52 protein-coding genes (1 of these 52 cut by a window edge) are annotated in these 56,704 nt (G+C 65.5%); 24 read left to right on the top strand and 28 right to left on the bottom strand.

The features are described 5' to 3' along the window. The 3 genes from ACWA1Q_RS00880 to sufU all read left to right on the top strand — a co-directional run. On the top strand, positions 1-297 hold the end of the coding sequence (locus ACWA1Q_RS00880) for a LacI family DNA-binding transcriptional regulator (RefSeq protein WP_463758759.1). The gene continues 714 nt to the left of window position 1, outside the view; only the last 297 of its 1,011 coding nucleotides appear in the window; its start codon lies off the left edge, out of view; the stop codon is at positions 295-297. Positions 298-456: 159 nt separating this feature from the next. Beyond that, positions 457-1,773, top strand: a complete 1,317-nt coding sequence (locus ACWA1Q_RS00875) for a cysteine desulfurase (RefSeq protein ID WP_463758757.1) — start codon at positions 457-459, stop codon at positions 1,771-1,773. Continuing rightward, on the top strand, positions 1,770-2,213 hold the full coding sequence (gene sufU / locus ACWA1Q_RS00870) for a Fe-S cluster assembly sulfur transfer protein SufU (RefSeq protein ID WP_463758756.1): 444 nt from the start codon (positions 1,770-1,772) through the stop codon (positions 2,211-2,213). The genes ACWA1Q_RS00875 and sufU overlap by 4 nt, the downstream gene beginning before the upstream one ends. A gap of 141 nt (positions 2,214-2,354) precedes the next feature. On the opposite strand, the gene ACWA1Q_RS00865 is transcribed toward sufU, so the two are convergent. The 3 genes from ACWA1Q_RS00865 to ACWA1Q_RS00855 are packed head-to-tail and all read right to left on the bottom strand — an operon-like array spanning position 2,355 to position 5,271. Beyond that, positions 2,355-3,281, bottom strand: coding sequence for an LLM class F420-dependent oxidoreductase (locus ACWA1Q_RS00865; RefSeq protein ID WP_463758755.1), 927 nt, complete (start codon positions 3,279-3,281; stop codon positions 2,355-2,357). Further along, on the bottom strand, positions 3,278-4,165 hold the full coding sequence (locus ACWA1Q_RS00860) for a DNA-methyltransferase (protein WP_463760893.1): 888 nt from the start codon (positions 4,163-4,165) through the stop codon (positions 3,278-3,280). Before ACWA1Q_RS00860 ends, ACWA1Q_RS00865 begins: the two co-directional genes overlap by 4 nt. Before the next feature lie 56 nt (positions 4,166-4,221). Further along, a complete protein-coding gene (locus tag ACWA1Q_RS00855) occupies positions 4,222-5,271 on the bottom strand; it encodes a lipoate--protein ligase family protein (protein ID WP_463758753.1) in 1,050 nt (349 codons plus the stop codon). Between the two features lie 60 nt (positions 5,272-5,331). Here ACWA1Q_RS00855 and ACWA1Q_RS00850 point away from each other — a divergent pair, with 60 nt between their 5' ends. Beyond that, positions 5,332-5,955, top strand: a complete 624-nt coding sequence (locus ACWA1Q_RS00850; protein ID WP_463758752.1) for a histidine phosphatase family protein — start codon at positions 5,332-5,334, stop codon at positions 5,953-5,955. A gap of 15 nt (positions 5,956-5,970) precedes the next feature. On the opposite strand, the gene ACWA1Q_RS00845 is transcribed toward ACWA1Q_RS00850, so the two are convergent. Beyond that, the gene (locus tag ACWA1Q_RS00845) at positions 5,971-6,846 is read right to left on the bottom strand and encodes an alpha/beta hydrolase (protein ID WP_463758750.1); all 876 of its coding nucleotides are present in this window, start codon (positions 6,844-6,846) and stop codon (positions 5,971-5,973) included. A gap of 105 nt (positions 6,847-6,951) precedes the next feature. Between ACWA1Q_RS00845 and ACWA1Q_RS00840 the strand changes: the two genes are divergently transcribed. Both ACWA1Q_RS00840 and ACWA1Q_RS00835 read left to right on the top strand, forming a co-directional pair. Continuing rightward, entirely contained in the window at positions 6,952-7,377 is a 426-nt protein-coding gene (locus ACWA1Q_RS00840; protein WP_463758748.1) for a MarR family winged helix-turn-helix transcriptional regulator, read from the top strand. Positions 7,378-7,382: 5 nt separating this feature from the next. Next, positions 7,383-8,795 (top strand): MFS transporter, encoded by a 1,413-nt coding sequence (locus ACWA1Q_RS00835; RefSeq protein WP_463758747.1) that lies wholly within the window; start codon positions 7,383-7,385, stop codon positions 8,793-8,795. On the opposite strand, the gene ACWA1Q_RS00830 is transcribed toward ACWA1Q_RS00835, so the two are convergent. After that, the gene (locus tag ACWA1Q_RS00830; RefSeq protein ID WP_463758745.1) at positions 8,792-9,805 is read right to left on the bottom strand and encodes a LacI family DNA-binding transcriptional regulator; all 1,014 of its coding nucleotides are present in this window, start codon (positions 9,803-9,805) and stop codon (positions 8,792-8,794) included. The two genes, ACWA1Q_RS00835 and ACWA1Q_RS00830, sit on opposite strands and share 4 nt — an antisense overlap. A 230-nt stretch (positions 9,806-10,035) precedes the next feature. Between ACWA1Q_RS00830 and ACWA1Q_RS00825 the strand changes: the two genes are divergently transcribed. The 4 genes from ACWA1Q_RS00825 to ACWA1Q_RS00810 all read left to right on the top strand — a co-directional run bounded on the left by ACWA1Q_RS00825 (position 10,036) and on the right by ACWA1Q_RS00810 (position 13,385). After that, on the top strand, positions 10,036-10,368 hold the full coding sequence (locus ACWA1Q_RS00825) for an L-rhamnose mutarotase (RefSeq protein WP_463758743.1): 333 nt from the start codon (positions 10,036-10,038) through the stop codon (positions 10,366-10,368). Between the two features lie 193 nt (positions 10,369-10,561). Then, positions 10,562-11,728 (top strand): L-rhamnose isomerase, encoded by a 1,167-nt coding sequence (rhaI, locus tag ACWA1Q_RS00820; RefSeq protein ID WP_463758741.1) that lies wholly within the window; start codon positions 10,562-10,564, stop codon positions 11,726-11,728. 188 nt (positions 11,729-11,916) lie between these two features. After that, positions 11,917-13,146 carry a DUF222 domain-containing protein gene (locus ACWA1Q_RS00815; protein ID WP_463758739.1) on the top strand — a complete coding sequence of 410 codons (1,230 nt, stop codon included), beginning with the start codon at positions 11,917-11,919 and terminating at the stop codon, positions 13,144-13,146. A 71-nt stretch (positions 13,147-13,217) separates the two neighbouring features. Beyond that, positions 13,218-13,385, top strand: a complete 168-nt coding sequence (locus ACWA1Q_RS00810; protein ID WP_463758737.1) for a hypothetical protein — start codon at positions 13,218-13,220, stop codon at positions 13,383-13,385. 81 nt (positions 13,386-13,466) lie between these two features. On the opposite strand, the gene ACWA1Q_RS00805 is transcribed toward ACWA1Q_RS00810, so the two are convergent. From ACWA1Q_RS00805 to ACWA1Q_RS00775, 7 genes are all read right to left on the bottom strand, one after another. Next, positions 13,467-13,649 (bottom strand): hypothetical protein, encoded by a 183-nt coding sequence (locus ACWA1Q_RS00805; RefSeq protein ID WP_463758735.1) that lies wholly within the window; start codon positions 13,647-13,649, stop codon positions 13,467-13,469. A gap of 45 nt (positions 13,650-13,694) precedes the next feature. Continuing rightward, positions 13,695-14,276, bottom strand: coding sequence for a dienelactone hydrolase family protein (locus ACWA1Q_RS00800; protein ID WP_463758734.1), 582 nt, complete (start codon positions 14,274-14,276; stop codon positions 13,695-13,697). 118 nt (positions 14,277-14,394) lie between these two features. After that, the gene (locus tag ACWA1Q_RS00795) at positions 14,395-15,489 is read right to left on the bottom strand and encodes an ABC transporter permease (protein ID WP_463758732.1); all 1,095 of its coding nucleotides are present in this window, start codon (positions 15,487-15,489) and stop codon (positions 14,395-14,397) included. Beyond that, a complete protein-coding gene (locus tag ACWA1Q_RS00790; RefSeq protein ID WP_463758731.1) occupies positions 15,486-16,502 on the bottom strand; it encodes an ABC transporter permease in 1,017 nt (338 codons plus the stop codon). The genes ACWA1Q_RS00795 and ACWA1Q_RS00790 overlap by 4 nt, the downstream gene beginning before the upstream one ends. Beyond that, complete coding sequence (locus ACWA1Q_RS00785; protein WP_463758730.1) at positions 16,499-18,022, bottom strand: sugar ABC transporter ATP-binding protein; 1,524 nt, start codon at positions 18,020-18,022, stop codon at positions 16,499-16,501. Before ACWA1Q_RS00785 ends, ACWA1Q_RS00790 begins: the two co-directional genes overlap by 4 nt. A gap of 73 nt (positions 18,023-18,095) precedes the next feature. Further along, positions 18,096-19,133, bottom strand: coding sequence for an autoinducer 2 ABC transporter substrate-binding protein (locus tag ACWA1Q_RS00780; protein WP_463758729.1), 1,038 nt, complete (start codon positions 19,131-19,133; stop codon positions 18,096-18,098). A gap of 100 nt (positions 19,134-19,233) precedes the next feature. After that, positions 19,234-20,046, bottom strand: coding sequence for a DeoR/GlpR family DNA-binding transcription regulator (locus ACWA1Q_RS00775; protein ID WP_463758727.1), 813 nt, complete (start codon positions 20,044-20,046; stop codon positions 19,234-19,236). 155 nt (positions 20,047-20,201) lie between these two features. On the opposite strand from ACWA1Q_RS00775, the gene ACWA1Q_RS00770 reads away from it, so the two are divergent. The 6 genes from ACWA1Q_RS00770 to ACWA1Q_RS00745 all read left to right on the top strand — a co-directional run bounded on the left by ACWA1Q_RS00770 (position 20,202) and on the right by ACWA1Q_RS00745 (position 27,857). Continuing rightward, a complete protein-coding gene (locus ACWA1Q_RS00770; protein WP_463758726.1) occupies positions 20,202-20,963 on the top strand; it encodes a DeoR/GlpR family DNA-binding transcription regulator in 762 nt (253 codons plus the stop codon). A gap of 67 nt (positions 20,964-21,030) precedes the next feature. Continuing rightward, the gene (locus tag ACWA1Q_RS00765; protein ID WP_463758724.1) at positions 21,031-23,067 is read left to right on the top strand and encodes a bifunctional aldolase/short-chain dehydrogenase; all 2,037 of its coding nucleotides are present in this window, start codon (positions 21,031-21,033) and stop codon (positions 23,065-23,067) included. 154 nt (positions 23,068-23,221) lie between these two features. Then, positions 23,222-24,586, top strand: a complete 1,365-nt coding sequence (locus tag ACWA1Q_RS00760; RefSeq protein WP_463760892.1) for a rhamnulokinase — start codon at positions 23,222-23,224, stop codon at positions 24,584-24,586. A 73-nt stretch (positions 24,587-24,659) separates the two neighbouring features. Next, positions 24,660-25,580 (top strand): 2-hydroxyacid dehydrogenase, encoded by a 921-nt coding sequence (locus ACWA1Q_RS00755; RefSeq protein ID WP_463758722.1) that lies wholly within the window; start codon positions 24,660-24,662, stop codon positions 25,578-25,580. Positions 25,581-25,780: 200 nt separating this feature from the next. Beyond that, entirely contained in the window at positions 25,781-26,509 is a 729-nt protein-coding gene (locus ACWA1Q_RS00750) for a FadR/GntR family transcriptional regulator (RefSeq protein ID WP_463758720.1), read from the top strand. 79 nt (positions 26,510-26,588) lie between these two features. Beyond that, positions 26,589-27,857, top strand: a complete 1,269-nt coding sequence (locus tag ACWA1Q_RS00745; RefSeq protein ID WP_463758718.1) for an alpha-hydroxy acid oxidase — start codon at positions 26,589-26,591, stop codon at positions 27,855-27,857. Positions 27,858-27,959: 102 nt separating this feature from the next. Here ACWA1Q_RS00745 and ACWA1Q_RS00740 read toward each other — a convergent pair whose 3' ends face one another. The 4 genes from ACWA1Q_RS00740 to ddaH form a co-directional block, all read right to left on the bottom strand. Continuing rightward, a complete protein-coding gene (locus tag ACWA1Q_RS00740; protein ID WP_463758716.1) occupies positions 27,960-28,697 on the bottom strand; it encodes a polyprenol monophosphomannose synthase in 738 nt (245 codons plus the stop codon). A gap of 77 nt (positions 28,698-28,774) precedes the next feature. After that, positions 28,775-30,244, bottom strand: a complete 1,470-nt coding sequence (locus tag ACWA1Q_RS00735) for a peptide MFS transporter (RefSeq protein ID WP_463758714.1) — start codon at positions 30,242-30,244, stop codon at positions 28,775-28,777. Between the two features lie 34 nt (positions 30,245-30,278). Further along, positions 30,279-31,502: an ornithine--oxo-acid transaminase gene (rocD, locus tag ACWA1Q_RS00730; RefSeq protein ID WP_463758713.1), complete on the bottom strand. Its 1,224-nt coding sequence runs from the start codon at positions 31,500-31,502 to the stop codon at positions 30,279-30,281. After that, positions 31,499-32,359 carry a dimethylargininase gene (ddaH, locus tag ACWA1Q_RS00725; protein ID WP_463758711.1) on the bottom strand — a complete coding sequence of 287 codons (861 nt, stop codon included), beginning with the start codon at positions 32,357-32,359 and terminating at the stop codon, positions 31,499-31,501. The genes rocD and ddaH overlap by 4 nt, the downstream gene beginning before the upstream one ends. A gap of 177 nt (positions 32,360-32,536) precedes the next feature. On the opposite strand from ddaH, the gene ACWA1Q_RS00720 reads away from it, so the two are divergent. Beyond that, positions 32,537-32,974, top strand: coding sequence for an Lrp/AsnC family transcriptional regulator (locus ACWA1Q_RS00720; protein WP_463758710.1), 438 nt, complete (start codon positions 32,537-32,539; stop codon positions 32,972-32,974). Positions 32,975-33,087: 113 nt separating this feature from the next. Here the strand turns inward: ACWA1Q_RS00720 and ACWA1Q_RS00715 are convergent, their stop codons facing one another. Together ACWA1Q_RS00715 and ACWA1Q_RS00710 are read right to left on the bottom strand one after the other, a co-directional pair. Continuing rightward, complete coding sequence (locus tag ACWA1Q_RS00715) at positions 33,088-33,255, bottom strand: hypothetical protein (RefSeq protein WP_463758709.1); 168 nt, start codon at positions 33,253-33,255, stop codon at positions 33,088-33,090. 73 nt (positions 33,256-33,328) lie between these two features. Then, entirely contained in the window at positions 33,329-36,802 is a 3,474-nt protein-coding gene (locus tag ACWA1Q_RS00710; RefSeq protein WP_463758707.1) for a choice-of-anchor I family protein, read from the bottom strand. 170 nt (positions 36,803-36,972) lie between these two features. On the opposite strand from ACWA1Q_RS00710, the gene ACWA1Q_RS00705 reads away from it, so the two are divergent. Next, a complete protein-coding gene (locus ACWA1Q_RS00705; protein WP_463758706.1) occupies positions 36,973-37,311 on the top strand; it encodes a cupin domain-containing protein in 339 nt (112 codons plus the stop codon). A gap of 40 nt (positions 37,312-37,351) precedes the next feature. Here ACWA1Q_RS00705 and ACWA1Q_RS00700 read toward each other — a convergent pair whose 3' ends face one another. Then, the gene (locus ACWA1Q_RS00700; RefSeq protein ID WP_463758705.1) at positions 37,352-38,185 is read right to left on the bottom strand and encodes an alpha/beta fold hydrolase; all 834 of its coding nucleotides are present in this window, start codon (positions 38,183-38,185) and stop codon (positions 37,352-37,354) included. 109 nt (positions 38,186-38,294) lie between these two features. Here ACWA1Q_RS00700 and ACWA1Q_RS00695 point away from each other — a divergent pair, with 109 nt between their 5' ends. The 3 genes from ACWA1Q_RS00695 (at position 38,295) to ACWA1Q_RS00685 (ending at position 40,062) form a co-directional block, all read left to right on the top strand. Then, positions 38,295-38,813: a CGNR zinc finger domain-containing protein gene (locus tag ACWA1Q_RS00695; RefSeq protein WP_463758703.1), complete on the top strand. Its 519-nt coding sequence runs from the start codon at positions 38,295-38,297 to the stop codon at positions 38,811-38,813. 79 nt (positions 38,814-38,892) lie between these two features. Continuing rightward, the gene (locus ACWA1Q_RS00690) at positions 38,893-39,639 is read left to right on the top strand and encodes a GTP pyrophosphokinase (RefSeq protein ID WP_463758702.1); all 747 of its coding nucleotides are present in this window, start codon (positions 38,893-38,895) and stop codon (positions 39,637-39,639) included. Positions 39,640-39,693: 54 nt separating this feature from the next. After that, entirely contained in the window at positions 39,694-40,062 is a 369-nt protein-coding gene (locus ACWA1Q_RS00685) for a GntR family transcriptional regulator (RefSeq protein ID WP_463758701.1), read from the top strand. 16 nt (positions 40,063-40,078) lie between these two features. On the opposite strand, the gene ACWA1Q_RS00680 is transcribed toward ACWA1Q_RS00685, so the two are convergent. Continuing rightward, on the bottom strand, positions 40,079-41,491 hold the full coding sequence (locus ACWA1Q_RS00680) for an MFS transporter (protein ID WP_463758699.1): 1,413 nt from the start codon (positions 41,489-41,491) through the stop codon (positions 40,079-40,081). A gap of 135 nt (positions 41,492-41,626) precedes the next feature. On the opposite strand from ACWA1Q_RS00680, the gene ACWA1Q_RS00675 reads away from it, so the two are divergent. Further along, a complete protein-coding gene (locus ACWA1Q_RS00675) occupies positions 41,627-42,322 on the top strand; it encodes a hypothetical protein (protein ID WP_463758697.1) in 696 nt (231 codons plus the stop codon). Between the two features lie 128 nt (positions 42,323-42,450). Here ACWA1Q_RS00675 and ACWA1Q_RS00670 read toward each other — a convergent pair whose 3' ends face one another. Continuing rightward, the gene (locus ACWA1Q_RS00670) at positions 42,451-46,107 is read right to left on the bottom strand and encodes a proline dehydrogenase family protein (RefSeq protein WP_463758696.1); all 3,657 of its coding nucleotides are present in this window, start codon (positions 46,105-46,107) and stop codon (positions 42,451-42,453) included. Positions 46,108-46,261: 154 nt separating this feature from the next. Here ACWA1Q_RS00670 and ACWA1Q_RS00665 point away from each other — a divergent pair, with 154 nt between their 5' ends. Both ACWA1Q_RS00665 and ACWA1Q_RS00660 read left to right on the top strand, forming a co-directional pair. Then, positions 46,262-47,158 (top strand): LysR family transcriptional regulator, encoded by an 897-nt coding sequence (locus ACWA1Q_RS00665; RefSeq protein WP_463758694.1) that lies wholly within the window; start codon positions 46,262-46,264, stop codon positions 47,156-47,158. A gap of 167 nt (positions 47,159-47,325) precedes the next feature. Beyond that, complete coding sequence (locus ACWA1Q_RS00660; protein ID WP_463758692.1) at positions 47,326-48,996, top strand: phytoene desaturase family protein; 1,671 nt, start codon at positions 47,326-47,328, stop codon at positions 48,994-48,996. Positions 48,997-49,164: 168 nt separating this feature from the next. Here the strand turns inward: ACWA1Q_RS00660 and ACWA1Q_RS00655 are convergent, their stop codons facing one another. The 7 genes from ACWA1Q_RS00655 to ACWA1Q_RS00625 form a co-directional block, all read right to left on the bottom strand. After that, on the bottom strand, positions 49,165-50,145 hold the full coding sequence (locus ACWA1Q_RS00655; protein ID WP_463758690.1) for a DNA-3-methyladenine glycosylase family protein: 981 nt from the start codon (positions 50,143-50,145) through the stop codon (positions 49,165-49,167). A gap of 414 nt (positions 50,146-50,559) precedes the next feature. Continuing rightward, complete coding sequence (locus ACWA1Q_RS00650; protein ID WP_463758688.1) at positions 50,560-51,144, bottom strand: acyl-CoA thioesterase; 585 nt, start codon at positions 51,142-51,144, stop codon at positions 50,560-50,562. A 119-nt stretch (positions 51,145-51,263) separates the two neighbouring features. After that, positions 51,264-52,379 (bottom strand): bifunctional 2-methylcitrate synthase/citrate synthase, encoded by a 1,116-nt coding sequence (locus ACWA1Q_RS00645; protein ID WP_463758686.1) that lies wholly within the window; start codon positions 52,377-52,379, stop codon positions 51,264-51,266. 40 nt (positions 52,380-52,419) lie between these two features. Further along, a complete protein-coding gene (gene prpB / locus ACWA1Q_RS00640; RefSeq protein WP_463758685.1) occupies positions 52,420-53,319 on the bottom strand; it encodes a methylisocitrate lyase in 900 nt (299 codons plus the stop codon). Continuing rightward, on the bottom strand, positions 53,320-54,843 hold the full coding sequence (locus tag ACWA1Q_RS00635) for an MmgE/PrpD family protein (protein ID WP_463758684.1): 1,524 nt from the start codon (positions 54,841-54,843) through the stop codon (positions 53,320-53,322). Beyond that, on the bottom strand, positions 54,840-55,508 hold the full coding sequence (locus tag ACWA1Q_RS00630) for a GntR family transcriptional regulator (protein WP_463758682.1): 669 nt from the start codon (positions 55,506-55,508) through the stop codon (positions 54,840-54,842). Before ACWA1Q_RS00630 ends, ACWA1Q_RS00635 begins: the two co-directional genes overlap by 4 nt. A 94-nt stretch (positions 55,509-55,602) precedes the next feature. After that, positions 55,603-56,637, bottom strand: coding sequence for an enoyl-CoA hydratase/isomerase family protein (locus tag ACWA1Q_RS00625; RefSeq protein ID WP_463758681.1), 1,035 nt, complete (start codon positions 56,635-56,637; stop codon positions 55,603-55,605). Between the last annotated feature and the right edge of the window lie 67 nt (positions 56,638-56,704).

The following is a 56,704-nucleotide window of genomic DNA, read 5'->3' as shown; positions in this document are numbered from 1 at the left end:
ATCCTCGCGCGCGGCGTTCCCATCGATGGACTGTTCGCGTTCAGCGACCAGCTCGCCGCGGGCGCTTACTCGGTGATCCGCGAGGCCGGGTTGTCGATACCGGGCGACATCGCCGTTGTCGGCTACGACGACGACCGCTATGCGGCAACGGTCAGCCCGACTCTCACCACGGTGAACCAGGCCCCCGTCGAGATGGGCGCCAAGATGGCGGAGATCGTCGTGCGACTCATTGACGGCGACGAGGTCGACCGGGCCACCATCATGCCGACGCGACTCGTCGTTCGGGAATCTGCCTGACGGACTCGCTCGAGTCACGGTAGTTGGGCATTCCCAGCCGCGCGCAGGACAATAGGAATACCCCGCGTCTCCCCGTGCTTGAAAGTGGTGGACGCCGGGAACGACGGATGATTCCGCCCGCCGACATCCGTTTCCTCCAGACAGATCGCGAGTTGTGCAATGCCCCACCCCACCGACACGACGACAGCGCTGGACACCACGCCGCTGGCCGACGCCGAGGTGCTCCTTCTGCGCCGGGACTTTCCGGCGCTGAATCAGCGAGTTCACGGGCACGAGCTGATCTACCTCGACTCCGGCGCCACCTCTCAGAAGCCGGCGAGCGTGCTCGATGCTGAACGCTCGTTCTACGAGCACGACAATTCCGCCGTGCACCGCGGCGCCCATACGCTCGCCGCGAATGCGACCGAGCTGTTCGAGAATGCCCGAGCCACCGTCGCGCGCTTCGTCGGCGCCCGCGAGAACGAAATCGTCTGGACGTCAAACGCCACCGAGGGCCTCAACCTCATCGCGTACGGGATGTCGAACGCGAGCATCGGTCGCGGTGGGGTGGATGCCGCCCGCTTCGTTCTCCGCGAGGGTGACGAGATCGTCACCACCGAGGGCGAACACCACGCCAACCTCGTGCCGTGGCAGGAACTCGCCGCGCGAACCGGCGCGACGTTGCGGCACATTCCTGTCGATGACGACGGCGCTCTCCGCATGGACGAGGCCGAGCGGATCATCAACTCGCGCACGAAACTCGTGGCGTTCAGCCACATCTCCAACGTGACCGGCGTGATCAACCCGGTCGAGGATCTTGTGCGCCTCGCGCACGACGTCGGCGCCCTCGTCGTGCTCGACGCCTGCCAGTCGGCTCCCCATCGCGTTCTCGATCTCGCCTCTCTCGACGTCGACTTCGCCGTGTTCTCCGGGCACAAGATGCTCGCGCCGACCGGTGTCGGCGTGCTCTACGGCCGCGCCGAACTTCTCGACGCTCTTCCTCCGTTCCTCACCGGCGGATCGATGATCACGACCGTGACTCTCGAGGCATCCGGATACCTGCCCGCCCCGCAGCGCTTCGAAGCAGGCACGCAAAAGGTGTCGCAAGCGATCGCCCTCGCCGCCGCGGTTGACTACCTCACCGCTGTCGGGGTCGACCGGATCGAAGCCTGGGAGTCGGAACTCGGCGCCCGGCTCGTCGAGGGATTCAGTGCCCTCCCCGGTGTCCGAGTGCTCGGACCCGGAGCCGGCGTTCACCGCGCCGGGCTCGCGAGCGTCGATGTCGACGGCGTTCACGCCCATGATGTCGGCCAGTTTCTCGACGACCGCGGCATCGCCGTGCGCGTCGGCCACCACTGTGCACAACCGCTGCATCGCCGCCTCGGCGTCACGGCGTCGACGCGGGCGAGCGCCTACCTCTACAACACCACCGCCGACGTCGATGCCGTGATCGACGGCATGGGCGCCGTGCGGTCGTTCTTTGGAGTCGCATCATGAGCGGTGACCTTGCCGGCCTGTACCAGCAGGTGATTCTCGACCACTCGCGCGAGAAGCACGGCTTCGGGCTCGCACCGGATGCCGATGCCTCGAGTCACCAGGTGAACCCGACCTGCGGAGACGAGCTCACCCTCCAACTGCATGTGACCGACGGTGTCATCTCGTCGATCACCTGGGAAGGAGCCGGATGCTCCATTTCGATGGCATCCGCTTCGCTCCTCACCGACCTCGCACCCGGTCTCTCGCTCGACGATGCCCGGCAGCGGATCGCGCTGTTTCGGGAGCTCATGCACTCGCGCGGCGCCGGCATCGACGACGACGACGAGTTGCTCGGCGATGCGATCGTGCTCGAGGGCGTCTCGAAGTACGTCGCCCGCGTCAAGTGCGCGATGCTCGCGTGGGTCGCGCTTGAGGCGGACCTCGCTCAGCTCGACGCGTAATCGCTGAAAGCATCGCTGATCGAAAAGCATCGCTGATCGAGTAGCGAGCGAAGCGAGCCCGCGTATCGAGATTGTGTCTCGATCGTGGTCTCGATACGCTCGCTGGCGCTCGCTACTCGACCAACGAAGTAGTCGAGGCGGCTAGCCGAGCTGCGGCACGACCTCCGCCGCGAGGAACTCGAGGTGCTCGAGGTCGCTCAGGTCGAGGATCTGCAGGTAGACGGTTTCGACACCGTCGTCCTGCAGGGCGCCGAGCCGGTCGATGATCTCCGACGGGGTGCCGGCGAGACCGTTCTCGCGAAGCTCACCCGGCTCCCGGCCGATCGCGCCAGCGCGCCGCACGTACTCCGCTTCATCGGCCCCGGCGGCGGCGACAAATGCCGCCGAGTAGACGAGCTCGTTCGGGTCGCGCTCGATCGCCTCACACGCGTCACGAACGCCGGCGAACTTGCCGCGGATCTGATCGAACGGCACGAACGGCAGATTGAACTCGGTGGCGAACCGGGCTGCGAGTGCCGGGGTTCGCTTCGGCCCTCCGCCTCCCACGATGATCGGCAGCCGTGACTGCACCGGCTTCGGCAGCGCCGGTGAATCGGTCAGCGTGTAGTGCTTGCCCGTGAACGAATAGGTGTCGCCGACCGGCGTCTCGAACAGGCCGGTGACGATCTCCAGCTGCTCCTCGAGCATCCCGAACCGCTTAGGCGGGAACGGTATGCCGTAAGCGGCGTGTTCCTCTTCGAACCAGCCGGTGCCGAGCCCGAGCTCGACGCGGCCGTTCGACATCGCGTCGACCTGCGCCACCTGAATCGCGAGGATTCCCGGCGGTCGGTAGGTCACGCTCGAAACGAGAGTGCCGAGACGGATGCTCGTCGTCTCGCGAGCGAGGCCGGCGAGTGACGTCCACGCATCGGTCGGTCCTGGCAGCCCGGAGAAGTGATCGCCCATGACCATGTAGTGGTCGCTGCGGAAGAACGCGTCGAAGCCGAGTCGCTCAGACGCCTGGGCGACGGCCAGGAGGTCCTCGTAGCTGGCGCCCTGCTGGGGTTCGGTGAAGATCCGGAATTTCATGGGGTGGTTCCTTCCACGGGAGGGGATGAGCGCCACTCGACGGGGAGGCCGTCGAGGCGCTTCTGCATCACGGACAGTGCTTCTGGATTTTGGTCGATAAGGGTGAACCGGCGGCCGAGTGCGGCGGCGACGGCTCCGGTGGTGCCACTGCCGGCAAAGAAGTCGAGCACGAGGTCGCCCTCACGGCTCGACGCCTGAATGATCCGGCGCAGAACACCGATCGGCTTCTGGGTCGGATAGCCGGTCTTTTCCCTGCCGGTCGGTGACACGATGGTGTGCCACCAGACGTCGGTCGGGAGCTTGCCACGCTCTGCCTTCTCCGCCGTCACGAGACCCGGCGCCATATACGGTTCGCGGTCGACGGCATCCGAATTGAAGTAGTACTGCTTCGGGTTCTTGACGTAGACGAGGATCGTGTCGTGCTTCGTCGGCCAACGGCTCTTGGACTTGGCACCGTAGTCGTACGCCCAGATGAGCTCGTTGAGAAATGAGTCACGACCGAAGATGGCGTCGAGGAGAACCTTTGCGTAGTGCGCTTCGCGGTAGTCGAGGTGAAGGTAGAGCGTGCCGTCATCGGCGAGGAGCCGCCACGCTTCGACGAGCCGGGGCTCGAGAAACGCCCAGTAATCATCGAACGCATCGTCGTACCGCTTGAGCGCGCCGCGAATGCGTTCATAGCTCTGGCCCTTGAATCCGACGGTTCCCGCGCTACCAGGCTCCGAGCGGACGCTGCTCGTCTCGTGGCGTTTCTGCTGTCGCCCGGTGTTGAATGGTGGGTCGATGTAGACGAGGGTGACGGACTCATCGGCGAGCGTCGGCAGGATCTCGAGGTTGTCGCCGAAGTACACGACGTTGCCGGTCGGCACCTGGACGGGCACCGCAATCGAGATCGTTCCGTTGACGATGCTGCCCGGCTGTTCGTCCGAGACGAGGTCGTCGCTCACGGCACCCGGTTCAGCCACGCCGGTGAAGCGAACTTGGATTCGGCGAGGGCCTCAGCCGCCGCATACTCCTCGGACGTTATATCGCCGACGTGAGCGCCGGTGAGGCTCACAAAGGTGTCTTTCATTCGCTCGATGATCTCGGCGCGAGTAAGTCCCGTCTGGCTCCGGAGTGGGTCGACCCGCTTGGCGGCAGACTTGGTTCCCTTGTCGCTGAGTTTCTCCCGGCCGATCCGGAGGACCCGCGCCATGAGCTCGCCGTCCATGTCGTAGCTCATCGTGACGTGGTGCAGAACGGCACCGCTGCCAAGCCGCTTTTGGGCCGCGCCGCCGATCTTGCCCGCCGGGCTCGTGATGTCGTTGAGGGGCTGGTAGCTCGCGTCGATTCCGAGCGACTGCAGTGCGGTCAGCACCCAGTCGTCGAGGTAGGCGTAACTGTCGGCGAAGGTCATTCCCTGCACGAGTTCGGCTGGCACGTAGAGCGAGTAGGTGATCACCTGCCCCTTCTTCATGAGCATCGCGCCACCACCCGAGATCCGGCGAACAACCTCGAATCCATTCGCGGCGGCTTGCTCGACGTCGACCTCGTTCTTCACCGACTGGAAGCTTCCGAGCACAACCGCCGATTCATCCCACTCCCAGATCCGAAGCGTGGGTCCGCGTCTGCCGGCGCCGACCTCGGCGGTGAGCACCTCGTCCAGCGCCAGGTGAACCCGGGGAGGAACGGCGTCGGTGTGGATCAACTGCCAGTCGAAGTCCTTCCAGTCGGCAGCGCCCGCGAGGGACCGGCGGATCGCGGTGCCGACGGATTCCGGGCTGAAGCCGAGAAGGGTCGCGTCTTGGGGAAGCCCGCGGCGAATAGCGGATGCCAGCGACGCGGCATCCGTTTCGGCCGGAAGTCCTTCGACGGCTCGGTTGATGTCGTCGAGTGCGGAGTCCGGCTCGAGAAAGAAGTCGCCAGCGAGGCGGAAGTTCGCTATTTTGCCGTCGACGACATCGAGGTCGACGACGACGAGTTTGCCGCCGGGAACTTTGTACTCACCATGCATGAGTTCAGCCTAGCTGCGGGGTCGGGAGCGAATTCGAGGAGCGAGGAGGACAATGGACACATGACAACTCTCTTCCTGGCCCGGCACGGCGAAACCTTCTGGCATGCGGAGCACCGGTACGCGGGGAAGGCGGATGTCGGCCTGACCGATGAGGGCCTCCGTCAGGCGGAGGCGCTGGCCCTGTGGTCGGCGGATGCTCGTCTCGACGCTGTCTATTCGTCAACCCTGGGCAGGGCCGTGATGACGGCCGAGCCGAGCGCGCGGGCAATCGGCGAAATAGTCGAAACCGACCCGGATCTCTCCGAGGTCGGGTTCGGCGTGGGAGAAGGACGCACTCTCGATGAGTTGCGGCCCGAGCATTCTGCCGCTGTCGACGCGTTCATCGCCCGGCCCGCCGAAGAGGTTCTGCCAGGCGGCGAGCGCGGACTCGACGGCATCACACGTTATCTGCGGGCGTTCGACCGGATCGAAGCGGCGTTCCCGGACGGCCGGGTCCTCGTGTCGTGCCACGGCACAGCGCTCCGGCTCGTGCTCTGCCATCTGCTCGGCACCGACCCGAACCGCTACCGCGAGCTCATGCCCGCCGTGCAGAACTGCTCGGTGACGGCACTCGAATATTCCGCGGGCACAGCGCGGCTGTACGCGTTCAACGTTCCGGCAGACGGGGCCGCGCACCGCTACTGAGCTCGCGGCATCCGCTCAGCCACCCGGCGTCACGTGCGCGTCGAGCCACTCGACGAGGTCGGCAATGATCTCGTCGCGGTTCGTCTCGTTGTAGATCTCGTGCCTCGCCTCCGGGTAGATGTGCAGCGTCACGTCGCTCAACTTCGCCCGTTTCACATACGCGTCGCGCAGCAGCGTCAGGCCGCGGGTGCCGCCGAGCGGGTCGTTCGCGCCGCCCTGGATGAGCATCGGGATGTCGCGTGGCATCGACCGCGGCGGACGCCCGAGATACGTTAACGCCTGCACTGTCGTCCACGCCGGGGTCACCGCGACGTCGAAGTTGTACTTGTCGGCAGCGAACGCCGCCCAGACGGCTTCGTCACGGCTGAGCCACTCAAGCCCGGTGGCCGTCGGCGACGTCCATTTCTTGTTGTAGTTGCCGCTGCCGACTACCCCAAGGACGGAGAGTGACGACCCGCTGAGCACAACGGCGTCGTAGATGCTCGTACGGTTGATGACCTTCTGCGCCATAAACGAACCCCAGCTGTGGGCGAGCAACACGAGCGGAAAGTCACGGTAGTCCTCGCGCAGGTGTTCGCCGACGAGCTGCACCGACGCGACCGCCGTCTTCGTGGGCTTCTCGCCGAGCTTGCCGACACCGAGATGGTTGACGCCGGTCTGCCCGTGACCCCGGTGATCGTCGGCAACAACTGTGTATCCGGCGGCGTTGAGGTCGGCGGCGAGCGCCGCATAACGCCGGGCGTGCTCTCCGACGCCGTGACTGAGGTGGATGACCGCTTTCGGCTGTCGCACCGGCCAGACGTAGTAGTAGATCGTGACGCCCTGGGCATCGGTGAGGGTCCGGGTTTCGGGGGAGGCGGCATCCGCCCCGGTCTGATCGTCTTCGGTCATTTCCCCAGAGTAGTGGCACAACCACCGGCAGCCGGAGGGCACCGTTAGTTAGCCTCGCTAATCACACCTTTACCTTTGCTAATGAATTTGCTAAACTTGACCTTCGTGGCTAAAACAATCGCGGAGCAGGCAGCAGACCTGCGCATGGGAACCTTCCGGCTGGCACGCCGACTTCGTAACGAACGTGCGAATGACGAGCTCAGCGATGGCCAGTTCTCGGTGCTCGGCGGCCTGTACAGCCACGGACCCCACACCCTGACCGGCCTGGCTGAACGCGACCATGTCTCTGCCCCGTCGATGAACCGCACGGTGAACTGCCTCGAGGAATCGGGTTACCTCACCCGCATCGCCGACGCAGCAGACAAGCGCCGAGTCACCATCGAACTGACGGATGCCGGTACGGCAATCGTGAAAGAGACAGTCAAGAAACGGGACGCCTGGCTTCACCACCAGTTGCGCACCCTTGACCCCACCGACAGAGAAACCCTGGCGAAAGCCGCAGACCTGATGAGGAGACTCGCCACCCAGTGAGTGCAATGTTCCGTTCTCTTTCGAGCTACAACTACCGGTTGTGGTTCATCGGCGCGCTCGTGTCGAACATCGGCGCGTGGATGCAGTCCACCACCCAGAGCTGGGTGGTGCTCACCGTCCTGACCGACAACGATGCTGTCGCCGTCGGCATCACGATGGCCCTGCAGTTCGGGCCTCAGCTTCTGCTCGTTCCGATCACGGGTCTTATCGCCGACCGGTTCGACCGCCGCAAGATCCTCATGATCACCCAGTCGGTGCTCATGATGCTCGGGGTCGCCCTCGGACTCCTGCTTCTGCTCGGCCACGCCGAACTGTGGCACCTCTACGTCTTTGCCCTCCTGCTCGGCATCGTCAACGCCGTCGATGGCCCTGCTCGCCAGACCTTCGTCTCCGACCTCGTCGACGAGCACAACATGTCGAACGCTGTCGCGCTCAACTCCGCATCCTTCAACGCCGCGCGAATGATCGGCCCCGCCATCGCCGGCCTGCTGATCGTTGCGATCGGCTCCGGCTGGGTCTTCATCGTCAACGGCTTCACTTTCCTCGCCGTGCTCTTCGCGCTCTACAAGCTACGCACGAGCTCGCTGCGATCGCACCCCCGTGCACCACGGCAACGCGGGCAGCTCGCGGAGGGATTCCGGTACGTTCGGTCCCGCCCCGACCTTGGCGTGATCTTTCTCATCGTGTTCATCATGGGTGCGTTCGGCATGAACTTCCCGATCTTCGCGTCGACGATGGCGGTCGAGCTCGGTGGAGGCGCCGGAGACTACGGCCTGCTCTCATCCATCCTCGCGATCGGGTCACTCACCGGCGCCCTGCTCGCAGCCCGGCGTGACCGGGCCCGCATGCGCGTGATCATCGCTGCCGTCGGTTTGTTTGCGGTTGCCGCGTTCACGGCATCCGTCATGCCGACGTTCTGGACCTTCGCCGCCGCGCTCATCTTCATCGGTTTCGCCACGGTCACCATGCTCACGACGGCCAACGCCTTCGTGCAGACGACAACGGATGCCGCGGTGCGCGGTCGCGTCATGGCGCTGTACATGGCGGTGCTGATGGGCGGAACTCCGTTCGGTGCGCCGATCGTCGGTGGCATCGCGAACGCGTGGGGTCCCCGCTGGGCCCTCGCTGCTGCCGGTGTCGCCGCAGCCATCGCTTGTGTCTTCGCCCTGACCTGGGCTGTTGTCGCGAGGAGGCTGCGCCTGCAGCGTCACCCGCTTTCACGCTGGCGTCTCGTTGTCACCCACGCGGGCAAGCCGCTGCCGGTGTCGTCGATCGTTCCCGAGGACTTCTCGGACCAGATCGCCATGACGTCGCCGATCTCCCTGCCCGCGCTCACCGGGCAGGTCCAGCGCCAGCGCCCGAAGTCGACGGATGCCCGCCGGCTCGTGGACGCGGACGGCCCCACCTCGCGCGACTAGCCGCGCGGGGCCGTCGACTCCCGGATGACGAGCTCGGGCTGAAAGACGATGTGCTCGCGTTCGAAGTCGTCCGGGGACTTCGCTTCGCGCATCAGCAGATCGACGGCGGTCGACCCGATCAGAGTGCTCGGCTGCCGGATCGAAGACAGCGGCACGATTGCTGCTGTCGCGAAGTCGATGTCGTCGTAGCCGATAATCGCGATGTCGTCGGGAACGTTCAACGTACCGAGCATGCTGAACGCCTGCAGCAGCCCCATGGCCACGAGGTCGTTCGCGGCGAACAAGGCATCGGGCAACTCGTCGGCCGGCCGCTCACGGATGGCTTCGCCGAGCTTCCGCCCCTGCAGCACCGTGAGGGCGCCGGTTTCGATCTGCTCGAGGGTGACGCCTTCGGTCTCGGCCACAGCTTTCCGCGCTCCCGCCAGTCGATCGGCCACCTGGCGCAGGTCAGCGGGGCCACCGACGAACGCGATCCGGCGGCGACCGGTCTCAATGAGGTGCCGCACCGCAAGATAACCGCCGGCAACGTCGTCGACGGCGACCGACGAGAAACGTTCGTCCGCCGTCTGCCGGTCGACGAGCACGGTCGGAATGCCACGGCGATGGAGCCCCTCGAGAGGATCACTCGCGTCACCGACCGGGGAGATAAGCACGCCGTGCACCCGCTGCTTTTCGAACAGGTCGACGTAGGCTGCCTCGCGGTCCGACCTCTCATCGCTGTTCCCAAGGAGCACAGTGAGCCCGTCCTCGACGGCGCGATCCTCGGCGCCGCGTGCGACATCCGTGAAAAAGGGGTTCGAGACGTCGAGCACGATCAACCCGATACTGAGGCTGCGCCCGGCGCGAAGTTGGCGCGCGGCGTCATTCCGCACGAACCCGAGTTCGTCAATCGCGGCACGTACCCGTGCCACCGTTCGCGGCGAAACCTTGTCTGGTCGATTGAGTACGTTGGAGACGGTTCCCACCGAAACTCCGGCGCGTGTCGCAACGTCGCGCACACTCATTCCCATATCGAATCCTCCGTGGCTGATTCTGCCAGCGTAGCGGCGAACCGGCCCACATCCCCCGACCGCACTCTTGACCGGGATGAAACTCGTGATACAAATGACCAAATTGAAACATTTCATTTCTCTCGTCTGCCGGGCACATCCAGCGGATACCACGAGCCTCGCTCCCACTGAATCCGTCACCATGACGTGCCTCGCGTCGACCACGCCACCATGATCAAGGAGCTCAACGCATGACATCCGGAACCAACAACCGCGTCTGTTTCCTCATGCACCTCAAGCCGGAACGGGTCGAAGAGTACCTGGCCGCCCACGAGACGGTCTGGCCGGAGATGCTCGAGGCTCTCACCGCATGTGGGTGGCGTAATTACTCCCTGTTCCTCAACAAGCAGGACGGGCTCGTCGTCGGGTACCTCGAGACCGACGACTTCGATCGTGCTCGGGCCGAGATGGACCGCACCGACGTCAACGCCCGCTGGCAGGCGACCATGGCTGGCTTCTTCGTCGAAGACGCCGCTCCCGACTCGACGATGCTCCAGTTGCACGAGTACTTTCACCTCGCCTGACCCGGCGGTGGCGACCCACCGCTGACCTCCACCGCAACACACTTCGCTCGCGGGAACCGCCCCGCGCTAGGCGAACCGCCTACCCCAGAGAAAGGGAGTACCACTGTACGGTGCTCCCCTTCTTCTGATAATCTGTTTTGAAACGATTCAGCTTGTTCGCTGGACGGATGAGCTTCAGTAAGGACGAAGAACAATGACGATCGACTCCACCGTGCTGGGCACGCTCGAAAAGCAGGCCATCGAATTGCCGTCGTGGGCATTCGGCAACTCCGGCACCCGCTTCAAGGTGTTCGGAACGCCGGGTACCCCGCGAACCATCCAGGAGAAACTCGCCGACGCGGCAAAAGTGAACGAACTCACCGGCCTCGCGCCGAAGGTCGCGCTGCACATTCCGTGGGACAAGGTCGACGACTACTCCGCGCTCAAGGACTTCGCGGCCGAGCTCAACGTGACGCTCGGAACGGTGAACTCCAACACGTTCCAGGACGACATTTACAAGTTCGGGTCGCTCACTCACTCCGATCAGGCGGTGCGTCAGCAGGCCATCGATCACCACTTCGAGTGCATCGACGTGATGGATGCCACGGGGTCTCGTGACCTCAAAATCTGGCTTGCCGACGGCACCAACTATCCCGGTCAGGGTGACATCCGCGGGCGCCAGGACCGACTCGCCGACTCGCTGCAGAAGATCTACGACCGCATCGGCGACGACCAGCGCCTCGTACTCGAGTACAAATTCTTCGAGCCGGCGTTCTACCACACCGATGTTCCGGACTGGGGAACGAGCTACGCCCAGGTCAGCGCCCTCGGCGACAAGGCGCTCGTCTGCCTCGACACCGGCCACCACGCTCCGGGAACCAACATCGAGTTCATCGTCGCCCAACTGCTTCGCCTCGGCAAGCTCGGCTCGTTCGACTTCAACTCGCGGTTCTACGCCGATGACGACCTCATCGTCGGTGCCGCAGATCCGTTCCAGCTGTTCCGGATTCTCTACGAGGTCGTCCGTGGCGGCGGGCTCGACGATGACTCTCCCGTCGCGTTCATGCTCGACCAGTGTCACAACGTCGAGGACAAGATCCCCGGTCAGATCCGCAGCGTGCTCAACGTGCAGGAGATGACGGCGCGGGCCCTCCACGTCGACCGCGACGCTCTCCTCACCGCCCAGAACGCCGGCGACGTGCTCGGCGCCAACGGAATTCTGATGGACGCCTTCTACACGGATGTTCGCAGCGACCTGGCAGCGTGGCGCGAATCCCGCGGTCTTCCGGCCGACCCGATGGCAGCGTACGCGGCATCCGGATACCAGCAGCGCATCGCCGAGGAACGCGTCGGCGGCCAGCAGGCTGGTTGGGGCGCGTAGGCCTTTTCGAAGTTATCCACAGTTGACGGTGGGCGCGCCGATTTCGGCGCGCCCACTGTCAGTGGTTGGGTGTGGACTAGAGCCATGAAAGATCTGCGCGCGACGCTCAGCCCGGCATCCCGGGTCAGGCCGCGCGTGGGTGCGTGGCGTGCTGCTTCAGCTCAATGTGCGGGCGGTGCACTGGAGCCATGAACCTGCCGGTCAGCGCCCTCCATCCGGTTCCGGAGATTCCGGCCGAAGAGGCAGCGCTCGACGGGCTCCTGGCGCATCTGGGCGAAGTGATCGACCTGCTCGACCTTGACCATCTCGACCGGCTCAGCGGTGACGGGCTGCTCGGTGTGTTGTCGAAGACCGCGGCGATCGGCCGTGGCGTCGACGCGATCCTTGCTGCTGCGAGTAACGATGTCGCGGTCCGGTCGGATCCGGTGCGAGGGAGCGACGGCCTTGCCGCTCGCCACAACTTCGCCCGGCCGTCGTATCTGGTGGAGATGGTGACCGGCGTATCTGCGGCGACCGCGAACCGGATGATCCGGGTCGGCTCCCGGACCAGCCCTCGCGCCAGTGACGCAGGTCTCCCTCTGCCGCCACTCTTTCCCGAGGTAGGTGCCGCTCTCCGCGAGGGGCTGATTGGGGCGGAGACCGCTGACGTGATCACGCGCGAGCTCAGCCTCGCCGCTCCCCGCGCCGACGTTCACCGGCTCGAGGTCTCTGAAGCCGAACTGGTGGGTCAAGCAACGGGCGGTGGGTCCGAGTTCGGGTTGCCGATGCCGTCGGACCTCATCGCGATCCAGGCTCGGCAGTGGCGGGATCTCCTCGACGAAGACGGTATCGAACCGCGGGCCGAGAGAGCGGTCAGGGAACGAAACTTCTGGGTCAGCCGCACCGCAAAGAACGGGCTGCACCAGTTCGGTGGCCAGGTCACTGTCGACGTCGCGGCGAAACTTCTCGCTTTGTTCGACGCGATACTGAGTCCGCGTACACAATCCCGCTATCAACCCGATGCGGGTGATGATGGCGCCGGTACGGAGATCAACGGCGAGTGCGGAAGCGGTGCTGCGGGGACAGAGTTCAAGTCCAAGAATGCCGCCACTACCCGGGCACCACGAGAGGAACGCACACCTGGCCAGATCCGCGCCGACGTGTTTGCCGCCATGATCGACTCTCTGGCCCGCTCGAGCGAGGTTCCCACCACGAGCGGAGCCGCACCAACGGTCATCGTCAGCGTTTCCACCGATGTTCTCGAGAAGAAGAAGGGAACCGGGCGAATCGTCGGGATTCCTGATCCGGTTCCCTACTCGACGATCAAGCAGATTCTCTGTGACTCCAGCATCATCCCCGCCTTCCTCGACCCAGACGGGCACTTATCGCCCTCGGTACCGAGAAACGAAAGTTCAACCGAACGCAACGTGCCGGGATGATTGCCCGAGACGGACCCACCTGCGGGATTCCGGGTTGCTCCATCCCCGCAAGCGTGTGCGAGGCCCACCACGTGGACGAGTACTCGAACGGTGGTCCCACTCACACCGACAACGGAGCGCTCTTCTGCTGGTTCCATCACCGCATGATCGACACCGGTGTGTTCTCGGTCGGAATGGTGAACGGAAAACCAAAGGTCACCTACCCGGACTGGCTCCTCCGCAAACCCTTCTTCCACTGAAGGAGCCACCCCGTGTCACCCTCCAGCAAACCGCAGGACCTAACCATGATCGAAAATCCCTCCCCAGGCTTGCAAGCGTGCTCAGGCCGGGTTCCACCCGAGGTTTTCGAGGATCGGCGCCATCGCATCGGCGAACGCTGACTGGCTTCGACGAAACGTGCGGCTCACGAGGTAGTGGGTACAGGTCACTCGCCAGAGCGGAATGAGGTCAGTGTCGTCATCCTCATAGACCGCCCACGACTCACTCGCGTTCCCGGTGAACATCCTCAGAGCCGCTCACGGCGGTGGCTGCGTCGAAGCGGGGTGCGGCTAACTGACACGACTGAGGAACTGGAGCACGCGGTCGAGTAGCAGAGAGGCTGCCTCCTCGTCGTAATCGGGCAAGCCACTGTCGGCAAAGAGGTGGGCATTGCCCGGATAGAGAAACAGTTCAGCATCCTCGGCTTGCTCGACCAGAGCACGAGCCTCATCGATGTCCCCTGAGTCGACAAACTCCGGGTCAGCATTCATCGCATGGATCTGCACCGGCACTCCCGCTGGCCAACTCTCACTGAACTCGGCAACTGGAAGCGCGGCATGGAGGAGGAGAGCCCCTCGAGCACCGGGCCGGGTTTGAGCGAGCATCTGTGCCGGCGCCCCGCCGAGAGAGAAACCGGCGTAGACCACATCGTTCGGCAGCTCACCAGCGGCTTCACGGGCACTCTCGAGGAGAGCATCGAAACCGACAGATCGCGCGTAGCCGATCCCACCCTCGAGATCGTCGAACGTGCGACCATCGTAGAGATCCGGGGTGTGTACCCGGTGTCCCGCATTACGGAGGACGTCTGCAAAGTCCCTCACCCCCGACGTCAGCCCATGGGCGTGGTGGAACAGCAGGATTTCCGTCATCATCGACTCCCTCGTTGGTTCCCTCGACTGCGCGCGCGACGAGCGCGGTGCATTCGATTATGGTCCTCGAGGAGGTGGACGGCTAGGGGAGTTTGCCCAGCGGTCCCAGCAGTCCACGGCCTCAAATGCCCCCGTACTTGCGCCTCGTCAGACCGTTGAGCAGCGAGGCGAAGACGAGCACAAGGCCGAGCGCAACCAACTGCACCTGAACGCCGTTGTTGCCCGGGAAGGCGAGAAGGATGCCGGCATTCGTCCAGACGATGAGGATGGTCGCAAGCACGACACCCGCGACCCGGCCGATTCCGCCGGTGATCGCCACGCCACCGAGCACCGCGATGGTGATCGCGGGGAGGGCCATGCCGTTTCCGCTCGTCCCGGCATCCGGTCGTGCTGACGCGAACTGGGCGACCGTGACGACACCGACCAGCCCGGAAATGACACCGGAGATCACATACACGGCCAGCCGGTTCGGCCGCACGTTGATGCCGGCCCAGACCGCCGCAGTATCGTTCGTGCCGGCCGCGTAGACCCGGCGGCCGAAGGTGGTCTTGTTGAGCAGGATCCACGAAACGATCACAACGGGCAGCAGGAAGGTGAAGATGCCGAGCGGCACGAGCGGCAGGTACGCGCCGATCAACGGCAGCTCGATGGCCTTCGCCGCCGAGTAGAACGCCTGGATCTCGGCCGAGTTCACCGGCTTCTGGTCGCTCCACACCAACGCGATCGACCGATAGGCATAGAACGTCGCGAGCGTCGCGATGAGCGGAGGAAACCCGACGTAGGCAACGAGGACACCGTTGATCCCCCCGAGGATGCCACCCAGCACGACAGCGAAAATCATCGCGGATAAGAGATTCCAGCCCCACAGCCCATAGGACATCCCGAATGCGACGCCGGTTACCGAGACCATCGACCCGACGGAAAGATCGATGCCACCCCGGCCGGAGAGGATCACGAACAACTGCGCCAGCCCGAGCATGGCCAGTGGGACCGCGTTGATGAGAGCTGCCGCGAGATAGTCGGAATTGTACGAGCCGCTCAACGCACCGGTGGCGTCGAGGATGGTCATGACGACGAGCAAAATGACGATGAGCACCGCAAGCAGCACGATCCGCTGGGTCAGCAACGCTTCGAGTGCGCGGGAACCGAGACTCCGCTTTTCCGGGCTCCGCGTCGGCGTTGAGGCGGTCGATGGCGACGGCGTGGTCACGCTCATGCTTTCCTCCTTCGTGCCCGCTCGCGGAGCAAGTCGGTGCCGACGGCGATGATGATGAAGATTCCGACGAAAAGGTTGGCGAGTTGGGATGGCCAGCCGAGCTGGGTCACTCCGGAGGTGACGGTCTGCACCAGGATCGCCCCGAGAAGTGTGCCGATGACCGACCCCCTTCCTCCAAGAATCGAGGTCCCGCCGATGACGACGGCAGCGATGACGGCGAGCTCGCGGCCGGCACCGACCCCCTGATCGAGCGTCGACGTGCCTGAGGCGATGAGGAAGCAGGCACCGACTCCGACGAGCGCTCCGGTGATCGCGTAGGCGAGCAGGACCCGCGGTTGCACCTTCACGCCCGCCAGGCGCGCGGCGTTGGCGTTGCCGCCGATGGCGAAAAAATGCCTGCCGCCCGCGGTGTGCCGGAGATACCACCACGCGAGGATCACGACGATCACGGTGATGGCGAAGCTGTGCGGCACCCCGAAGCTGCGCCCGGCTTCGCCGCGACCGAATACGTCGAGGGTTCCCGGGATGTTGTTGACGGTGGACGAGCCGAACACCCGCAGAGCGAAGAACTGGAAGATGTTCGCCGTACCGAAGGTGATGATGATGGCGTGGACTCGCCCGTAGGCGATGAGCGTTCCGTTGATCACCCCCAGCAGGAGTCCCAACACAACACTTGCTCCGACCGCGACGATCAGCGGCACGTCGAAGTTAACGAGCAGCTTCGCCGTCACGACTGCGCAGAGTGCGATCGCTCCTCCGACGGAGACGTCGATGCCCGCGGTGATGATGATGAACGTCATCCCGACGCCGATGAGAGCGAGCGGTGCGACAGAGACCAGGAGCGGCTGGATCGAGGACGGGGTGAGGAATGACGGAGTGAAGATACCGAGAAGCACCCAGAGCACGGCGATGACACCGACGAGGACCAGTTCCTGCCCCGTGACCGGCGGAGGAAGAATCCGCCGGGCGACCGGTTTCACCGTTTCCTGTGATTTTTCGTCGAGAGCGGTCATCGCGCTTCCTCCTGGTGCTGTTCGCCGGCGGCCGCCGCGAGTATCTGGACCTGCGTGGCATCCGGAGCGAATTCGCTCACGATCTCTCCACCGCGTACGACGAGGATGCGATCCGAGATCCGCTGCACTTCACCGAGGTCACTCGTGACGACGAGAACCGCCGTTCCCTCGGATGCGAGCGTGTCGATGATGCGGTGAATCTCCTCTTTTGCCCCGACGTCGACGCCCTGCGTCGGCTCGACGAGCACGAGAAGTGTTGGGCGATTCACGAGCTGTCTCGCGAGGACGACCTTTTGCGCGTTCCCGCCGGACATCGCGCTGATCGGCTGGTTCTCACTCGGCGTCTTGACCGCGAGCCGTGAGATGAAATCACGGGCGATGGAGCGCTCACGGCGCCGTTCGACCCACCCGCGAACCCGCGAAAGCAGATGGAGTTCGCCGACGGTGATATTGAATGCGATGCTCTGGAACGAGAACGAACCCTGCGCTGACCGGTTCGCAGGCAACAGGTGGATGCCGAGTTTCTTGGCCTGCGACGGGCGCCTGAGCTGCACCGCGTTGCCATGGACCCGGATGCTCCCACCGGCGGGCCGTTGCATCCCGTACACCGAGCTTGCGATCTCTCCGGCGCCCGAGCCGATGAGTCCGTAAAGCCCCACGATCTCTCCGGCCCGAACGGTGAGGCTGATGTCAGCGAAATGCTTGTCCAGGCTGAGCTGCTCGAGTTCCAGCACCACCTCCCCCCGCGTCGATTCAGCATCCGTCCGCGACTCGGCGAGGACGCCGCCGACCATGATCTCGGCGATCTCACGAACGCTCAGTTCACCGATCGGCCGCGTGGTGATTGTCTCACCATCGCGCATGATGGTCACCACGTCGGCGATGCGGAACAGCTCGTCGAGTCGGTGCGAAATGTAGATGACTGACACACCGGATGCCGTGAGCTTGCGGATGACAGCGAACAACACGTCGATCTCGGCGTCGGTGAGAATCGCGGACGGCTCATCGAGGATGAGAACGGACGCGTCCCCGGCGAGCGCCTTCGCGATCGACACCTGCTGTTGCTGCGCAATGGACAGGGATCCGACCACCTCGGTCGAGATGGTGTCGGGCAGCCCGACCGTTTCGAGCAGCGAGTGCATGGCATCCGCCTGCGCCGCCCAGTCGACCCGGACACCCTTCTTCAGTTCACGACCGACGAAGACGTTCTCGGCGACGCTGAGTTCGGGAAAGAGTTGCGGCTCCTGGTAGACGGTCTGTACTCCGAGGCCGATGGCATCCGTCGTCGAGGTGATCGACACCGTGTCTCCGTTGAATTTGATCGTGCCGGCATCCGCACGTTCGGCACCCGCCACGATCTTGATCAGGGTCGATTTGCCCGCACCGTTCTCCCCGACCAGGGCATGAACTGTAGCTGGAGCGACAACCATGTCTGCGTGACGAATCGCCCGCACTCCGCCGTAGCTTTTCACGACCCCGGACAGTTCGAGTCGGGGCACCGTGGTCGTTTCGTTCGCCATGAAGGTCCTTTTCATCGGGAGCGGACGCCGGAGGGGCTCGGTCGGGTCCGAGCCCCTCCGGTGTCGAAAACTTCTAGTAGTCGAAGTCGTCGACGTTGTCCGAGGTGATCACGAGCGGCGGACCAAGCAAGAGCACCTTGGTCGAGTCGTCGTACTCGACTTCTGACAGGTCATCGCTCACGTTGTTCGTCGCTTCGAACTCGTTGCCCTCGGCGAGCTGGAGCCCAGCCCACGCGGTGAGGTAGCCGAGGCCTTCGACGTCCCACAGAATCGACGCGCTCGATGATCCGTCTTCGAGGTACGGCTTCATCGATTGCGGCGTCCCGAGCCCGACGGTGAACACTTCGCCGATCTTGCCCGCGTCCGCAACGGCCTGGGCAACACCAGGAGCAGACGACGTGCATTCACCGACGAGTCCGGTGAGATCGGGGTGTGCGTTCATGAGGTCGGTAGCCATGGATGTCGCCGCGGCCTGGTCCTCTCCCGCGTACACGATGTCGACGATCTCAGCGTCCGGGTACTGCTCCGCTGTGTACGCCTCCTGCACTTCGATCCACGCGTTGAGGTTGGCCGCGGTCTCACCACACGACACGATCGCGTATTTGCCCGAGCCACCCATCGCTTCCATGAGCGCGTCGGTGAGCCCCTGGCCGATGCCTTCGACGGACGCCTGGTTCACGAAGACCTCGCGAACGGAATTCGGAGCATCCGTATCACTCGTCGCGACCTTGATTCCGGCATCCGCTGCTTCCTGCAGGAGCGGTGCCATCGAGTCCGGGTCGTTCGGGGCCACGATGAGGGCGTCAACGCCCTGCTGGATGAACGAGCGAACGATGTCGGCCTGGGCCGCGGCATCCGCTGTCGTCGGTCCCTGGTAGAGCCATTCGATGCCGAGCTCTTCGGCGGCTGCCTCGCCGCCGGCGTTCATGGCTTCGAAGTACGGGATGCCCTGGAGCTTGGGAACGAAGGCGATGGAGTACTGCTCGTCATCGCCGCCGTTGGCGGTGCCGCTGTCGACCTGTCCGCTACTGCCTCGAGCGGTGCATGCCGTGGTGAGCATTGCGGCCGTCAGCGCGAGCGCTCCGACGGCGAGTGCTTTTCTTTTCAGCAATTGAGGTGCCTCTCTCTCGATGAAGCCCGGCATCGCTGCCCGGCTGGTGATGGGTGCGGCAGTCGCCGCTGGGTGTCGGTGTTGCCACCGGGTTTTTCTGTCATGCGGTCATCGCCGCTCCCACCGTCTGGTGCCGAACGGCCCCGATCGGGACGGTGACGACCTCGACGCCGGATCCAGCCCACGCCTCGGCAAATTCCGGACCGACCCCGTCGTCGGTGTACAGAGCCGCGATTTCAGAGGGAGCAGCGAAGGAGTGCAGCCCGAAGCCCTTCGTCTTCGCAGCCGTGAAGAGCCCGATGGCGGAATCGCTGGCGCGGACGAGGGTCTTCTTCGCCTCACACTCGTCGCTCGACAGCTCGAGAAGCCCCAGTGAGCGCGAAACACTCGCGGCACCGAGGAACGCCGTCTTCACCCGGCCGCGGCCTTCGAACACGTCGGTGAATGCGCCGACAACGGATCGGGAGGCCCGTCGCAGAACACCGCCGGGCAGTACGACGGTGGCATCGGAACGCTCCATCAAAAGCGTCGCAGTCGGGAGACTCGTCGTCACCACCATGAGGCCCGTGCGCGACAACAATTCGCGTGCGAGGTAGTTACTCGTCGTGGATGAGTCGAGCGCGATGACATCACCGTCATGGACGAGGGACGCGGCCGCCGCGGCAATGGCCTGCTTTGCCTGGGCGTCAGCGCGCAGCCGCGTTTCGAAGGCGCCCTCGTCGCGGGCGGATGCTGCGACCGCGCCACCGCGGACGCGACGCAGGAGCGAGCGCTGTTCGAGCAGATCGAGATCCTTGCGCACGGTCACCGGTGAGACTCCGAACCGGCTGGCGAGGTCCTTCACCGTCACCCGCCCCGCCGCGTCGAGCTCAGCAAGAATGAGCTCTTCCCGTACGAAGTCGTATCTGCTCATCGTTCCTCCTCTCGACACCGTTGACGAAAACTGAGGTTTGCTCTCGAAAGGTAAACCCGAAAGTCAGTTCTCGTCAACAGGCGAAACCAAAACGATACAAAGCGCTTGCGTTTCTCCGGCGGTAGCATCTCAGTCCAGAGCAAGGAGCACGACCCATGGCAACGACATCGACGGTGGACGCTGAGTACCGGCGCGAACGACTGCTCGAAATCCTCTCTGCCGACGGGATCATCCGCCTCGACACCGCAGCCGAAAGCCTCGGCGTTTCAGCGATGACGGTACGCCGCGACCTGGCGGATCTGGAGTCGGACGGCCAGCTGCGCCGGGTGCGTGGCGGTGCCGTGCCTTCGCTCCGGCCGCGCTCGTTCGTCGACCGGATGGCGACGGGAGCCGACGTCAAGCTCCTCATCGCTGAAAAGGCCCTCGCCCTCGTTCCGTCGTCGGGCGCCGCCGCCTTTGACGCCTCCTCCACCGTCGGAACGTTGATCTCACGGATCGACCACGCTGAAGACCTGACCCTCGCGACGAACTCCTACGAGAACTTCCTCGCGGCGAAACGGCTTGCCGGCACCACACCCGTACTGATCGGGGGCGAGGCAGAAGAGCGCACCGACAGCTTCGTGGGGTTGCTCGCCTGCCGGGCCGCGGCATCCCTCCACTACTCCCGGTTCTTCACCTCAGCGTCGGCGGTAGACCCGGCTCGCGGAACGAGTGAGGTGACTCTCGCTGAGACCCAGGTGAAGCTCGCTTTCGTCGACGCCGCCGACGAAACCATCCTGCTCGTCGATTCGTCCAAGCTCGGCCAGCGCGCCCTCGCGCGCGCCCTCGACTGGGACTCGATCTCCACGATGGTCACCGAACTCGACCCCTCCGACGAACGACTCGACGACTTTCGGGAGCTCGTTTCGCTGGTCTGATCTTGACGCCACCCGAGGCGCCTGTTACTTTCTGTAAGAGTTAACACGAATGAACAAGGGTGAGACGATGACGAACGACACCGCCGCGGAATTGATCGCGCGCAGCAACCGGCTGGGCGCCGACCCGAAGAACACCAACTACGCGGGTGGAAACACCTCGGCAAAGGGCGAGGACATCGACCCCGCCACCGGCGAGAAGGTAGAGCTCCTCTGGGTCAAGGGCTCGGGCGGAGACCTCGGCACGCTCACCGAACAGGGCCTCGCCGTGCTGCGACTCGACCGCATGCGTGCCCTCACCAACGTCTACCCCGGCGTCGACCGCGAAGACGAGATGGTCGCCGCTTTCGACTACACCCTCCACGGCAAGGGCGGTGCCGCCCCATCGATCGACACCGCGATGCACGGCCTGGTCGACGCCGCGCACGTCGACCACCTGCACCCTGACTCCGGCATCGCGATCGCGACCGCCGCAGACGGTGAAGAACTCACCCGCACGATCTTCGGGAACAAGGTCGTCTGGGTTCCGTGGCGCCGCCCCGGCTTCCAGCTCGGCCTCGACATCGCCGCGATCAAGGAACAGAATCCGGATGCCGTCGGCTGCATCCTCGGCGGCCACGGCATCACCGCGTGGGGCGACACGAGCGACGAGTCCGAGCGAAACTCGCTCTGGATCATCGACACCGCCGCGGAGTACATCGCTGCGAACTCCCGCCCTGAACCGTTCGGCCCCGCCCTCGACGGGTACGCTGCCCTGCCGGAGGCCGAGCGCCGCGCCAAGGCCGCTGCTCTCGCGCCGACCATCCGCGGACTCGTCTCCACCGACAAGCCACAGGTCGGCCACTTCACCGATGACGACGTCGTGCTCGACTTCCTCGCGAGCGCCGAGCACCCGCGCCTTGCCGCTCTCGGCACGAGCTGCCCTGACCACTTCCTCCGCACGAAGGTGAAGCCGCTTCTCGTCGATCTGCCGGCGTCCGCTTCCGTGGAAGAGACCATCGAGCGACTGCAGACGCTGCACGAGGAGTACCGCGCGGATTACACCGCTTACTACGAGCGCAACGCGGTCGCGGATTCGCCCGCGTTGCGCGGCGCCGACCCGCTCATCGTGCTTGTTCCCGGTGTCGGCATGTTCAGCTTCGGCGCGAACAAGCAGACCGCGCGCGTCGCCAGCGAGTTCTACATCAACGCGATCAATGTCATGCGCGGTGCCGAGGGTCTCTCGACCTACGCGCCGATCGATGAGGCCGAGAAGTTCCGCATCGAGTACTGGGCGCTCGAAGAGGCGAAGCTTCAGCGCATGCCGAAGCCCAAGCCGCTCGCGACCCGCGTCGCGCTCGTGACGGGCGCGGCATCCGGAATCGGAAAAGCGATTGCGACCCGCCTCGCTGCCGAGGGTGCGTGCGTCGTCATCGCCGACCTGTCGCTCGAGAAGGCGCAGGAAGCTGCAGCCGAGATCGGGAACACGGATGTCGCCGTCGGCGTCGCTGCAGACGTCTCGAATGAGCAGGCGGTACAGTCAGCGATCGACGCCGCCGTTCTCGCGTTCGGTGGGCTCGATCTCGTCGTCAACAACGCCGGGCTCTCCCTGTCGAAGTCGCTGCTCGACACCACCGAAGCGGACTGGGACCTGCAGCACAATGTCATGGCGAAGGGGTCGTTCCTCGTCTCGAAGGCGGCGGCGCGCGTGCTCATCGACCAGAAGCTTGGTGGCGACATCATCTACATCTCGTCGAAGAACTCGGTCTTCGCCGGGCCGAACAACATCGCCTACTCGGCAACGAAGGCGGACCAGGCGCACCAGGTCCGGTTGCTCGCTGCCGAGCTTGGAGAGTACGGCGTCAAGGTCAACGGCATCAACCCCGACGGTGTCGTGCGCGGCTCCGGCATCTTCGCCTCGGGCTGGGGCGCGAACCGCGCCAAGACCTACGGCATCGAAGAAGAAGACCTCGGCAAGTTCTACGCCCAGCGCACGATCCTCAAGCGCGAGGTCGTGCCCGAGAACGTCGCCAACGCGGTGTTCGTGCTCTGCACGAGCGACCTCTCGCACACGACCGGTCTGCACATTCCGGTCGACGCCGGCGTCGCAGCCGCGTTCCTGCGATGAAGGCCTCTCGCGTTTTCACCCGGTTCGGTCCAGTTCACCCGGCGTGCCGGGTGAACTCGTCCGCAGCGAGTGAATTCGCGCCCGGGAGCCTCCGGTGAGCGGCAGCGTCGGCACCGTCGCCGCCGTCGACCTCGGCGCGACGAGCGGTCGAGTCATGCTCGGGCATGTCGGGCCCAACGAGCTCCGGCTCGACCCGGTACACCGTTTTCCGAACGGTCCGACCGAGCACGAAGATGGGCTGCATTGGGATGCCACGGGGCTGTTCCGGTCGGTCGTCACGGGACTGGCGGGCGCGGCATCGGCGAAGCCACTGAGCATCGGGATCGACTCGTGGGCCGTTGACTACGCGCTGCTCGCCAACGGGCGGATGCTGCACGAACCATTCCACTACCGCGACGGCAGGACCGAGCGCGGTGTCGCCGCCGTGCACAACCTCGTTCCGTTCGAGGAGCTGTACGCACAGAACGGGCTGCAGTTCCTGCCGTTCAATTCGCTGTACCAGCTCGCCGCAGACGGAGACGCGCTTGCCCGCGCCGACACAGCTCTGCTCATTCCAGACCTTCTCGCCTCCTGGCTCACCGGAGCGATCGGAGCCGAGGGCACCAACGCATCGACCACCGGGCTGCTCGGTACCGACGGCCGGTGGAATGACGCCCTGATCGAGAAGCTCGGACTGCCCCGATCGCTGTTCCCATCACTCGTCTCGCCTGGCGACCGCATCGGTACTCTTCTGCCCGAGATCGCGTCCGAGACCGGACTCGACCCGTCGACTCCCGTGACCGCCGTCGGGTCGCACGACACGGCATCCGCTGTCGTCGCTGTTCCCATGCTCACCGGTGACGCCGCGTGGATCTCGTGCGGAACGTGGGGCCTCGTCGGCCTCGAACTCGAGCACCCGGTTCTCACCGAAGCGAGCCGCGAGGCGAACTTCACCAATGAGGGCGGTGTCGACGGGCGCGTGCGGTTCCTGCACAACGTCATGGGTCTGTGGCTTCTGAGCGAATCCGTGCGCACATGGGAGCGCGAGTCCGGCGAATCGATCGACCTGGGCACGCTGCTCGCCTCGGCTGCAGCGGTGACCGAGGCGATGCCCACCTTCGACGCCAACGACCCTCGTTTTCTCACACCGGGCGACATGCCCGCCCGCATCGCCGACGCTCTTCGCGAGCAGGGCGCACCGGTGCCGACCTCACCCGCCGCGTTCGTGCGCTGCATTCTCGAAAGCCTCGCGGATGCCTTCGCGCACGCCGTTCACACGGCATCCGCTCTCGCGAACTCCCCGGTCTCGGTGATCCACATCGTGGGCGGAGGGTCGCTCAACACGCTGCTCTGCCAGCTCACGGCTGACCGCTCGGGCCTGCCCGTGCTCGCCGGACCGGTCGAAGCGACAGCACTCGGTAACGTTCTCGTGCAGGCGCGGGCCGTCGGGCTCGTGGAGGGCGACCTCGAGTCGCTGCGCGCCCTCGTCGCCCGGTCCTTCGTTCCCGTGCGGTACGAGCCGCGCGCCCGCCGGGGGTGAATTCGCGGCTCAGCGCACCGCGATCACCGTGCTGTTTTCGCGCCACCGGCATCCGTTTGGATAGGCTCGAAGTATGACTTCTCCCCTCGTTGTTGGTGTTCCAGGCACGACTCTCCGCAAAGCGGTTGGCGAGATGGAGGGCGTCGAGTTCGTTGAGTGGGACATGTCTGGCCCTGCGCCGGTGGCCGAGTTCGATATCGTCATTCAGCCGTACATGGGCGCGACGAAAAAGCTCGGCGCTCTCGAGGGTGTCACCACCAAGCTCGTGCAAAGCCAGTCGATCGGATACGACGGCGTCGACGAGGTGCTGCCTCCCGGGAACGTGTTCGCGAACGCGTCGAGCGTGCACGAGGCATCGACCGCCGAGCTGACGCTCGCCCTCATTCTCGCCGTGCAGCGAGGCATCCCTGACTTCGTGCGTGCCGCGAGCGCGGGTCGATGGGCACCGAACCGGTACGCGAGCCTCGCCGACCGCACCGTGCTCATCCTCGGCTATGGTGGCGTGGGCAAAGCCATCGAGGATCGGCTCCTGCCCTTCGAAGTGAACGTCGTTCGCGTCGCCACTCGCGCCCGCGACGACGAGCGCGGCCACATCCACGGCATCGACGAGCTCCCCGAACTGCTGCCCCAGGCCGACATCGTCATCGTCGGCGTTCCCCTCACCGAGAACACGACCGGTCTTGTCGACGACAGCTTCCTCGAGGCCATGCCCGACGGCGCGCTTCTGGTGAACATCGCGCGCGGCGCTGTCGCCGACACGGATGCCATCCTCCGGCAGGCCGAATCCGGCCGGCTTCGGTTCGCACTCGACGTGACCGATCCCGAGCCGCTGCCGGACGGGCATCCGCTGTTCGCCCTTCCGAATGTCCTCATCAGCCCGCACGTCGGTGGTGCGACCACCGCGATGATGCCGCGAATGGCGCGTCTCGTGCGTGAGCAGATCGAGCGGATGCAGCGGGGCGACGAGCCCGCGAACGTGGTTCTGCGCACGTAGAGGCACGCCGCCGCCCCCTCCTCCTTCGCACACCGATGCACCCCAAATTCAGGAGATTTGCGCGACACGCCGTCGTGAGAGCGCTACCGTACGGCGTGTCGCACCAGGTCTCCTGAATTTGCAGTCGGTGTCGGATGCCTCGACCCGGCCACCATTCCGTGTAAACTCTGTGGTCTGACCACATCGACGACGGGAGCAGCGTGACGGACGAACCTCGTGCCTGGCAAGTCGTGCTCGAGTCGATCGAGCGCGACCTCCTCGATGGACGCCTGCGCCCCGGCGACCACCTCCCCGGCGAACGCGCTCTCTCGGCAGACCTCGGTGTGGGGCGCTCGAGCGTGCGCGAAGCCCTCCGCGTGCTCGAAGTTCTGGGCCTCATTCGCACCGCGACGGGCTCCGGCCCGAACTCCGGCGCGATCATCGTCGCGCTGCCAGGGGGCGGGATGTCAGCACTCATGCGCCTGCAGGTCGCCGCAACCGGATTCGCGGTCGCCGACATCGTCAAGACACGACTCGTTCTCGAGACGGCCGTGGCCGCTGACCTCGCCGGGGCGTCCCCGCGTCCGAGCCTCACGGCATCCGTCGCTCTCCTCGACGCCATGGAGTCGAGGGACCTGCCCGCCGCCGAGTTCCTCGCGCTCGACGCGCAATTCCACCTGACGCTTGCCGAAGCATCCGGAAACCAGGTCATCACCGCCACGATGGCCGGACTCCGCAGCTCGATCGAGAGCTATGCGCGGCTCGGCGCCGCGGACCTTCCGTCGTGGCCAGACACCGCAGCCCGCCTCATGCGCGAGCACCGGGGCATCCTTGACGCGATCGAGTCCGGCGATGCGGCGAGCGCCAGAGCCGCCGTGCACTCCCATATCTCCAATTACTACGCCGAGACAAACCTCCCCACCCACCGCCTGGACGAGATACCGACATAGCTTCCGGATGCCGCTCCCCGCGGCAGCCCGACAGCCGGCTCCGGTGTTTCACCCAACGCTCCGACAGAAAGAGGACCCCATGGTCGAACGACGAATCCCGAGTGTGCACGATCTTGCACCGCTCATGCAGTTCAAGAAGCCCGAGTTCAACGCTCGTACGCGCCGCCTCGCCGCGGCAACGAGCATCGCGGACCTCAGGACCATCGCGAAGCGCGTCACCCCGAAGGCGCCGTTCGACTACACCGACGGCGCTGCCGAGGGCGAGATCTCGCTCACGCGTGCACGCCAGGCGTTCCAGGACATCGAGTTCCACCCGTCGGTTCTGCGCGACGTGTCGAAGGTCGACACCACTCGCGAGGTGCTCGGCAAGACCAGCGCCATGCCGTTCGGAATCGCCCCGACCGGCTTCACCCGCATGATGCAGACCGAGGGTGAGCGTGCGGGGGCGACCGCGGCTGAGGCCGCAGGCATCCCCTTCACCCTCTCCACCATGGGCACGACGAGCATCGAAGACGTCGCAGCGGCAGCACCGAACGGACGCAACTGGTTCCAGCTCTACATGTGGACCGACCGTGACCGCTCGCTCGCCCTCGTCGATCGCGCCCAGGCTGCCGGGTACGACACCCTCATGGTCACCGTCGACACCCCGGTCGGCGGCGCGCGCCTCCGTGACGTGAAGAACGGCTTCTCGATTCCGCCGGCGCTCACCCCCAAAACCGTGATCAACGCGCTGCCCCGGCCGGCCTGGTGGATCAACTTCCTCACCACCGAACCGCTCGCGTTCGCGAGCCTCGACCGCTGGTCGGGCACCGTCGCTGCCCTCATCGACACCATGTTCGACCCGACCGTCGGACCGGACGAGGTGCGCTTCATCCGCGAACAGTGGAAGGGCAAGCTCGTCGTCAAGGGGATCCAGTCCGTTGCGGATGCCCGCCTCGCCGTCGAGCTCGGCGCCGACGCGATCATCCTGTCGAACCACGGCGGACGCCAGCTCGACCGCGCGCCGATTCCGTTCCACCTGCTGCCTGCGGTCGTCCGCGAGGTCGGCAGCGAGGTCGAGATCCACCTCGACACGGGCATCATGAATGGGGCCGACATCGTCGCATCCGTCGCCCTCGGGGCCCGGTTCACTCTCATCGGCCGCGCCTACCTCTACGGGCTCATGGCCGGCGGCCGCCAGGGCGTCGACCGCACCATCGAGATCCTCTCCGGTGAAATCCGTCGCACGATGAAACTCCTCGGCGTCGCGAGCCTCGACGAGCTCGAACCGCGCCACGTCACGCAACTCGCCCGGCTCGTGCCATACGCACAGCCCGCGGCGGATGCTGTCGCCTCCTCCCAGCGCTGATCCCGCGGGTTTCGGGAGGAGAATTCGAGGGTTCGTCCGCTACACGGAGCCGAACCTCACGATTCTCCTCCCGAGACCACACCACCGCGGCAAAACAGAGTGTCAGCGGCCGAAAAGGCGCCTCAACCGGCCCGGCAGAGCGCCGAGACCCCAGAGCGTGACCCGGAACATCGCCTCGGCGACGATCCCCCCGGTCATCTTCGACACCCCATGCTCGCGCTCCACGAAAAGGATCGGCACCTCCACGATCCGGAGCCCGGCACGAGCGGCGTGAAAGAGCAGGTCCACCTGGAAGCCGTACCCCTGACTGTGGACATCCTCGAGGCGGATGCTCTCGAGTGCGTGCGCGGTCAGCACCCGGTATCCGCCGGTCACATCCTTTTGGGGCAGCCCGAGCACGATACGCGAGTATGCGCTGCCGCCTCGTGACAGCAGCTCGCGGTAGGCCGGCCAGTTCCGTACACCCCCGCCGGGAACCCAGCGCGACCCGAGCACCACGTCCGCACCGGCATCCGCTGCGGCGAGAAGACCAGGAAGCTCCTCCGGCTGGTGTGAGCCGTCGGCGTCCATCTCGACCAGCCGCGTGTAGCCGCGCTCGAGTCCCCACCGGAACGCCGCGCCATACGCGCTGCCGAGCCCGGCTTTGCCCGTACGGTGCAGGACGAACACAGCGCGGTCGGATGCCGCGAGGCCGTCGGCGATCGCACCGGTGCCGTCGGGCGAATTGTCATCGACAACGAGAACGTCGACATCCGGCGTCGCGCTGCGCACCCGGGCAATCAGAGCGGCAAGGTTCTCACGCTCGTTGTATGTCGGAACGATGACGAGCGTCGTGGCCACGGCATCCTTCCGAAAACGGTGCCGATCCGGGTCGAATCCGAGCGGCGAAAAGCCCGGGCAGCGCCCGGAATTCCAGACTACCGAACGCCACTCATCAACCGGAGCACGGGGCGCGCAATGAGCGCGAGAGCGATGCCGAGCACGATGGCGATGCCACCGAGGATCCCGAAGTACAGGTGCTCGGGCACGGTCAGGTACCACTCCGCGAGCCAGCCGGACACGGCTGTTCCGAGCGCGATCGAGAGGAAGAACAACGCAACCATCTGGGTCTGGAACACCTTCGGCGCGAGCTTCGTCGCCACAGAGAGACCAACGGGCGAGAGCAGCAGTTCCGCGATCGTGAAGACGAGCAGGATGCCGATCATCGCGAGCAACGGTGTCGAGTTCGCCTCCCCACCGGCAAACGGGAGGAACAACAGGAACGCGAGTCCCATGATGATCGTTCCGGCCGCGAACTTGAGCGGCGTCGACGGCTGGCGCGGGCCCCACTTCGTCCACACGGCGGCGAAGACCCCGGAGAGCAGGATGATGAAGATCGGGTTGATGGACTGCACCCAGGAGACCGGCATGACCCAGCCGAAGAGGTCGCGGTTGAGCCGCTCATCGGAGTAGATCGTCACGACGGTGAACTGCTGCTGATAGAGCGACCAGAACGCGGCACTCGCGATGAACATCGGAATGAACGCGTACACCCGCTTGCGTTCGATCCCGCTGACGAGCTTGCTCGACAGAATCACGACGAAGTAGGCGATCGTCGCAAGCACGGTCAGACCGATGACGATCGTGACGAGGTTCTCAGCGGTGATGACGCCGACCAGAACGAGCACGACGATGAGGGCGACGGATGCTGCCGCCACGATCCCGAAGAATGGCCAGCGACTCCTGGGGAGCGGATCGGGAATGTGCCGCGCGGCATCCGGAAGCCGCTTGCGACCGAAGGAGTACTGGATCAGTCCGGCGGCCATACCGAGGGCGGCGAGTCCGAAGCCGAAGTGGAACCCGAGGGAGCGCTGCAGGATTCCGGTGAGGATCGGGCCGGCGAACGCGCCCAGGTTGATGCCGAGGTAGAAGAGGGAGAACCCGGCGTCACGGCGCGGGTCCTCGGCGGAGTACAGGGTTCCGACGACCGAGGTCGCGTTGGCCTTGAGCCCGCCGGAGCCGATCGCGACGAGGACCAAACCGGTCGCGACACCCACCATCCCGGGCAGAAGTGCGAGCGCTACGTGCCCGCACATGATGACGATCGCACTGTAGAACAGCACGCGCTCAGAACCGAGGAGTCGATCGGCGATCCACGCGCCGAGAATCGTCGAGAGGTAAACACCGCCACCGTAGGCGCCGACGATTCCCGCGGCCGTCGACTGCGGGATGCCAAGGCCGCCCTCACCCGCCGCGTAGTACAGGTAAATGAGCAGGATGCCCTGCATGCCGTAGAAGGAGAACCGCTCCCACATCTCCACGCCGAAGATGTTGGCGAGAGAGCGCGGTTGACCGAAGAAACTATGGTCCTCACGCGTGGACGTCGATTGCGTGACCTGACTTCTCATTACATCGACGGTACTCCCCATCCGGGGGATCGTGTTACGTGCGCAGCTCCACCAGTACCTCGCCGAACTGCTCGATCATCCAGTCCAGGTCACTCTCTTCGATCACAATGGGCGGCGCGAAACGGATGGTGGAGCCGTGGGTGTCCTTGGCGAGGATGCCGCGCTCCATGAGTCGCTCACAAACGTCGCGACCGGTGCCGAGGGCCGGGTCGATGTCGACGCCCGCCCAGAGACCGGCACCGTGGACGTCGACGACGCCGTGCCCGACGAACGCCCCGAGCTTCGTGTGGAGTCGCGCCCCGAGAACACGCGCGCGCTTCTGGTATTCGCCGCTCGCAAGCATCCGGACGACGGCGTGACCGACAGCGGATGCCAGTGGGTTGCCGCCGAATGTCGACCCGTGCTGTCCGGGCTGGAGTACTCCGAGGATGTCGTCGTTGCCGACGACGGCGGAGACGGGAACGATTCCGCCGCCGAGGGCCTTGCCGAGCAGGTACAGGTCCGGCACGACCCCGACGAGGTCGCACGCGAAGGTCGCGCCGGTGCGGCCGAGGCCGGACTGGATCTCATCGGCGATGAACAGCACGTTGTTCTCGGTGCAGAGCGCGCGAACGGCGGGCAGGTACTCAGCCGGCGGCACGACGACGCCGGATTCACCCTGGATCGGCTCCACCAGAACGGCGACGGTGTTCTCGTCGATCGCCGCTTCGAGCGCGGCGGCATCCCCGTATGGAACGGTGCGGAAGCCGGGCGTGAACGGGCCGAAGTCGGCGCGGGCGTCTTCATCATCCGAGAAACTGATGATGGTCGTGGTCCGGCCGTGGAAGTTGCCTGCCATGACGATGATGTTCGCCCGATCGGCCGCGACACCCTTGACCCGGTACCCCCAGGCGCGAGCGACCTTGATTCCGGATTCCACCGCTTCGGCGCCGGTGTTCATCGGCAGCACCGTGTTCTTGCCGCACAGCTCCGCGAGCGCTTTCGCGAACGGGCCCAGCTGGTCGTTGTGGAACGCACGGCTCGTCAGGGTGACGCGTCCGAGCTGGTCGCGAGCGGCATCCAGGAGGAGCGGGTGTGAGTGGCCGAAGTTCACGGCGGAGTATGCGGCGAGGCAGTCGAGGTAGCGCTTGCCGGTCACGTCGGTGACCCATGCTCCTTCAGCGGATGCCACGACAATCGGAAGTGGGTGGTAATTGTGGGCGACGACAGCCTCTTCGGCCCGGATAACCTCCCCAGACACCGTAAGAGTGGTACTCATCGGCGGAGCTCCAGCGTGCAGCATTTCACTCCTCCTCCGCCAAGCAACAGCTCAGACAGATCGACCCCGATCGGGTTGTATCCGCGTTCGCGCAACTGGCGCTCGAAGCCGGTCGCCCGTGCTGCGATCACGACGTTGTAGCCGTCTGAGATCGAGTTGAGTCCGAGGATGGAGGCGTCCTCTTCACCGACGATGATGGCATCCGGATAGCGGTCCTGGAGAATCGCGAGCGACTTCGAGTCGAATGCGCTCGGCAGGTACGCGATGTTTGCGTTCTCGTCTCCGGTGAGTGGATCGAGTACGGCGATTGCAGTGTCGAGGTGGTAGAAGTTCGGGTTGACGAGGCTGAGCGTGACGACCTCGCGGCCGAACAGCTCCGCTACTTCGGAGTGGCTGCGGGATTCACTGCGGAACCCGGTTCCGGCGAGGATGGTGTCGCCGACGAGGAGGAAATCGCCCTCGCCTTCGTTGATGTTGGCTGGCTCCTTCACGTCGAAGCCACGCTCGCGGAACCAGTCCATGTATGCGGGGCCCTCGGCCTGGCGCTCCGGGTAGGTGAAGCTTGCCCCGTAGGCGATGTTGTCGACGACGAAGCCCCCGTTGGCCGAGTAGACCATGTCGGGGAGACCGTCGACGCCGTCAATCAGCTCGACCGTGTGACCGAGGTTGATGTACGTGTCGTAGAGGGTTTGCCACTGTGCAACCGCTCGAGCTGTATCCGTGGGCTTGGTGGGTTCCATCCACGGGTTGATCTTGTACGAGACGGTGAAATAGTCCGGCCGGCACATCAGATAGGTGCGGGGGGTCGGTGTGCGGGTGGCTGAAGCGACCTGCGTCGCGGTGTCGATGTTTGTCATGCACGTCTCCGGTGGGGGAAGCGGCGGACACTGTCCTCGAGTCCCAGCGCGGAAAAACCGCGGGGGCACGCCGTGCCCCCAGTCTCGCACGCAGGCTCGCGAAGGTGTCTGCCGTTCGGCGCAGGAATCATGCGTAAAAACGAGGCCAAACGCAAGGACAGCGCTTAGACTGCCGGTATGGACAACCTGGATCGCGGAATTATCGACCTGTTGCGCCAGAATGCACGAGCCGGATACGGCGACATCGGGCAGGAAATCGGTTTGAGCGCATCGGCGATCAAGCGTCGCGTCGACCGCCTGGTGGCAGACGGAGTCATTCGCGGCTTCACCATCAAGGTCGACCCTGCTGTCGACGGCCTGCATACGGAGGCGTACGTCGAGCTGTTCTGCCGGGGCACAGTTGCACCGGACGAGCTCCTCAAGATTCTCTCCGCTGTTCCCGAAGTAGTCGACGCCGGTACGGTGACGGGCGGCGCCGACGCGATGGTGCATATGCGGTCCCGTGACATCCCGAGTCTTGAGGCGGCGCTGGAGCGCGTACGGAACGCGCCGAACGTTGATCACACCCGCAGTGCGATCGTGCTTTCTCGCCTGATCCACCGCACGTCGGACTGACGCACCGAACTCCCCCGCTCACGACAAAGCCGCGCCCGGCGAAACCTGATGGTCTCGCCGGGCGCGGCTTTACGTTTGTCAGCTATACCCGGGATGTCCCGGGGCGGAACTGGTTAGACGCGCTTCTTGCCGGTGACTGCACGGAGCAGCCAGACAATGATCGCGAGGACGAGCAGAACGATGCCGACCCACAGCAGGAAGTTCAGGGACTGCACGAACCCACCTGTGAAGAGCAGGATGACGGCGACGACTGCGATGATGATCAGGAGTGTGTTGTTCATAGTTGGACGCTATCAGCCACACACTCTGAGTGGTTTCTAAGCGGGGGGCATTGCATTGTGCTCATGGTTGGTGCTACAGAAACAAGCCGCGGCGGCGTGTGAGCCAGCCGCCCGCAACGACCAGGAGCAAACCGAGGACGGCGATGAGACCGACATTCGCTCCGGTCGCGGCCAGGTCTCCGTTGGCGCCAGGAGCGGCCGCATCGTCCGGGTCGGCGGGGGTCGCCGGCGTACCATCGTCACCGGGCTCGCCTGGTTCGGCGGGATTCCCGGGAACAGCGTCGGCGAGTGTCGCGCGACCGAGAGCCGGCGGATCGATGGTTCCCTGCGAGTCAAGGTACGACACCGTCGCAGCGAGGTCGGCCTGACCGGTATCGGTGGCGTTTGCGCCGCTCGCGAGAGTGCCGAAGTTGTCGCCGCCGGAGGCGAGGAACGAGTTGGTGGCGACCCGGTACACGGCGCCATCGGCCACTGCCGAGCCCTCAAACGTCATCGACAAAATGCGGCTGCCGCGTTCAGCCTCCGGGTCGTAGGTGTAGCTGAACCCCTCCGAAATGCCGAGGTGGAGCTTGGGCCGTGAGGAGCCGTCCGGCTGCCACTGCTCCTCGAGAACCTGTTTCAGCTGAGCGCCGGTGAGGTCGAGGGTCCAGAGCGTATTGGCGAACGGCTGGACCGCGGCGGCTTCCTGGTAGGTCACCACGCCGTCGTCGCCGTAGAGCAGGTCGTCGCGGAGACCTCCCGGGTTCATGAGGGCGATCTGCGCTGGCTCGCCACCGAAGTCCTCGTTCGACGTCGCCCACAGCTGGATGTCGGCAATGAGGTTGCCGAGGGAGGATTCGACACCGCGATCAGAACCGCCGATGCCCCCACGGAGGATGTCCGCACTGATCTTCCCGACCGGTGCGGCACCGACAACCTCTGCCTCAGCGGCTGCCGCTGCGACGAGCTCGGCCACAGCGGCATTCGCCGGGTATGCGGCAGCGCCATCGACGACGAGCGGGAGAATCTCTGCCGAGAGCGACACCACGGAGTTGTCCGCCGGGTCCACATCAATGGTGAGGCGATCGATGGCCGCCCCGTACTGTCCAGCCTGAACGACCGGGCGCTCAAGCCCGTCGGCCCAGCCTTCGACCGGGAACGCGCAGGCGTACTCCTGGTGGGTGTGACCGGAGAAGATGGCGTCGATGTCAGCGGATGCTTCGCGCACGAGCGTGGCGTAGGTCGAGGTCCCCGCCGCGATCGTGGTGCAGTCGGCGTCATCTGCGCCGTCATGGGTGAGCAACACGATCACGTCTGCTTCACCGTTGTCGGCATCACCGTCCTGAAGTTGAGCAGCGACCCGGTTGGCTGCCTCGAGCTGGTCGCCGAATTCGATCTCGGCGATACCGGCCGGGGAGACCATCGACGCGGTCTGTTCGGTCACTGTTCCGATGAAACCGATTCGGACCCCGTCGACGGTCGTGACGGAGTACTCGGCGAGCGCCGGAGTTTTGGTGCCCTTCAGATAGACGTTTGCCCCGAGAGCGAACTCAGACCCGCCGTAGGCGGGGATGACCCGGTCAGTGAGGTCCGCCCAGCCGGCGTCGAACTCGTGATTGCCGACCGCCGAGGCCGACAGGCCGCTGGCGACAAGCGCCTCGATCGTCGGGGCATCCTGCTGCGAGAACGACGTGAAGGTCGACGCACCGATGTTGTCACCGGCCGAAACGAGGACGGTGTTCGGATTCTCCTCGGTGAGAGCGTCGACGGCGCCCGCGAGGACCGCGGCACCTGCTTCACCGGAGCCGAGGTTCTGCTCGATTCGCCCATGGAAGTCGTTGATGCCGAGCACCTGCAGGGTGGTGGTGTCCGGCGCAGACGTCTCGATCGTGAACAGTGTCGTTGTTCCGGAGACCTCGTTGCCGACGACGAGCATCGGCTCACCGGTCGGTGACGTTACGGCGGGAATGAACGCGAGCCCCTCAGGCCCGAGGTCTCCGGCCTCAGCGAGGCTGCCACCGTCTTCGACGGACTCCGCGAAGTTACGGTTGTTCAGGTACGTCACGAACGTGGACTCGGCCGGGTTCGTGATGTCGTAGACCGCGACGCCTCCGACCCGTTCAAGACCGACGAAGGCGTACGAACGGCCGTCGACGGTGCCGATCGCGAGGTTCTCGGGCTCCGGGCCTTTGTCGTCGCTGCGGCCTTCGGAGTTCGACGCGGAGTGGTTCGAGTTGAAGAATGCGGGGTTGGCTTCGGCTGTGACCTGCTCGAGGCTGTCGCCGGAGTCATAGACGAGGGAGCCGTCCGTGGTCCAGACCGCGAAGGAGCGAGCGCCGAAGGCGTACAGCTCCTCGTAGCAGTCGCCGGACTCGGAGAGGCCGAGGTCGGTGATGATGTTGAGACGGCCAAGGTCGGCGTCGCCGGTGAGATCGGCCAGGGAACTCGTTTCGCAGACCGGGGGAAGCCCGTCGCTCCCCAGGTCTTTGACCCGGGCCGCATCGACGAAGTCTCCCCACTCACGTGAGTCACCTTCGTTGGCCGTGACGAGATAGGTCGTGCCGTTCGATTCGTAGGTGTTGATGCCGTCTGGCATATAGGCGCCGTGAAGACCCGGGTAGGTTTCGATGTTGATCGTTGGCGCATCGCGGGGATCCCGATCGGACGCGTCGAGCCCGTTGCCCGCACGGCCGTGGTCCTTGTATCCGAGGGGCCAGATGTCGGTGACGGTCGCGGTGGCGAGGTCGATGACCGCAACCGCGTTAGCCTCCTGCAGCGCCGCGTATGCGGTGTCGCCATCGATGGCGACATACTCGGGCTCGAGGTTGCGGGAGACCGGGTTCCCGGCTTCCGGAGTAGGGCCGAAGACGCGAACCAGGGGATCGAGGGTCTTCGAGCCGCCGTCTTCGAAGGCGTGGAAGTCTGCGATCCTCACCGCAGCCTGAGCGGGGGCGGCGACGGCGTCCGGCAGCGCGACGACCCCGATCGATCCTTCGGGGTCTACGGTGAAGTCGTCATTCGGCTCACCCTCGTTTGCGACCACGGCGTAGGTGCCGTCAGCGGAGAGGGCGACCATGTCTGGCAGCGCACCGACCTCGACCTCGCCGAGGATGGCATCCGCTGTTTCGCTGTTCGCGTCGAAGAAGACCAGCGCGCCGTTGTCGGTCTTCGTGGTCGACTCGACCGCGATGACTCCGAGCCCGTCCGCCCGAATCGCGAGCGAATTCGCAATGCCGTCGCCCTGGATCGAGTACAGCTTGCGGGGCGACGTCGGGTCGCTGACGTCGAGGACGTCGACGGCACCAGCTGCGGCATTGACGGTGAAGACCCGCTCGCCGAAGTAGGCCACGATTTCGGCGGCCGACTGGTCGAAGAGTCCGGTCTCGTAGGTGCCGGCAACCGCGAGGCTCAGAGCCGCGTCCGGCGCGGAATAGGAGATGGGCTCAGCAACGATGCCGGCAACCGCTGGCGGCGCCAGGAGGAGAGACCCGGCAACAGCAACGGCCGCGACGGATGCCGCGGTGGCGGCAGGGAAACGGCGACGCGACGAGCGTCTGGCGTGAGACATGGGAGCTCCGAAGGATTCGAGACGGGTGTCGTCCATGTCTATTGAGGCAAGGTGGCGCACAAGTGAACAGCGGATGTCGAAGTGCCGCTCGCGCGACCGTGGGCTCTTGCCGCACGCGGCCAGCAAGACAACAATGACGTGCATCACGCACCGTGGAAAAGGAGGACCGGATGATCACTCGTGTGAAAGCCGCCGACCTGGTTTCCGGATCGGGACGAACGGCGCGGTTCGAGGGCAGCCTCCACGAATCCGGAGTCTCGTTCTATCTCGTCGACAACGACCCGGGGCAGGGTCCGGGTCTCCACCGGCATCCGTACACCGAGACGTGGGTGGTGCGGGCGGGCACCGTCACGGTCACCGCCGACGGGGAGACGATGGAGGCGACCGCCGGCGACATTCTCACCGTGACGGCGGGCACGGCACACAAGTTCGTGAACTCGGGCACCAACCGCCTCGAGATGGTCTGCATCCACGCCTCCCCGCGGATGATCCAGGAAGAGCTCGAATAGGCGGATGCCGGTCAGGGACCCGACCGGCATCCGCTACCGACTACTTCTTGACGAAGGTCAGGAGTGCCTCGGTGACCTCATCGGCGTGAGTCCAGAGCAGGCCGTGCGGTGCCCCTTCGATCTCCACATAGTCGGCGTCAGGCAGCAGCCTGGAGAACGGGCGCCCGGTCGAGTCGATCGGCAGGATCTGGTCGGCGGTGCCGTGGAGGATCAGCGTCGGCACATCGATCTTGGGGATGTCGTCACGGAAGTCGGTCAGCCACGTCGGAACGACGGCGGATGCCGCGAACCACGACGCGCTGGCGGCCACGTTCCAGCTCCCCCTCACTGCGGCCTCGCTGATTCGCGAGCCGAGGTTCTCGTCGAGGTTGTAGAAGTTGTTGAAGAAGTCGTCGTACCAGGCGAACCGGTCGGCTTTCGCTGCAGCGGAGATTCCGTCAAAGACGTCGTGGGGTACTCCGGCCGGGTTGTCGTCGGTCTGCAGCAGGAAGGGCTCCAGAGAGGCGAGGAACGCCGCTTTTGCCACCCTGCCTGAGCCGTAGGTGCCGAGGTAGCGACCGACCTCACCCGTGCCCATGGAGAAGCCGACGAGGATCGCGTCGTGAAGATCGAGCGTCTCGATAAGGGTGTTCAGGTCTGCCGCGAAGGTGTCGTAGTCGAAACCAGTCGTCGGTTTGCTCGACTTGCCGAAACCTCGCCGGTCGTAGGTGATGACGCGGTAACCGGCGTCGAGGAGCGCACTCGACTGCTTCTCCCACGAGTTCCCGTCGAGTGGATATCCGTGGATCAAAACGACGGGCTGCCCGTCACCGTGGTCCTCGTAGTAGAGGTCGATGTTCGTCGAGTTTTCCTGGCCAACTGTGATGAAGCTCATGTCGCTGATCCTCTTTCATTTTCTAACCGGCTTGCGGCTGTTGAGTGGTTGTGAAACTCATACAAGCACCTCAGCTACAACCTGTCAAGGCTTTTGATAGGGTTAGAACATGAACACCACGCAAACGGCCGAAACGGGTCACGTCCTTCTCGATCTCGTTAATTCTCGGTTGCACTTCGCGGACCAGGTTCTCGACGAACTCGGCGAAGACGCTGACGCACGTGAATGGCTCCGCGCTCACGGGGGCAGCGGAACGCCTGCTGAGATCGCCGGAGCGAGGCAGGCGCGGGAAGTGTTCGTACCGTTCCTTCGCGGAGCCTCGGCCACGGACGTTCTCGCCCCGTGGATTTCTGGAATGCAGAAATCGGCGGTTCTCGTCGATGACCGGCTGGAGTGGCAGCTCGATGTTCCCGATCACCTCGTGATCGGAGCGCGCGCGGTCGAAGAATGGGCGGCGCTCCAGTCACCGTCCGGTTCCAGGATCCGGCCATGTGCGAACCCGGATTGCCAGCATTTCCTCATCGACAACAGCAAGGCTAACTCCCGCAAGTGGCATTCCATGGATTCCTGCGGAAACCGCATGAAGTCTCGGAGGCACTACGCGAGAACCCGAGAACCGTCGGCCTGATCTTCCGGACGGACTACCAGCGAGAGGCTGGCAGACTTGTGTCCGGCGGGTCCACCGCCCCCGGAAGGAAACCACCCTCATGGCCGATGTCCCGCGAGAGTTGACCGACCTTCGCAAACTCAGCGACGAGTTCACACGCTTCATGCTCTCCTACAAATTCGGCATCGACGAGGTGATGACGAAGCTCAACATCCTCAAGGAAGAGTTCCATCACCGGCACGATTACAGCCCGATCGAGCACGTGAGTTCGCGTCTGAAATCTCCCGAAAGCATCCTGGAGAAAGCGAATCGCAAGGGATGCGAGCTGACGCTCGACGGCATCCGCGAAGAGCTTCACGACATCGCCGGTATCCGTGTCACCTGCAGCTTCGTCTCGGACACCTATCGGGTGGCCGAAATGATCACGGCCCAGCAGGACGTGACCGTGCTCGAGGTACGGGACTACATTCGCGAGCCCAAGAGCAACGGCTACCAGAGCCTCCACATGATCATCGAGGTTCCGGTCTTCATGTCCGACCACGTCGAGCGGGTCAAGCTGGAGGTTCAGATCCGCACGATCGCCATGGATTTCTGGGCCAGCCTCGAGCACAAGATCTACTACAAATACGACCGTGCCGTTCCCGAGACTCTTCTCGACGAGCTGCGCGACGCGGCGCACGCGGCGTCGCGGCTCGACGTCAAGATGGAGCGTCTGCACGATGAAGTCGTCGCCCTCAGTGATGTGGCCGGCACCGACGACGGTCTGATCGAACCTGAGGAGATCGGGCGCCCTGAACTGCCGGCGGCCCTCGTCCAGATTCTCACCGCTTCGCGGGTTCAGCGGTAGCTTTGCCAGAGAGCAACCGGACGTGCTCCGGTGACACCAATCGAGGGAGCGCACATGGGTTCACCATTCCGGATCGACGCCAGCTCGTCGACGCCACCGTTCGAGCAATTGAAGACGCAGGTGATCGAGCGCACCCGAAACGGCGACCTCGCTCCTGGTGACAAATTGCCGACGGTACGCGGGCTCGCCGATGAGCTCGGACTCGCAGCGACGACCGTTGCCCGCGCATATCGCGAACTCGAGCAGGACGAGGTCATCGAGACCCGCGGCCGGAAAGGATCCTTCGTGTCCGCGGTCGGTGACCCGGTTCACAAACAGGCACAGCTCGCCGCCGTCGCCTACGCCGACCGGGTGAAGTCGCTCGGCCTGGATGCAGACGAAGCGCTGTCGATCGTGAAGGCAACCCTCGGCATCCGTTCCTGAAATTGTGCTCGCGGTGTCAGCGCGACTCTACCTCGGGTGCAGCGGAGGCGTCGGATGCCTCGGCGAGAGCCGGATTGCGGATGCCCGCGAACGAGATCGCTCCGCCCAGTATGAGGGCGATCGCCGTGGCGATCATCGCTCGGTGGAACCCGGCGAGGTCGAGCACCGGACCCAGAATCAGTCCGGCGCACGCGACGGCGACAAGTCCGGCGACGCGCGCGACGGCGTTGTTCACCGCCGAGCCGATACCGGCCTGGCCCTCGTCAATCGCTCCGAGAATCGCGCTCGTGAGAGGCGCGACGGTGATCGACAGGCCGATGCCGAAGAGGATGAGACCGGGAAGCAACTGCAGCCAGTAGTTCTCGTCGGCGGTGACGGTGAGCAGAAGAAGGAACCCGATTCCACCCACGATCGGCCCCACCGTCATGAACAGCCGCGGCCCGAGCCTGCCGGCGAGCGCACCGATCCGGCTCGACAGCAACAGCATCACGATCGTCGGTGGAAGGGTGGCGAGTCCGGTGAGTGTCGCTGGCCAACCGGCTACTTGCTGCAGGTAGATCGCGATCACAAAGAAGCCGAACCCGAGGGCGCCGTAGATGAAGACGGTGGCGATGTTGCCCGCCGAGAAGTTACGCGAGGAAAAGAGCGAGAGCGGCATCATCGGGTCACGTGTGCGACTCTCCCACCAGAGGAACAGGCCGAACGCGGCGACTCCGACGACGAGCGGAGCCCAGACGATCGGGCTTGCCCAGCCGTACCGGCCCTGCTCGATCAGTGCGAATACCGGGCCCCCGAGTCCGATCGCCCCGAGCGTGGCGCCGACGACATCGACACGCGGCTGCGTGGTCTGTGCGGGCTGCTTGTCCATTTTGGCGAGGAGCCACAGGGTGAGGGCGATGGGGAACACGTTGATCCCGAAGACGAGTCTCCACGACACGGTATCGACGAAGATCCCGCCGAGCAGCGGACCGATGATCATCGCGGTTCCTGTCCATGCGGTCCACTGGCCGATCGCGCGCGCCTGTCCCTGACCTGAGAAGGTCGAGATGATGATCGCGAGCGAGCTCGGCACGAGCAGAGCCGCCGCCGCGCCTTGGAGTGCGCGCGCGACGATGAGGAACGCGGCACTGGGTGCGATCGCACAGAGGAGGGACGTCACTCCGAAACCGATGAGGCCGATCGCGAGGATGCGGACGCGACCGAAGGCATCCGACAGCGACCCGGCGAGAAGGATGAACGCGCCCAGCGTCAACAGGTAGGAGTCGACGACCCACTGTTGCACCGGCAGGCCTCCCCCGAACTCGCGGGTGATCGCTGGCAAGGCCACATTGATGATGGAACCGTCGAGGAATGCGACGAAGGAGGCGAGGATCGCGACGAGCAGCACGAGGCGCTTCGTCGCCCGGTCGGTGCGGGGAACGGATGCCATTCCCCCAGTATGCGCCGTATCGTCGCTCGCTCATCAGCCCGAGTTTGACGCGCGAGATGGTGGCGAACGGAGTGGGAGGGTGAACTTCTCGTGTCTGCTGCGGAAAGATGTGGGAAACCTGAACAAGGACAATCCATGACCATCAGTAGCAAACCTTCACGTGTGCGTCGCGCTCGAGCTGCCCTGGGGCTCGACGATCCACGGCTGATGGGGGTCCTGGCCCTCCTCTGGTCGACGACGGGTGTCTACATCGTCCTGCACCTTAGCCGCCGGTTCATCGGCGCGCCGTGGAGCCCGTACTTCGACCTCGGCACGGAACGCGGATACGGCGAGGTGTTCTTCCAGATGCTCACCGGGTGGTCGGCGATCATGCTCGTCCTCGTGGCGGTAAGGACCCGAGCGTGGATTCTGCTGGTCTGGGCCACGTTCTCGCTCTACCTCCTCACCGATGACTACTTCACACTCCACGAACGGATCGGCACGTGGTACGCCCTGAACGGGCCGTATGTCGGCCGTCTGACGACTCATCTCGGTGAAGCTCTGTGGCTCGCTTTCATCGGAGTGCTGCTCATCGTCTCGCTGGTGATCGCCTACCGGTTCGCGTCCGCTCGCGACCGCCGGATCACGCTCATCCTCGCCGCGCTCTTCGGGGGGCTCGCCTTCTTCGGCGTCGCGATCGACATCCTCCACAGTCCGTTCATCGACATGCCGGTGATCGATCCGCTGTTCATCGCTCTCGAGGATGGCGGCGAAATCGCCGTCATGAGCCTGATCGTCGTCTACGCGGTGTCACTCGCATTCCCGCGTGAGGATGAGCCGACCCGCCCCTGACGAGCCGTCGATCGGTCCGAAAGGGGCGCTCGACGAATCGATCGGTCCGAAAGGGGCGCTCGACGAATCGATCGGTCCGAAAGGGTCGTTCAACGTGCGTTGGAGTCGCCTTCTCGGACCGATCGGGGCTAAATGACCTCGGCACTCCACGGGTCGAGGTTGCCGAACCTGTGCGCGGTGATCGAAATTGCCTGTTCGTGCAGGAACGGCAGGAGTTCGATCCGGCCCGACTGCGTCACCGCCCCCGAGTAGATCGCCAGGTCGGGGTTGCCCCTCGCGGCCTCAGCGAGCGCACGGTGCAGCGTTGTCCGCGAATCGTCGGGTCCGACGATGCGCACCCTGGGCGTTCCTCCCGCTGCGGTACGGCTGACCCATTCCCCGTCGGTTTCGACGAAGACCGGAACGGAGAGGTCGCCGAGCAATCCGCGGACGGGAGCAGGAAGCCCGGATGCCACGCTGAGCGTGAACGGGGACCGCGCACGCAATGCGGCGAGTGCGACCCGCAGCACCTCGCCCAGATCGGCGTCTGCAGTGGCCCGGATAGCGACGGGCACCGGGCGGTACCGGAAGAGGTTCCTCTCGATCGGAATACCGGAGGCATCCTTCGTCTCGCCGTATTCGTTGCCCCACGCGATCGCATCCGACAGGGCGGACCGGCGCAGGACGTCGAATTCCTCGTAGCCGAGAGAGGGCTGGGCCGCTTCGATGAGCCGGGTGACCGAGCTGTCGAGCCCGCGCAGGTGCAGCGTCTTGCTGCTCGACCCAGCGTCTGGCACCCAGGAGCCGAGGGTGAGCAGGTAATTGGGCCCGCCCGCCTTCGCGCCTGCGCCGACGGCGGAGCGCTTCCAGCCGCCGAACGGCTGGCGCTGGACGACCGCGCCGGTGATTCCGCGGTTGACGTACAGGTTTCCCGCTTCGACGGTGGCGAGCCATTCGGCGAGTTCGTCCGGGTCCTGGGTGTGAAGCCCGGAGGTGAGCCCGTAGTCGATGGCGTTGGTGAAACGGATCGCCTCGGCAAGATTCGCGGCGTGCATCACACCGAGGACCGGACCGAAGAATTCGGTGAGGTGAAAGTAGGAGCCGGGGGCGACATCCGCCCGGATACCTGGTGACCACAGTCGCCCGGTGTCATCGAGCTGCTTCGGTTTCACGAGCCATTTCTCGCCCACGCCGAGCTCGGTGAGAGCGTGCTTGAGTTTGCCGTCGGCCGGCTCGATGATCGGTCCCATGAGGCTCGCCGCGTTCTCCGGGTAGCCGACCTGGAGCGAGGTTGCCGCGTCGACGAGTTGACGGCGGAACCGCTCGCTCTTCGCGACGGAACCCACGAGGATGACGAGGCTCGCTGCCGAACACTTCTGGCCGGCGTGGCCGAATGCGCTCTTGACCACGTCTGCAGCGGCGAGGTCGAGGTCGGCGCTCGGAGTGACGATGATGGCGTTCTTTCCACTCGTCTCGGCGAGGAGGGGAAGGTCGGGGCGCCAGGAGCGGAAGAGGTCCGCCGTCTCCCACGCCCCGGTAAGGATGACCCGGTCGACGTCGGGGTGTGACACCAACTGCTTGCCCAGTTCGCGCTCATCGAGAGCGACGAGGGTGAGGAGTTCTTGCGGAACGCCCGCCTCCCACAGCGCCTCAGCGAGAACGGCGGCACAGCGGCGAGCCTGGTGCGCGGGCTTGAGAATGACGCCAGACCCGGCGGCGAGCGCGGCGAGCACCCCTCCCGCGGGAATCGCGACAGGGAAGTTCCACGGCGGCGTGACGACGGTGAGCTGTGACGGCACGAACCGGGCGCCACGGACGGCGTCGAGTTCGCGGGCCTTCGCCGCGTAGTAGTGGGCGAAGTCGATGGCTTCGCTGACCTCTGGGTCTGCCTCGGCGATGGTCTTTCCGGTTTCGGATGCCATCACCTCGATCAGGCGGTCACGGTTCGCCGCGAGAGCCAGGGCAGCCTTCTCGAGCACGGCAGCGCGCTCGGCGGCCGGGAGGGCTCCCCACGTTGCCCCGCGATCGCGGACGCCACCGATGATGAAGTCGAGAGTGGCGGCATCCGGAACCGTGCACTCCGAGATCGTGCGGTTGCCGAGTTCGCTGCCGGGCACCCGGGCGAGAATCCGGCCTGCCCACGCTCGGTTGGCTGACAGGGAGGGGTCGGTGTCACGCGTGTTGACGAATCCGGGCGCGCCGAGATCGGTCGCGGGAAGGGTGTTCAGGGTCGTGGTGTCGAAGACGCGCACGGTATCGAACGGAGACTCCTGCTTCGAACCCCGTGCGAGCCCGAGTACCTGCTGGGTCATGCCGAGCTCGTCACCCTCGGGCTTCGTGAAGCTGTCGGCCGACGGCGCTCGCTGCACGAGCTCGTCAGCGGCGGCGAGGGTCCACTCGGTCTCGCGGTTCTGGGTCCGCCGCGGCGACGGCACCTCGTGCGGCGTGGCTTCGAGCTGGGCCACGGACGCCAGGAAGCGCTTCTTCTCCCGCTCGAACAGGGATTTGTTCTCGTGTAGCTCGAACACCGCAGACATGAAGTTCTCCTGCGACGCGTTCTCCTCGAGCCGGCGGATCAGGTACGAGATGGCGACGTCGAACTCCTTCGGGTTCACCACCGGCGTGTAGAGCAGGAGGTTCCCGACGTCGCGCTTGACGGCATCCGCCTGACCCGTCGCCATGCCGAGGAGCATTTCGAATTCGACGCCGTCGGTCACGCCGCGGCTCTGGGCGAGGAGCCACGCGAAGGCGAGGTCGAACAGGTTGTGACCGGCGACACCGACACGGACGTTCCTCGTGCGCTCCGGGGTCAGCGCCCACATCAGCACGCGCTTGTAGTTGGCATCGGTGTCCTGCTTGGAGTCGTACGGAGCGGTCGGCCAGTCGTGAATCGCGGCGTCGACACCCTCCATCGCGAGGTTGGCGCCCTTCACCAGGCGGACCTTGATCGGCGCCCCGCCGGATGCCACACGCTCGGCCGCCCAGTCCTGGAGCGTCTGCATCGCAGCGAGGGCGTCGGGAAGGTAGGCCTGCAGCACGATTCCCGCCTCAAGCGTCTTCAACTGCGGCTGGTCGAGGATCCGCATGAACGCGGCGACCGTGAGGTCGAGGTCGCGGTACTCCTCCATGTCGAGGTTGATGAACTTCTCGGCCGGTGAACTCGCCGCGAGTTCATACAGCGGCGTCAGTCGGTCGACAACGCGGTCGACGGCGTCATCAAACGCCCACATCGAGAGCTGCGAGACGATGGATGAGACCTTGATCGAGACGTAGTCGACGTCGTCACGCGCGAGCAGTTCGCGTGTGCCGTTGAGCCGTTTGGCCGCCTCCGCGTCACCGAGAACGGCCTCGCCGAGAAGGTTGAGGTTGAGCCGCGAACCCTCCTCACGGAGGTCTTCGATCGCCGGCCCGAGCTTCGCCGGTGTGGCGTCGACAACGAGGTGTCCGACCATGCCGCGGAGCACCCTGCGCGCGACCGGGATGACGACCCACGGCATCACCGGGCCGAGGATGCCACCGGCGGTGATGGCGGCGCGGAGATACCAGGGCAGGAACGCCGGGGCCAGCTTCGCGACGCGCTGCAGGTTGTAGCCGGCGACGAAGAGATCCTCGGGCCGCATCACACCGTCGACGAAGCCGACGGTGAACGCGAGTCCGTTGGGATCCTTGAGCACCTCGGCAAGGCGCTGGGCGGCGGGGTCGACCGTCGCGTTCGCGCTCTCATCGACCCACTTGCGGGCGAGGGTGACGGCATCCGTTGCGAGCTGGGTGGCGCTCAAATCCGCGCCGGCCGAGGTGTGAGGCATGATCACGAGACTATTCCTCCTGCGGTGGAGTATCGGGAGGTCGCCGCGCGGTTTGCGGGGACTCTCAGTCTCAGTGTGCGCCCGCGCTTCGATTCAGAAAAGCGAATCTTTCCGAAGCATATTCATCAGCCCTGCCGATGATTAGGCTGGCCGCATGCTCGACATGAGACGACTCCGCCTGCTGCGCGAGGTTCAGCTTCGCGGCACCCTCGCCGACGTGGCCGAAGCCCTCGCCTACAGTCCCTCCTCTGTGTCGCAGCAGCTCTCCCAGCTGGAGCGGGAGGCGGGCGTCAAACTGCTCCAGAGGAGCGGTCGGCGAGTTCAGCTGACGCCACAGGGCGAACTGCTCGCGGCCCGCGCCGCCGAACTGCTCGACGGGCTTGAGCGCGCTGAGGCTGAGCTCGCGACGTCCCTCGACGCCGTCGTCGGCACGGTGCGAATCGCGGTGTTCCAGTCCGCCGCTCACGCGGTAATTCCCCACGCGCTGACGCTGTTGCGGGTCGAGCACCCGCAGCTTCGCGTCGAAATCGTCGAGCGTGAGCCGGAGGAGGGACTGTTCGACCTCGCCGCGCGGGACTTCGATCTCGTGCTCGCCGAGCAGTATCCGGGACACACGCGGCCCCACCTCCCCGACCTGGATCGTGAGTTTCTCGCAACCGATGTGTTGCGGCTGGCGGTGCCACCGGCATCCGCTGTGTCTTCGTTGGCGGATGCCGCTTCGCTCCCCTTCGTGATGGAACCGGAGGGCACCGTCGCGCGACTGTGGGCGACGCAACTGTGCCGGGCGGCCGGGTTCGAACCCGATGTGCGGTTCGAGACGGCTGACCTGATCGCGCACATCCGGCTCGTGGAGTCGGGGAACGCGGTCGGGATGCTGCCGGATCTCGTCTGGTCCGGGCGCGAGCCGGCCCTGCGACTCGTGGACCTGCCCGGCACTCCCTCGCGCACGGTGTTCACGTCTGCGCGCCTCGCCAGTGCGGCACGGCCGGCGGTGACCGCGGTGCGGAGTGCGCTCGCGCGGGCGACGGGGTTTCTGGTGACGCCGGCCTGAGTCGGTCTGGGTGACTCCAAATTCAGGAGATTCTCGCGACACGCCGTGGTGAGAGCGCTCCCGTACGGCGTGTCGCCCCGGTTCTCCTGAATTTGGTGGCTTCTCCTGAATTTGGTGGCTGTTCCCGAATTCGAGGTCGGCCGGGCGTCGCGTGGGAGAATCGCGGCATGACGACACCCAAGGAGTACGACGCGATCATCGTCGGCGGAGGCCACAACGGTCTCGTCGCCGCCGCCTACCTCGGCAGGGCGGGCAAGCGCGTGCTCCTTCTCGAGCGACTGGATGCCGTCGGCGGGGCCGCCGTTTCGGCCCAGGCTTTCGAAGGGGTCGAGGCGTGGCTCTCGCGCTACTCGTACCTCGTCAGCCTGCTCCCCCAGCGGATCATCGACGACCTCGCACTCGACATCACTCTCGTGCGCCGCCGCTATTCGTCGTACACCCCTGACCCGACCGACCCGACCCGCGGACTTCTCGTCGACAACGACGATGCCGCAGCGACCAGGGCCTCGTTCGATCGCATCGGCGCTCCCGCAGACGAGTTCGACCTCTTCGAGCGCTTCTACGAACACTGCCGCCGCCTCACCGAGGCACTGTGGCCGACGATGACGGCGCCGCTCCTCACCCGGTCCGAGGCGAAACGCCTCGTGACGGATGCTGGTGGGTCCAGCGAGTGGGACGCGATGATCGAGCATCCGATCGGCGACGTGATCTCGACGCACCTGCAGAACGATCTCGTGCGCGGTGTCGTTCTCACCGACGCGCTCATCGGCACGTTCGCGCGGGCCGATGATGCCGACCTGCAGCAGAACATCTGCTTCCTGTACCACCTGATCGGCGGCGGGACGGGGGACTGGGACGTGCCCGTCGGCGGCATGGGCGCCGTGTCGAGTGAGATCGCGCGGGCCGCGCGGGATGCCGGCGCCGAACTGACCACGAACGCCGAGGTAACCGCGATCGACCCGGCCGGACGCGTGCGGTACGTCGTCGACGGTGCCGAGGTCGAGGCATCCGCGACCTGGATTCTCGCGAACGTCGCCCCTGCGACACTCGACAAGCTCGTTCAGGCGGGAACCGAGGTGTCATACGGGCGCGAGCAGCTCGCGGCCGGTGAGCCGTCGGTCGGCGTGTTCGAGGCGCGGCCGTTCGGCACTGCGACCGAATCCAACCCGAACACAACCCGCGAGGGCGCGCAGGTCAAAGTGAACCTGTTGCTTGCGCGGCTGCCGCGGTTGCTCGACGCGACCGTGAGTCCCGAGGCGGCGTTCGGCGGCACGTTTCACATCAACGAGTCGTGGTCCGGGCTCGACGCGGCGTATTCGGTGGCAGCTGACGGCGGCATCCCGAGCCCGTTGCCGTGCGAGATCTACTGCCACTCCCTCGCCGATCCGACCATCCTCGGGCCCGAGCTGCGGGAGGCCGGCGCCCACACCCTGACCGTGTTCGGTCTGCATGTGCCGTCGCGCCTCGTGACCGCCGAGAACAACGACGAGATGCGTGCCCGGCTGCAGGCCGCCGTACTCGAGTCGCTCAACTCGGTGCTCGCCGAACCGATCGAGGACGTCGTGATGACGGATGCCGCCGGCCGGCCCTGCATCGAAACCAAGACGACGCTCGATATCGAACGGGCTGTCGGCATGCCGAAGGGCAACATCTTCCACGGTGGGCTGGACTGGCCGTTCCTCGAGGATGACGCCCCCGTCGCCACGCCGGCAGAGCGGTGGGGAGTGGCGACGCGGCATCCACGGATCGTGGTGTGCGGGTCGGGCGCCCGGCGGGGTGGTGCCGTGTCGGGGATCGGCGGCCACAACGCCGCGATGGCTGTGCTCGAGAGCGAGTAGTTTGCAGGCTGCTGCCCGGCACTGCTCGGTCGGTTTTGGCTGGAGGGCTGCGTTGCTCGGCCACTCTTGGCTGGACCGAAGCCGAATCTGCAGCCAAAAGTGACGACGCAACGCAACCCGCGGATGCCGCCTCACCCAGCACGCGGCATCCGGCGCCGGGCACGAGTGTCAGTGCCTGCGGTGGTCCTGGATCGTGATCTTCGGGCCGCGTCGCGGTTTGTGGATACCGCTCAGCAGGATCAATCGCAGCACCCGCTGACGCTGGCCCGCCCACGGTTCGAGCAGTTCGAGCATGGCGTCGTCGTCCACGGGTGAGCCGGTGAGCGCCATACCGACCGTCGACGCGAGGTGGTAGTCGCCGACGCTGACGGCATCCGGGTCGCCATGGGCACGGCTGGTGACTTCGGCGGCTGTCCACGGACCGATGCCCGGCAGGCTGCGCAGGCGAACGGATGCCTCGGCGGCCTCGGCGAGGACGTCCCCGGCTCCCGTGATCGTGCGTTCCAGGGCTGCGGCGACGCGGGACGCCCGCACCGCGGTCTCGGAGCGCTGCGGACCGACACCTGCGGTGTGCCACTCCCAGCTCGGGATGTGGCGCCAGGTGTCGGCGTCCGGTGCGACCATCATGCCGTCGGGCGCAGGCCCTGGGGCGGGAGTGCCGTGGCGGCGCACGAGCAGCTGCCAGGCGGCCCAGGCTTCGACGACGGTGACCTTCTGCTCGAGGATCGCCGGCGCGAGCATTTCGAACACGAGCCGGTTGCGCCCGAGCCGCAGACCGGGATTGCGGCGGCGGACCTCGCTGAGCAATGGGCTCGGCGACAGGTCGATGTCGCTCCAGTCGTCGCGCGCACCGAGAAGTTCGGGTACCCCGTCGATCGCCCACTCGGCGCCGGGCCCCCACGCGGCGGCATCGACTCCGGTCGCGTCCTGGGCGAGGTGCAGGGTGGCGGGACCGTCCGGCGTACGCATGGTGATCCACGCGCCGGTCGTCGTGCGCCGGAAGCACGGCCCGTCTCCCCCACGCGAGAACGGGCTGACGATTTTCTGCACCTGTAACGGATGCGGCGGAGCATACCGTTCGCGTCGCACGAGGTCGCCTGCGGAACTCGCGACGTCGTGCGAGGTGCGGGTCAGTGCGGGCGCGTCCATCCCGTTCACCCTACGTCAGGGGTGCCGACATTTGCCCGGGGAGCTGCTGTGCTTCGTCGGTCCCGTCGCATCCGCCGTCTCTTCATCCGTCCCTTATGCCGGGTATTGCGCCACAAACCCGACATTCCGGACCGACGAACCGCGGCCACATCCCGCCGCGCCCTTCAGTTGTCACAAACGCCGGCAAAACGGCGCAGACACCAGCGTTAGCGACCACCGAGCGACCACCGAGCCGCCACCCGCCCCGGCCATCCCCACGGACCACGGGCGGCGTCCCGGGAGACGGATGCTACGGCATCCGCACCCGGAAGGACCTTGCTCCGTCAGGAATGGTCGCTCCCGACCGCAAACCCTCGCCGCAACCGACCGAGCAACGCGGCGAGCAGCCATTACCGACCGAGCGACGCCACAACCTCAGCGCGGATCGACCGGAACGGCACCCGGCCACTCGCTCGGCGCGGGCGCGGACGTCGACGGAAGCGCGACATCCTGACCCCAGCGGACCTGCCACTCCGGAAGCCGCAGGTCCGGTGGCACGGAGCCGATCGCATCGATGAGTTCGGCGACCGACACGGTTCCGCCGCGCTTCTTGAGGAAGCGTGCCCGAATCGTGGCCTGCGCAAAGATCTCGCCGTTGACCACGATGCGCTGATCGACGAACACGGCCTTGTCGTCGTAGCCGGAGACGCGCGTCTCGATCACGAATTTCTGCCACAGCTTGAGCGACTTGCGAAACGTTATCGTCTCGGCGACAACTACGGGGTACCAGCCGCGACCGTTGAGGATGTCCCAGATCCCGTTGCGGATGAGCAGGTCGAACCGCCCCAGGTCGAGCACGGACAGGTACACGCCGTTGTTCATGTGCCGGTTGAGATCGAGGTCGGTCGGCAGCACGCGCATCGGGAGACGCCCGACGTCGTAGTGCCCGATCTGAGGGCCTCGCTTTCCGGCGCGGGGCGCACGCAGGAACAGAAGCAGGGTGCGGAAGATCATGTGCATTGAACGGATGCTACGCGGTCGCCGCCCTCCGTGGCATCCGCCCTGTAGAGAGAGAACAAGCCGTCCCGAAATCGAGTCGGGACGGCTTGTTCACCAGCCCACAATCGTGGGCGCCCGAGTTACTCGGAGAGGTGCCGTTCGTCCGGACCGTTGTATGCAGACAACGGTCGGATGAGCGCGTTCGACGCCGCCTGCTCCAGAATGTGGGCGGTCCAGCCGACGATCCTCGACGCGACGAAGAGCGGCGTGAAGGTCAGCGTGTCGAAACCCATGAGGTGGTACGCGGGGCCCGACGGGTAGTCCAGGTTCGGCTTGATGTTCTTGTGTGAGCCCATCGCCTCTTCGAGCGTTTCGTACAACTCGAGCATGTCGGGGCGTTCGTAGTGCTCGACGAGTGTGTCGAGCGCAGCCTTCATCGTCGGCACACGCGAGTCGCCGTTCTTGTAGACCCGGTGCCCGAAGCCCATGATCTTGCGCTTCGTGGCAAGGGCATCCTCGAGCCACGCCTCGGCCTTGTCTGCCGTACCGATCTCGTCGAACGTGTGCATGACGGCTTCGTTGGCGCCGCCGTGCAGAGGTCCCTTGAGCGCCCCGATACCGCCGACGACCGCCGAGTACAGGTCGCTCAGGGTCGAGGTGATGACGCGAGCGGTGAACGTCGACGCGTTGAAGGAGTGCTCGGCGTAGAGGATCATCGACACGTTGAACGCGTCGACGACGACGGATGCCGGTACCTCACCGAAGGTCATCCAGAGGAAGTTCTCCGAATAGCCCAGGTCGTCACGGGGTGGAACGAGGTCCTCACCGCGGCGGCGACGCTGGTCGTACGCGACGATCGCCGGCAGCTGGGCGTAGAGCCGCGCTGCCTTGTTGAGGTTGGACTCCTCCGTCGCCACGTCGGCGTCCGGGTCGTTGGCGCCGATCGCGCTCACCGCGGTGCGCATAACGTCCATCGGGTGCGCGGTCTTCGGCGTCAGGTCGATGACGGCACGCACGTTGTCGTCGAGGGCACGCTGCCCACGTTCGACGTCCACGAAGGCGGCCAGCTCGGCATCCGTCGGGAGTTCACCATGCCAGAGCAGATACGCGACCTGCTCGAAGCTGCAATTGGCGGCAAGCTCCTGAACCGGGTAACCCCGGTAGAGGAGCGAATTGGTCTCCGGGTTGACCTTGGAGACCGCGGTGTAGTCGACGACAACGCCAGCAAGCCCCTTCTTGATGTCGGACTCTGTCATTCCGTGCTCCTTTGCTGAGAAGTATCGAGCGTGCGGGTTGTTACTTGGCGACCGTGAAGTTGAACACCGAGGTATCGAAGTGGTTGTAGCCCTCGTAGTCGACCAGTTCGTACAGGTCGGCACGGTGCTGCATCTCGTCGAGCTTAGAAGTGAGGTTACCCTCCTCGGTCAGCGTATCGAGGGCACGTCCGGCGGCTCCCATCGCGATTCGCAGCAGCGATACGGGCCAGATGACGATGTTGATGCCGATGTCGGCGAGCTGGCTGCTCGTGAACAGCTCGCTCTTGCCGAACTCGGTCATGTTCGCGAGGATCGGCACATCGACAGCGTTGCGCACCGCTTCGAACTCACTGAGGTCGCGCATCGCCTCGGGGAAGATTGCGTCGGCACCGGCATCGACGAGCTTCTTGGCCCGGTCGACGGCAGCATCGAGGCCGTCAACGGCACGGATGTCTGTACGCGCCATGATGAGGAAGTTGTCGTCCCTGCGTGCATCGGCTGCGGAGCGGATCCGCTTGAGCGCGGTCGACTCGTCGACGACCTGCTTGCCGTCGAGGTGGCCACAGCGCTTGGGGTTGATCTGGTCCTCGATGTGCATGCCGGCGAGACCGGCATCCTCGAGCTCCTGGATAGTTCGGGCAACGTTCATCGGCTCACCGAAGCCGGTGTCTGCATCGACGAGAGCAGGAAGCTCGGTCATCCGGGCGATCTGCTTCGCACGACCGGCGACCTCGGTGAGGGTCGTGAGCCCGATATCGGGCAAGCCGAGGTCGGCGCTGAGGACGGCGCCGGAGATGTAGACCCCGTCGAAGCCCTTCTGCTCGATCAGTCGCGCAGACAGCGGGTTGAAAGCGCCAGGGAACTGGAGGAGTTCGCCGGTGGCGAGACGGTCCCGGAAGATCCGGCGCTTGTCTTCGGGTGTTGTTGTTGCGTACAGCATTTAGAACAGTCCCTTCGGGGAGTCGACTTTGGCCAGGACGCCAGAGGCCGCCTGGATGGTGAGGCCGCTGAGTTCTGCGGCGGAGAGTTCGGGCAGTCGCTGGACCAGTTCGAGGAACCGCTCGATCTCGGCGGGCTCGAGCACGTCAGCGGCAAGCGTGCGGAATTTGGTGATGTAGTCCTCGCGGGCGAAGGGCCGGGCACCAAGCGGGTGTGCGTCAGCGACAGCGATCTCGTCCGCGATCGTGGAGCCGTCGGTGAGGACGATCTCGACGCGGCCGCCGAACGCCTTCTCGTTCGGGTCGAGGGAGTGGTAGCGACGGGTCCACTCGGCGTCTTCCTGCGTGGTCACGCGCTGCCACAGCTCGACCGTGTCCTGGCGCGCAGCTCGTTCGGGCGCATAGGAGTCGACGTGGTGCCAGCGGCCGTCCTGCAGTGCGACGGTGAAGATGTACGGGATCGAGTGGTCGAGCGTTTCGCGCGACGCGGTCGGGTCGTACTTCTGCGGGTCGTTCGCGCCTGAGCCGATGACGTAGTGGGTGTGGTGCGACGTGTGGAGCACGACCCGGTCGATCGTGCCCGACTCGATCAGGTGCGGGTACTGGCTGTGCAGCTTGCGTGCGAGGTCGATCCACGCCTGCGCCTGGTACTCGGCGGAGTGTTCCTTCGTGTAGCTGTCAAGGATCGCGCGCTTGGGCTCGCCCGCTTCGGGGAGCGGAACCTCGTAGGAGGCATCCGGACCGTCGAGCAGCCACGCGATCACGCCGTCCTCGCCCTCGTAGATCGGTTCGGGCGAGGTCTGGCCGCGCATGGCGCGGTCGACGGCTTCGATGGCCATCTTGCCCGCGAAGGCGGGGGCGTGGGCCTTCCAGGTGGAGATCTGGCCCTTGCGCGACTGTCGGGTCGCTGTGGTGGTGTGAAGAGCCTGGCCGACGGCCTGGAAGATCGTCTCGACGTCGAGGCCGAGCATGGTGCCGATTCCCGCAGCGGCCGATGGGCCGAGGTGCGCGACGTGGTCGATCTTGTGCTTGTGCAGGCTGATCGCCTTGACGAGGTCGACCTGGATCTCGTAGCCGGTGGCGATGCCACGGACGAGGTCACGGCCGGTGCAGCCGGCGTGCTGGGCGACGGCGACGATTGGGGGGATGTTGTCGCCGGGGTGCGAGTAATCCGCGGCGAGGAACGTGTCGTGGTAGTCGAGCTCACGAACGGCGACACCGTTCGCCCACGCGGCCCACTCCGGGCTGACGCGGCGGGCAGGGTCTGATCCGAACACGGTCGCTCCGTCGCCACCGGTGGTGACCGGGTGGGCGAGCGCCTGCGAGCGAGCGGACACAACGGGGGCACGCGTGAGGGATGCCGCGGCGACGGACGCATTGTCGATCACGCGGTTGATGATCATGTCGGTGACCTCGGCGGACACCTCGACGGGATCTACGGCAACCTCGGCAATGGCCCAGGCCAGCTGCCCGGTGCGTTCGAGGTTTTCTTCGCTCTTGTGGACCCTCAGGTGGTGATTCTTCATGGTGTTCCCTTCGTGGACGTTCCGACGGTGGCGCCGGCCGGGCCGGCAGCGTCGAGGAGGTTGGCGAGGCTCTTGCGCAGGTGCACGGCTGTCGCCTGCGCTGCGAGCATCTCGTCGTGGTCGAGGATGGCCTGGACGATGAGCAGGTGCTCGGACACCGACTCGGCCAGGCGGGTGGGGTTGTCCTGCGCCAGGCGCCGAACGCGAGCGAGGTGGTTACGCAGCCCGGCGAGCGAGGCGAGGAGAAAAGGGTTCGCGATAGCGGTATCGATCGCCGCGTCGAGTCGGGCGACGAGTTCGTAATAGCCGGCTGATCCGTGCTCGAGAGCAGCGGGAGCCGCACGAAAGTCGTTGCGCAGCCGCTCGAAGGTGGCGGTGTCCCGTCGGCGGGCGGCAAGGCGGGCAGCCTGGGTTTCGAGTGCTTCGCGGAGCTCGAACAACTCGCCGAGGTTGTCGGCCGAAACGTCTGTGACCACGCCGGCGCGACCGCGTTGGGTGTCGATGAGCCCTTCGGCGGCAAGCCGCGTGATTGCTTCACGGAGGGGTGTACGCGAGATGCCGAGGCGCTCCGACTGCTCGGTCTCACCGAGAACAGTTCCGGGGGCAAGGCGCCACTGAAGGATGTCTTCCTTCAGGACAGCGTAGGCCCGATCGCTTGCTCGCACAGCTCCAGCATACGTCGTTTCGGCCGTCAGGTATACAGAAGTGGCTCAGCCCGGCCTCCGGGGCACCTGTTGAGCCCGTTCGGTATACCGAAACTCAGTGTCGGGGCGGCGAGTGCGTCAGCGCCGCGGAGGCGGCGCTGACAGGAACGGCCGCGAGAGTCGACGGCATCCAGCGCGGGCTGCCGTCCTTGTCGATCACGCGGGCGCGGATGCCTTCTGTCAGGTCGGGTTGCTCCGCGAGCCAGGCGGACACCCGGTACTCCGACGCGAGACAGGCGCGGAGGTTGCCGAGCCGTCGTGCTTCACGCATCGACGCGAGTGCGACGGTCAACGCGAGCGGCGACAGTTTCGTCAGTTCGTCTGCGGCGGCATGGGCTTCGACCTCGGACTCGGATCCGAGCTGCTCGAGGATGGTGGTGACGCTGTCGCCGACGTAGCAGCGGTCGATCCACTCGCGCCGAGCGAGGAGCTCTGACGGCGGCGGGGTCTCGTCGAACAACAGCACGACCTCGGCGGGAGAGCCTGGGTCGGCCCGCTCGCCGAGCGCCTGGTAGAGATGCGGGAGCCGTTCCGAGGGAACGTAATAGTCCGCGAAGCCGCAGGCGATCGCATCCGCCCCGTTCATCGTTGCCGCGTGAAGGCCGAGGTAGATTCCGAGTTCTCCCGGCGCGCGGGCGAGGAGGTGGGTGCCACCGACGTCGGGGCTGAAGCCGATGCGGGTCTCGGGCATCGCGACCCGGCTGCGTTCGGTCACGATGCGGATGGCCGCGTGTGCGGAGACCCCGACGCCGCCTCCCATGGTGATGCCGTCCATGATCGAGACGAACGGCTTCGGGTACTCGGCGATGACCGCGCAGAGCTCGTACTCGTCGTGCCAGAAATGGCGCGAGAGGTCATTGCGCCCGGCGAGAGCGTTCGAGTGAAGGCCGCGGATGTCTCCGCCGGCGCACAGCCCGCGGTCACCGGCCCCGTCGAGGACGACGAGCGACACCTCGGAGTCGTCCCGCCAGCTCTCGAGCGCATCACGGATGCCGAGAATCATCTCGTGCGTGAGTGCGTTGAGCACAGCGGGCCGGTTGAGAGTGAGGTGACCGATGCCGTCTCCCACGCTCACCAGAAGGTCGCCCATGTGCGTTCCTCTCTCGTTCAAACTCACCGCGGCTCGAGCCTAAACCCCGCCGTATTCACTCGCCGCG

Source organism: Mycetocola sp. TRD_SC_2, from assembly GCF_055361225.1.
Note: the sequence above shows the minus strand (reverse complement) of the source record. Positions and strands in the feature narration are given on the sequence as shown.

Coding starts and splice junctions, on each gene's coding strand:
- ACWA1Q_RS00875 (WP_463758757.1), top strand. CDS start 457: ATGCCCCACCCCACCGACACGACGACAGCGCTGGACACCACGCCGCTG.
- sufU (WP_463758756.1), top strand. CDS start 1,770: ATGAGCGGTGACCTTGCCGGCCTGTACCAGCAGGTGATTCTCGACCAC.
- ACWA1Q_RS00865 (WP_463758755.1), bottom strand. CDS start 3,281: ATGAAATTCCGGATCTTCACCGAACCCCAGCAGGGCGCCAGCTACGAG.
- ACWA1Q_RS00855 (WP_463758753.1), bottom strand. CDS start 5,271: ATGCATGGTGAGTACAAAGTTCCCGGCGGCAAACTCGTCGTCGTCGAC.
- ACWA1Q_RS00850 (WP_463758752.1), top strand. CDS start 5,332: ATGACAACTCTCTTCCTGGCCCGGCACGGCGAAACCTTCTGGCATGCG.
- ACWA1Q_RS00845 (WP_463758750.1), bottom strand. CDS start 6,846: ATGACCGAAGACGATCAGACCGGGGCGGATGCCGCCTCCCCCGAAACC.
- ACWA1Q_RS00835 (WP_463758747.1), top strand. CDS start 7,383: ATGTTCCGTTCTCTTTCGAGCTACAACTACCGGTTGTGGTTCATCGGC.
- ACWA1Q_RS00830 (WP_463758745.1), bottom strand. CDS start 9,805: ATGGGAATGAGTGTGCGCGACGTTGCGACACGCGCCGGAGTTTCGGTG.
- ACWA1Q_RS00825 (WP_463758743.1), top strand. CDS start 10,036: ATGACATCCGGAACCAACAACCGCGTCTGTTTCCTCATGCACCTCAAG.
- rhaI (WP_463758741.1), top strand. CDS start 10,562: ATGACGATCGACTCCACCGTGCTGGGCACGCTCGAAAAGCAGGCCATC.
- ACWA1Q_RS00815 (WP_463758739.1), top strand. CDS start 11,917: ATGAACCTGCCGGTCAGCGCCCTCCATCCGGTTCCGGAGATTCCGGCC.
- ACWA1Q_RS00805 (WP_463758735.1), bottom strand. CDS start 13,649: ATGTTCACCGGGAACGCGAGTGAGTCGTGGGCGGTCTATGAGGATGAC.
- ACWA1Q_RS00800 (WP_463758734.1), bottom strand. CDS start 14,276: ATGATGACGGAAATCCTGCTGTTCCACCACGCCCATGGGCTGACGTCG.
- ACWA1Q_RS00795 (WP_463758732.1), bottom strand. CDS start 15,489: ATGAGCGTGACCACGCCGTCGCCATCGACCGCCTCAACGCCGACGCGG.
- ACWA1Q_RS00790 (WP_463758731.1), bottom strand. CDS start 16,502: ATGACCGCTCTCGACGAAAAATCACAGGAAACGGTGAAACCGGTCGCC.
- ACWA1Q_RS00785 (WP_463758730.1), bottom strand. CDS start 18,022: ATGGCGAACGAAACGACCACGGTGCCCCGACTCGAACTGTCCGGGGTC.
- ACWA1Q_RS00775 (WP_463758727.1), bottom strand. CDS start 20,046: ATGAGCAGATACGACTTCGTACGGGAAGAGCTCATTCTTGCTGAGCTC.
- ACWA1Q_RS00770 (WP_463758726.1), top strand. CDS start 20,202: ATGGCAACGACATCGACGGTGGACGCTGAGTACCGGCGCGAACGACTG.
- ACWA1Q_RS00765 (WP_463758724.1), top strand. CDS start 21,031: ATGACGAACGACACCGCCGCGGAATTGATCGCGCGCAGCAACCGGCTG.
- ACWA1Q_RS00760 (WP_463760892.1), top strand. CDS start 23,222: ATGCTCGGGCATGTCGGGCCCAACGAGCTCCGGCTCGACCCGGTACAC.
- ACWA1Q_RS00755 (WP_463758722.1), top strand. CDS start 24,660: ATGACTTCTCCCCTCGTTGTTGGTGTTCCAGGCACGACTCTCCGCAAA.
- ACWA1Q_RS00745 (WP_463758718.1), top strand. CDS start 26,589: ATGGTCGAACGACGAATCCCGAGTGTGCACGATCTTGCACCGCTCATG.
- ACWA1Q_RS00735 (WP_463758714.1), bottom strand. CDS start 30,244: ATGAGAAGTCAGGTCACGCAATCGACGTCCACGCGTGAGGACCATAGT.
- rocD (WP_463758713.1), bottom strand. CDS start 31,502: ATGAGTACCACTCTTACGGTGTCTGGGGAGGTTATCCGGGCCGAAGAG.
- ddaH (WP_463758711.1), bottom strand. CDS start 32,359: ATGACAAACATCGACACCGCGACGCAGGTCGCTTCAGCCACCCGCACA.
- ACWA1Q_RS00720 (WP_463758710.1), top strand. CDS start 32,537: ATGGACAACCTGGATCGCGGAATTATCGACCTGTTGCGCCAGAATGCA.
- ACWA1Q_RS00715 (WP_463758709.1), bottom strand. CDS start 33,255: ATGAACAACACACTCCTGATCATCATCGCAGTCGTCGCCGTCATCCTG.
- ACWA1Q_RS00710 (WP_463758707.1), bottom strand. CDS start 36,802: ATGTCTCACGCCAGACGCTCGTCGCGTCGCCGTTTCCCTGCCGCCACC.
- ACWA1Q_RS00705 (WP_463758706.1), top strand. CDS start 36,973: ATGATCACTCGTGTGAAAGCCGCCGACCTGGTTTCCGGATCGGGACGA.
- ACWA1Q_RS00700 (WP_463758705.1), bottom strand. CDS start 38,185: ATGAGCTTCATCACAGTTGGCCAGGAAAACTCGACGAACATCGACCTC.
- ACWA1Q_RS00695 (WP_463758703.1), top strand. CDS start 38,295: ATGAACACCACGCAAACGGCCGAAACGGGTCACGTCCTTCTCGATCTC.
- ACWA1Q_RS00690 (WP_463758702.1), top strand. CDS start 38,893: ATGGCCGATGTCCCGCGAGAGTTGACCGACCTTCGCAAACTCAGCGAC.
- ACWA1Q_RS00685 (WP_463758701.1), top strand. CDS start 39,694: ATGGGTTCACCATTCCGGATCGACGCCAGCTCGTCGACGCCACCGTTC.
- ACWA1Q_RS00680 (WP_463758699.1), bottom strand. CDS start 41,491: ATGGCATCCGTTCCCCGCACCGACCGGGCGACGAAGCGCCTCGTGCTG.
- ACWA1Q_RS00675 (WP_463758697.1), top strand. CDS start 41,627: ATGACCATCAGTAGCAAACCTTCACGTGTGCGTCGCGCTCGAGCTGCC.
- ACWA1Q_RS00670 (WP_463758696.1), bottom strand. CDS start 46,107: ATGCCTCACACCTCGGCCGGCGCGGATTTGAGCGCCACCCAGCTCGCA.
- ACWA1Q_RS00665 (WP_463758694.1), top strand. CDS start 46,262: ATGCTCGACATGAGACGACTCCGCCTGCTGCGCGAGGTTCAGCTTCGC.
- ACWA1Q_RS00660 (WP_463758692.1), top strand. CDS start 47,326: ATGACGACACCCAAGGAGTACGACGCGATCATCGTCGGCGGAGGCCAC.
- ACWA1Q_RS00655 (WP_463758690.1), bottom strand. CDS start 50,145: ATGGACGCGCCCGCACTGACCCGCACCTCGCACGACGTCGCGAGTTCC.
- ACWA1Q_RS00650 (WP_463758688.1), bottom strand. CDS start 51,144: ATGCACATGATCTTCCGCACCCTGCTTCTGTTCCTGCGTGCGCCCCGC.
- ACWA1Q_RS00645 (WP_463758686.1), bottom strand. CDS start 52,379: ATGACAGAGTCCGACATCAAGAAGGGGCTTGCTGGCGTTGTCGTCGAC.
- prpB (WP_463758685.1), bottom strand. CDS start 53,319: ATGCTGTACGCAACAACAACACCCGAAGACAAGCGCCGGATCTTCCGG.
- ACWA1Q_RS00635 (WP_463758684.1), bottom strand. CDS start 54,843: ATGAAGAATCACCACCTGAGGGTCCACAAGAGCGAAGAAAACCTCGAA.
- ACWA1Q_RS00625 (WP_463758681.1), bottom strand. CDS start 56,637: ATGGGCGACCTTCTGGTGAGCGTGGGAGACGGCATCGGTCACCTCACT.